Origin of the sequence: Kitasatospora sp. NPDC058965 (genome assembly GCF_042741245.1) — a bacterium.
Taxonomy (GTDB): domain Bacteria; phylum Actinomycetota; class Actinomycetes; order Streptomycetales; family Streptomycetaceae; genus Kitasatospora.
The window spans coordinates 1-49,224 of sequence record NZ_JBHYKG010000020.1 but is presented as its reverse complement, the minus strand read 5'-3'; the positions used below and the strand labels follow the sequence as shown (position 1 = coordinate 49,224).

General features: G+C 73.7%; 38 protein-coding genes. 24 read left to right on the top strand and 14 right to left on the bottom strand.

All coding sequences use genetic code 11. The features are described 5' to 3' along the window. The 3 genes from ACFW1A_RS06040 to ACFW1A_RS06030 all read left to right on the top strand — a co-directional run. Positions 1-458, top strand: a 458-nt coding sequence (locus ACFW1A_RS06040) for a flavodoxin-dependent (E)-4-hydroxy-3-methylbut-2-enyl-diphosphate synthase (RefSeq protein WP_380404878.1), incomplete at its 5' end; no start/stop codon positions are given. A 35-nt stretch (positions 459-493) separates the two neighbouring features. Beyond that, positions 494-2,416 carry a 1-deoxy-D-xylulose-5-phosphate synthase gene (gene dxs, locus ACFW1A_RS06035; protein ID WP_380404875.1) on the top strand — a complete coding sequence of 641 codons (1,923 nt, stop codon included), beginning with the start codon at positions 494-496 and terminating at the stop codon, positions 2,414-2,416. A gap of 16 nt (positions 2,417-2,432) precedes the next feature. Continuing rightward, the gene (locus ACFW1A_RS06030) at positions 2,433-3,806 is read left to right on the top strand and encodes an aspartate aminotransferase family protein (RefSeq protein ID WP_380404872.1); all 1,374 of its coding nucleotides are present in this window, start codon (positions 2,433-2,435) and stop codon (positions 3,804-3,806) included. 4 nt (positions 3,807-3,810) lie between these two features. Here ACFW1A_RS06030 and ACFW1A_RS06025 read toward each other — a convergent pair whose 3' ends face one another. After that, on the bottom strand, positions 3,811-4,086 hold the full coding sequence (locus ACFW1A_RS06025) for a DUF6343 family protein (protein ID WP_380404869.1): 276 nt from the start codon (positions 4,084-4,086) through the stop codon (positions 3,811-3,813). A gap of 114 nt (positions 4,087-4,200) precedes the next feature. Here ACFW1A_RS06025 and ACFW1A_RS06020 point away from each other — a divergent pair, with 114 nt between their 5' ends. After that, on the top strand, positions 4,201-4,449 hold the full coding sequence (locus tag ACFW1A_RS06020) for a hypothetical protein (RefSeq protein ID WP_380404866.1): 249 nt from the start codon (positions 4,201-4,203) through the stop codon (positions 4,447-4,449). 80 nt (positions 4,450-4,529) lie between these two features. Then, positions 4,530-4,736, top strand: coding sequence for a hypothetical protein (locus ACFW1A_RS06015; RefSeq protein ID WP_380404863.1), 207 nt, complete (start codon positions 4,530-4,532; stop codon positions 4,734-4,736). A 7-nt stretch (positions 4,737-4,743) separates the two neighbouring features. Here the strand turns inward: ACFW1A_RS06015 and ACFW1A_RS06010 are convergent, their stop codons facing one another. Then, positions 4,744-5,583 carry an SAM-dependent methyltransferase gene (locus ACFW1A_RS06010; RefSeq protein WP_380404860.1) on the bottom strand — a complete coding sequence of 280 codons (840 nt, stop codon included), beginning with the start codon at positions 5,581-5,583 and terminating at the stop codon, positions 4,744-4,746. Positions 5,584-5,853: 270 nt separating this feature from the next. Continuing rightward, the gene (locus ACFW1A_RS06005; protein WP_380404857.1) at positions 5,854-6,621 is read right to left on the bottom strand and encodes an SDR family oxidoreductase; all 768 of its coding nucleotides are present in this window, start codon (positions 6,619-6,621) and stop codon (positions 5,854-5,856) included. 411 nt (positions 6,622-7,032) lie between these two features. On the opposite strand from ACFW1A_RS06005, the gene ACFW1A_RS06000 reads away from it, so the two are divergent. Beyond that, on the top strand, positions 7,033-7,869 hold the full coding sequence (locus ACFW1A_RS06000; protein ID WP_380404854.1) for a MarR family winged helix-turn-helix transcriptional regulator: 837 nt from the start codon (positions 7,033-7,035) through the stop codon (positions 7,867-7,869). 130 nt (positions 7,870-7,999) lie between these two features. Here ACFW1A_RS06000 and ACFW1A_RS05995 read toward each other — a convergent pair whose 3' ends face one another. Continuing rightward, positions 8,000-8,854 carry an aldo/keto reductase gene (locus ACFW1A_RS05995; protein WP_380404851.1) on the bottom strand — a complete coding sequence of 285 codons (855 nt, stop codon included), beginning with the start codon at positions 8,852-8,854 and terminating at the stop codon, positions 8,000-8,002. Positions 8,855-9,039: 185 nt separating this feature from the next. On the opposite strand from ACFW1A_RS05995, the gene ACFW1A_RS05990 reads away from it, so the two are divergent. The 5 genes from ACFW1A_RS05990 (at position 9,040) to ACFW1A_RS05970 (ending at position 12,538) form a co-directional block, all read left to right on the top strand. Beyond that, on the top strand, positions 9,040-9,291 hold the full coding sequence (locus tag ACFW1A_RS05990) for a LapA family protein (RefSeq protein WP_380404848.1): 252 nt from the start codon (positions 9,040-9,042) through the stop codon (positions 9,289-9,291). Positions 9,292-9,365: 74 nt separating this feature from the next. Further along, complete coding sequence (locus tag ACFW1A_RS05985) at positions 9,366-10,094, top strand: amino acid ABC transporter ATP-binding protein (RefSeq protein ID WP_380404887.1); 729 nt, start codon at positions 9,366-9,368, stop codon at positions 10,092-10,094. Positions 10,095-10,104: 10 nt separating this feature from the next. Further along, positions 10,105-11,001, top strand: coding sequence for a glutamate ABC transporter substrate-binding protein (locus tag ACFW1A_RS05980; RefSeq protein ID WP_380404845.1), 897 nt, complete (start codon positions 10,105-10,107; stop codon positions 10,999-11,001). 11 nt (positions 11,002-11,012) lie between these two features. After that, positions 11,013-11,657: an amino acid ABC transporter permease gene (locus ACFW1A_RS05975; RefSeq protein WP_380404842.1), complete on the top strand. Its 645-nt coding sequence runs from the start codon at positions 11,013-11,015 to the stop codon at positions 11,655-11,657. Next, positions 11,654-12,538 (top strand): amino acid ABC transporter permease, encoded by an 885-nt coding sequence (locus ACFW1A_RS05970; RefSeq protein ID WP_380404839.1) that lies wholly within the window; start codon positions 11,654-11,656, stop codon positions 12,536-12,538. The genes ACFW1A_RS05975 and ACFW1A_RS05970 overlap by 4 nt, the downstream gene beginning before the upstream one ends. A gap of 101 nt (positions 12,539-12,639) precedes the next feature. Here ACFW1A_RS05970 and ACFW1A_RS05965 read toward each other — a convergent pair whose 3' ends face one another. Both ACFW1A_RS05965 and ACFW1A_RS05960 read right to left on the bottom strand, forming a co-directional pair. Beyond that, the gene (locus tag ACFW1A_RS05965; protein ID WP_380404836.1) at positions 12,640-14,709 is read right to left on the bottom strand and encodes a hypothetical protein; all 2,070 of its coding nucleotides are present in this window, start codon (positions 14,707-14,709) and stop codon (positions 12,640-12,642) included. 46 nt (positions 14,710-14,755) lie between these two features. Further along, entirely contained in the window at positions 14,756-15,553 is a 798-nt protein-coding gene (locus ACFW1A_RS05960; RefSeq protein WP_380404833.1) for a TetR/AcrR family transcriptional regulator, read from the bottom strand. A gap of 185 nt (positions 15,554-15,738) precedes the next feature. On the opposite strand from ACFW1A_RS05960, the gene ACFW1A_RS05955 reads away from it, so the two are divergent. Together ACFW1A_RS05955 and ACFW1A_RS05950 are read left to right on the top strand one after the other, a co-directional pair. Continuing rightward, positions 15,739-16,413 carry a molybdopterin-dependent oxidoreductase gene (locus ACFW1A_RS05955; RefSeq protein WP_380404884.1) on the top strand — a complete coding sequence of 225 codons (675 nt, stop codon included), beginning with the start codon at positions 15,739-15,741 and terminating at the stop codon, positions 16,411-16,413. Then, a complete protein-coding gene (locus ACFW1A_RS05950) occupies positions 16,397-17,059 on the top strand; it encodes a cytochrome b/b6 domain-containing protein (RefSeq protein WP_380404830.1) in 663 nt (220 codons plus the stop codon). Before ACFW1A_RS05955 ends, ACFW1A_RS05950 begins: the two co-directional genes overlap by 17 nt. Here ACFW1A_RS05950 and ACFW1A_RS05945 read toward each other — a convergent pair. Then, complete coding sequence (locus ACFW1A_RS05945; protein WP_380404826.1) at positions 17,041-17,565, bottom strand: NUDIX hydrolase; 525 nt, start codon at positions 17,563-17,565, stop codon at positions 17,041-17,043. The two genes, ACFW1A_RS05950 and ACFW1A_RS05945, sit on opposite strands and share 19 nt — an antisense overlap. 62 nt (positions 17,566-17,627) lie before the next feature. On the opposite strand from ACFW1A_RS05945, the gene ACFW1A_RS05940 reads away from it, so the two are divergent. The 8 genes from ACFW1A_RS05940 to ACFW1A_RS05905 all read left to right on the top strand — a co-directional run bounded on the left by ACFW1A_RS05940 (position 17,628) and on the right by ACFW1A_RS05905 (position 27,356). Further along, a complete protein-coding gene (locus ACFW1A_RS05940) occupies positions 17,628-18,815 on the top strand; it encodes a serine hydrolase domain-containing protein (RefSeq protein WP_380404881.1) in 1,188 nt (395 codons plus the stop codon). Between the two features lie 45 nt (positions 18,816-18,860). After that, on the top strand, positions 18,861-19,274 hold the full coding sequence (locus ACFW1A_RS05935) for a DUF6325 family protein (protein ID WP_380404823.1): 414 nt from the start codon (positions 18,861-18,863) through the stop codon (positions 19,272-19,274). Between the two features lie 123 nt (positions 19,275-19,397). After that, positions 19,398-22,355 (top strand): ATP-binding protein, encoded by a 2,958-nt coding sequence (locus tag ACFW1A_RS05930; protein WP_380404820.1) that lies wholly within the window; start codon positions 19,398-19,400, stop codon positions 22,353-22,355. A 34-nt stretch (positions 22,356-22,389) separates the two neighbouring features. Next, the gene (locus ACFW1A_RS05925) at positions 22,390-23,472 is read left to right on the top strand and encodes an aldose epimerase family protein (RefSeq protein ID WP_380404817.1); all 1,083 of its coding nucleotides are present in this window, start codon (positions 22,390-22,392) and stop codon (positions 23,470-23,472) included. Positions 23,473-23,543: 71 nt separating this feature from the next. After that, a complete protein-coding gene (locus tag ACFW1A_RS05920; protein ID WP_380404814.1) occupies positions 23,544-25,997 on the top strand; it encodes a nitrate- and nitrite sensing domain-containing protein in 2,454 nt (817 codons plus the stop codon). Then, positions 25,994-26,401, top strand: a complete 408-nt coding sequence (locus tag ACFW1A_RS05915; RefSeq protein WP_380404811.1) for a roadblock/LC7 domain-containing protein — start codon at positions 25,994-25,996, stop codon at positions 26,399-26,401. Before ACFW1A_RS05920 ends, ACFW1A_RS05915 begins: the two co-directional genes overlap by 4 nt. After that, positions 26,398-26,793, top strand: coding sequence for a DUF742 domain-containing protein (locus ACFW1A_RS05910; protein WP_380404809.1), 396 nt, complete (start codon positions 26,398-26,400; stop codon positions 26,791-26,793). Before ACFW1A_RS05915 ends, ACFW1A_RS05910 begins: the two co-directional genes overlap by 4 nt. Further along, positions 26,793-27,356: an ATP/GTP-binding protein gene (locus ACFW1A_RS05905; RefSeq protein WP_380404806.1), complete on the top strand. Its 564-nt coding sequence runs from the start codon at positions 26,793-26,795 to the stop codon at positions 27,354-27,356. The genes ACFW1A_RS05910 and ACFW1A_RS05905 overlap by 1 nt, the downstream gene beginning before the upstream one ends. A 36-nt stretch (positions 27,357-27,392) precedes the next feature. Here the strand turns inward: ACFW1A_RS05905 and ACFW1A_RS05900 are convergent, their stop codons facing one another. Beyond that, positions 27,393-28,136 (bottom strand): G1 family glutamic endopeptidase, encoded by a 744-nt coding sequence (locus tag ACFW1A_RS05900; RefSeq protein ID WP_380404803.1) that lies wholly within the window; start codon positions 28,134-28,136, stop codon positions 27,393-27,395. 286 nt (positions 28,137-28,422) lie between these two features. Here ACFW1A_RS05900 and ACFW1A_RS05895 point away from each other — a divergent pair, with 286 nt between their 5' ends. Beyond that, positions 28,423-30,147: a putative Ig domain-containing protein gene (locus ACFW1A_RS05895; protein ID WP_380404800.1), complete on the top strand. Its 1,725-nt coding sequence runs from the start codon at positions 28,423-28,425 to the stop codon at positions 30,145-30,147. 72 nt (positions 30,148-30,219) lie between these two features. On the opposite strand, the gene fahA is transcribed toward ACFW1A_RS05895, so the two are convergent. The 6 genes from fahA to ACFW1A_RS05865 form a co-directional block, all read right to left on the bottom strand. Continuing rightward, positions 30,220-31,422 (bottom strand): fumarylacetoacetase, encoded by a 1,203-nt coding sequence (gene fahA / locus ACFW1A_RS05890; RefSeq protein WP_380404797.1) that lies wholly within the window; start codon positions 31,420-31,422, stop codon positions 30,220-30,222. Further along, a complete protein-coding gene (locus tag ACFW1A_RS05885) occupies positions 31,419-32,639 on the bottom strand; it encodes a homogentisate 1,2-dioxygenase (RefSeq protein ID WP_380404795.1) in 1,221 nt (406 codons plus the stop codon). The genes fahA and ACFW1A_RS05885 overlap by 4 nt, the downstream gene beginning before the upstream one ends. Positions 32,640-32,839: 200 nt before the next feature. Continuing rightward, positions 32,840-36,040: an amino acid adenylation domain-containing protein gene (locus ACFW1A_RS05880; RefSeq protein ID WP_380404792.1), complete on the bottom strand. Its 3,201-nt coding sequence runs from the start codon at positions 36,038-36,040 to the stop codon at positions 32,840-32,842. Then, positions 36,037-41,520, bottom strand: coding sequence for an amino acid adenylation domain-containing protein (locus ACFW1A_RS05875; RefSeq protein WP_380404789.1), 5,484 nt, complete (start codon positions 41,518-41,520; stop codon positions 36,037-36,039). The genes ACFW1A_RS05880 and ACFW1A_RS05875 overlap by 4 nt, the downstream gene beginning before the upstream one ends. Continuing rightward, on the bottom strand, positions 41,517-44,564 hold the full coding sequence (locus tag ACFW1A_RS05870; protein WP_380404786.1) for an amino acid adenylation domain-containing protein: 3,048 nt from the start codon (positions 44,562-44,564) through the stop codon (positions 41,517-41,519). Before ACFW1A_RS05870 ends, ACFW1A_RS05875 begins: the two co-directional genes overlap by 4 nt. Beyond that, positions 44,557-46,095: a condensation domain-containing protein gene (locus ACFW1A_RS05865; protein ID WP_380404783.1), complete on the bottom strand. Its 1,539-nt coding sequence runs from the start codon at positions 46,093-46,095 to the stop codon at positions 44,557-44,559. The genes ACFW1A_RS05870 and ACFW1A_RS05865 overlap by 8 nt, the downstream gene beginning before the upstream one ends. 212 nt (positions 46,096-46,307) lie before the next feature. On the opposite strand from ACFW1A_RS05865, the gene ACFW1A_RS05860 reads away from it, so the two are divergent. Next, positions 46,308-47,861, top strand: coding sequence for a class I adenylate-forming enzyme family protein (locus tag ACFW1A_RS05860; RefSeq protein WP_380404780.1), 1,554 nt, complete (start codon positions 46,308-46,310; stop codon positions 47,859-47,861). Beyond that, a partial coding sequence (locus tag ACFW1A_RS05855) for a condensation domain-containing protein (RefSeq protein WP_380404777.1) occupies positions 47,861-49,224 on the top strand: 1,364 nt, incomplete at its 3' end. The genes ACFW1A_RS05860 and ACFW1A_RS05855, both read left to right, overlap by 1 nt.

The window sequence follows — 49,224 nt, the reverse complement described above, 5'->3', positions numbered from 1 at the left end:
TCGGCGCGCTGCTGGCGGAGGGCATCGGCGACACCATCCGGGTCTCGCTCTCCGCGCCGCCGGTGGAGGAGGTCAAGGTCGGCATCCAGATCCTGGAGTCGCTGAACCTGCGTCAGCGCGGCCTGGAGATCGTCTCCTGCCCGTCCTGCGGTCGGGCCCAGGTCGACGTGTACAAGCTGGCGGAGGAGGTGACCGCCGGGCTGGAGGGCATGGAGGTGCCGCTGCGGGTGGCGGTCATGGGCTGCGTGGTGAACGGTCCGGGCGAGGCACGGGAGGCGGACCTCGGGGTGGCCTCGGGCAACGGCAAGGGGCAGATCTTCGTCAAGGGCGAGGTGATCAAGACCGTGCCCGAGTCGAAGATCGTGGAGACCCTGATCGAGGAGGCGATGCTGCTCGCCGAGCAGCACCTGGCCGAGGGCGGCCCCGGCGGCGTCCCCGCGGTGATCACGGCCGGCTGAACCCCTAGCGCACCGCCAGACCGAGAGGTGGAGTCATGTCACTGCTGTCCTCCGTCCAGAGCCCGGCCGACCTGAAGCGGCTCCCGGCCAACCGGCTGCCGCAACTCGCCCAGGAGGTCCGCGACTTCCTGATCGAAGCGGTCTCCCGCACCGGCGGCCATCTGGGGCCCAACCTCGGCGTGGTGGAACTGACCATCGCGCTGCACCGGGTCTTCGACTCGCCGCGCGACCGGATCCTCTTCGACACCGGGCACCAGGCCTACGTGCACAAGCTGCTGACCGGTCGGCAGGACTTCAGCCGACTGCGAGCCAAGGGCGGCCTGTCCGGCTATCCGTCGCGGGCCGAGTCCGAGCACGACGTGATCGAGAACTCGCACGCCTCCACCGTGCTCAGCTACGCCGACGGGATCGCCAAGGCGCACCAGATCCAGGGCCGACGGGACCGCCACACCGTCGCGGTGATCGGTGACGGCGCGCTCACCGGCGGGCTCGCCTGGGAGGCGATCAACAACATCGCCGAGGCGCAGGACCGCCCACTGGTCATCGTGGTCAACGACAACGAGCGCTCCTACGCCAAGACCATCGGCGGCCTGGCCAACCACCTGGCGACGCTGCGCACCACCCAGGGCTACGAGCGGTTCCTGACCTGGGGCAAGGAGGCGCTGCAGCGCACCCCGGTGGTCGGGCAGCCGATCTTCGAGGCGCTGCACGGCGCCAAGAAGGGCTTCAAGGACTCGTTCGCCCCGCAGGGCATGTTCGAGGACCTGGGCCTGAAGTACGTCGGCCCGATCGACGGGCACGACATCGCCGCGGTCGAGTCGGCGCTGCGCAAGGCGCGCGGCTTCGGCGGCCCGGTCATCGTGCACTGCCTGACCGTCAAGGGCCGCGGCTACCGCCCGGCCGAGCTGGACGAGGCGGACCGGTTCCACGCGGTCGGCGCGATGGACCCGTACACCTGCCTGCCGCTGTCGGCCAGCGGCGGCACCTCCTGGACCTCGGTGTTCGGCGAGGAGATGGTGGCCGTCGGCGCCCAGCGGCCGGACGTGGTGGCGATCACCGCGGCGATGCTGCAGCCGGTGGGCCTGGCGCCGTTCGCCAAGGCCTACCCCGACCGGATCTTCGACGTGGGCATCGCCGAGCAGCACGCGGTGACCAGCGCCGCGGGCCTGGCCACCGGCGGGCTGCACCCGGTGGTGGCGGTCTACGCGACCTTCCTGAACCGGGCCTTCGACCAGGTGCTGATGGACGTGGCGCTGCACCGGCTGGGCGTCACCTTCGTGCTGGACCGCGCCGGGGTGACCGGGAACGACGGTGCCTCGCACAACGGCATGTGGGACATGTCGATCCTCCAGGTGGTCCCCGGGCTGCGGCTGGCCGCCCCGCGCGACGCCGAGCAGCTGAAGCAGCAACTGCGCGAGGCGCTGGAGGTGACCGACGCGCCCACCGTGGTCCGGTTCCCCAAGGGCGAGATCGGTCCGGTGATCCCGGCGGTCGAGCACCTGGGCGGGGTGGACGTGCTGCAGCGCACCAGCGTGCCCGGCCGCACCGGGCAGCAGATCCTGCTGGTCTCGGCCGGCACCATGGCCGGCGCCTGCCTGGACGCGGCCGCGCTGCTGACCGCCGACGGCTTCGCCACCACGGTGGTGGACCCGCGCTGGGTCAAGCCGGTGGACCCGGCGCTGGTCAAGCTGGCCGCCGAGCACCAGCTGGTGGTCACCGTGGAGGACAACGGCCGCACCGGCGGCGTCGGCGCGGCCGTCGCGCAGGCGCTGCGGGACGCCGAAGTGGACACCCCGCTGCGCGACCTGGGGCTGCGCCAGGAGTTCCTGGAGCACGCCGGGCGGGGAGAGATCATGGAGGAGGCGGGCCTCACCGGCACCGGCATCGCCGCCCAGGCCGCCGCCTTCGCCAAGCACTTGCTGACCGACCGAGGAGTGAACGAGCCCCGTGCCAGCTGACCGACCCCAAGGAGCGATGGACCTCGCCGCGCTGCTCGCCGCGCGCGGCGGGGAGCGGTACGAGCTGCACGCCCGCCACCTGAACCCGCAGCTGCCCCGGATGCTGCACACCATCGGCTTCGACAAGACCTACGAGCGGGCCGCGGGCGCCTACTTCTACGACGCCGAGGGCAACGAGTACCTCGACATGCTGGCCGGCTTCGGCATCTTCGCGCTGGGCCGGCACCACCCGGTGGTGCGGGACGCGGTCCAGCAGGTGATGGACCTCGACCTGCCGGACCTGACCCGGTTCGACTGCCCGCCGCTGCCGGGGCTGCTGGCCGAGGAGCTGCTGGCGCTGGCCCCGGGCATGGACCGGGTCTTCTTCGGCAACAGCGGCACCGAGGCGGTGGAGACGGCGCTGAAGTTCGCCCGGTACGCCACCGGCCGCAAGCGCGTGCTCTTCTGCGACCACGCCTTCCACGGCCTGACCACCGGCTCGCTCTCGGTCAACGGCGAGTCCGGCTTCCGCAAGGGCTTCGACCCGCTGCTGCCGGACACCGCGATCCCGCTCGGCGACCTGGCCGCGCTCCAGCGCGAGCTGCGCAAGGGCGACGTGGCGGCGTTGATCGTGGAGCCGATCCAGGGCAAGGGCGTGCACGCGCCGCCGCCCGGCTGGCTGAGCGCCGCCCAGGCGCTGCTGCACGAGCACAAGGCGCTGCTGATCTGCGACGAGGTGCAGACCGGGATCGGCCGCACCGGCGCGTTCTTCGCCTACCAGGACGAGGACGGGGTGCAGCCGGACCTGGTCTGCGCGGCCAAGGCGCTGTCCGGCGGCTACGTGCCGATCGGCGCCACCCTGGGCAAGAACTGGATCTTCGAGAAGGTCTACTCCTCGATGGACCGGGTGCTGGTGCACTCGGCCAGCTTCGGGTCCAACGCGCAGGCGATGGCCGCGGGACTGGCCACCCTGAAGGTGATGAAGGACGAGCGGGTGGTGGAGAACGCCCGCGCGGTGGGCGACCTGCTCCGCTCCCGGCTGGCCGCGCTGACCGAGAAGTACGAGCTGCTGGCCGAGGTGCGCGGGCGCGGGCTGATGATCGGCATCGAGTTCGGCCGGCCGAAGTCGCTCAAGCTGCGCACCGGCTGGACGGCGCTGCAGGCGGCCCGCAAGGGGCTGTTCGCCCAGATGGTGGTGGTCCCGCTGCTGCAGCGGCACCGGATCCTGACCCAGGTCTCCGGCGACCACCTCGAAGTGATCAAGCTGATCCCGCCGCTGATCATCACCGAGCGCGAGGTCGACCGGTTCGTGGACGCGTTCTGCGACGTCATGGACGACGCGCACCGCGGCAGCGGGCTGATGTGGGACTTCGGCAAGACGCTGGTCAAGCAGGCGGTCGGCAGCCGCTGAGGAGCTACAGCTCGACCCGGCGGCGGCGGACCACCACGTAGAGGTCGATCGCGGCGAACACGGTCAGGGCGAAGCAGGCGACGGCGAAGCCGATCAGGGTGCTCCGGGCGGGCACGCTGGTCGGCCCCGCCAGCGCGGCGAAGAACGCGAAGGCCGCGGTGATCAGCGCGAAGAACGGGGTGAACAGCACCGAGAGCAGGAAGCGCAGCTTGAGGTCGCTGCGGGCGAACCGGGGTTCGGTCCCACTGCGCCACCGTCGCGGCGCGGTCGCGTAGCGCATCGCACCCACCTCCGTCCGTTACCGGGGTACCCGGACACCTCCAGGTTAATCCGGCGGTACCCTCGTGGTCCGGGCCCGGGGCTGCGGGCCGGCGTGGACGAGCGGAGGTTCGGCGTGAGCATCGCGGTGTGCACCATCTGCACGGGGACCGGGCGGTTGGCCGGGCTGCAGTGCCGGACCTGCAAGGGCACCGGGACCACCGAGCGGGACGGCGGCGGCAACTGCTTCCTCTGCTCGGGCACCGGCACGTACACCCGCTTCCGGGTCTCCGCCGACGGCAGCAAGCAGGCGTACCGCGAGGAGCCCTGCCGGACCTGCGACGGCACCGGCTCGCTCACCGCCGGTCACCCGGTGGATGCTTGATCGTCCTTCAGTCCGCTCTTTCTGATGTACGGTCAAAACGATACCGTGGACGTACTCTTCGTATCCGATGCGAGGTCGCCATGGTCGCCACCGTCACCTACTCCCGCTACTGCGCGTCCTGCGGGACGCCGGTGTCCGAGGGACCGGAGGGCGGCTACGTCTGCGGGGCCTGCTTCCACGTGGTGGAGCCGCTCGGGGCGGACGAGGCGCGCAAGCGGCGGCGCGCCGAGCGCGCCGCCATGGTGACGGCGGCGGCCCGGCTGCGGGCGCAACGGGAGCAGTACTGACCTCCGGTCACGGCTTGCGGGCGACCACCGCGTAGCCCGGGGCCCAGACCTCGGCCTCCTCGGCGGAGGCGGGGCGCCACTGGGCCAGCGCCACCAGGCCCGGCTCGACCGGCTCCAGTCCCGCGGTGAACCGGGCGACCTGCTCCCGGGTGCGCGGGCTGACCTGGGCCGCCGCCCGCTTGTAGATCTCCTTGCCCGCCTCGGCGGTGGCCGGCGGGTCGAAGTCGCCGGTGGCGTGCGACAGGATCAGGTAGCTGCCGGCCGGGAGCGCCGCCAGCAGCTGTGCCACCAGGCCGTACGGGTCCAGCTCCTCGTCGACGAAGTGCAGCACCGCGACCAGCATCAGGGCGACCGGGCGGTCGAGGTCCAGCACCTCGCGCACCCGGGGGTCGGCCAGGATCGTGGCGGGCTCGCGCAGGTCGGCCTGGATCACCGTGGTGGCGCCGTGGCCGGGGCCGGACATCAGGGCCCGGGCGTGCGCCAGCACGATCGGGTCGTTGTCCACGTAGACCACGGAGGCCTTCGGGTTCACCTGCTGGGCGACCTCGTGGGTGTTGCCCGCGGTGGGGATGCCGGTGCCGATGTCCAGGAACTGGTCGATGCCCTGGTCCGCGACGAACCGGACGGCCCGCTGCAGGAAGCCGCGGTTGGCCCGGGCGGCGCCCGGGGTCTGCGGGGCGACCGCGATCATCTGCTCGGCCGCGGCCCGGTCGGCCGGGAAGTTGTCCTTGCCGCCCAGGTAGTAGTTGTAGATCCGGGCCGGGTGGGGGACCTCCGGCCGCAGGTCGGTGGCCGGGCGCTCCTCCTCGGTCCAGTCCGTGGCCATCCAGCTGACGTCGTTCTCCATGGTTCCGTCCCGCCCTCGTCGTCCCTACTGCGCTGCCCGTGCTCCAGGCAGCAGCATAGACAGCGCACGATCATCCGGGCGACGATGTGTCAATTGTTCGACCTGGGGCTCATGGTGGCGAGTGGTCCGTGCATGGCTGGTGGGGTTCGCGCCCCCGCGGCCGCGAGCGCGCCGGGGCGCGACCCGGTCATTCGGTACGACGGTCGGACGGATACGCAACGTCCCTGGTCGTCCGGGGGACGGCCGACCAGGGACGCTACGCACAACGGACTAGTCGAGCGGTCCGCCGGCGACGTAAATCACCTGGCCGCTGACGAAGCCCGCACCCTCGCTGGCGAGGAACGAGATGGTGTGCGCGATGTCCTCGGGCACGCCGACCCGGTTGACCGGGATCTGGGTGGCTGCGGCCTGCTTGAAGGCCTCGAACTCCATGCCGACCCGGGCGGCGGTGGCCGCGGTCATGTCGGTGGCGATGAAGCCCGGGGCCACCGCGTTGGCGGTGATGCCGAACTTGCCCAGCTCGATCGCCAGGGTCTTGGTGAAGCCCTGCAGGCCGGCCTTGGCCGCGGAGTAGTTGGCCTGGCCGCGGTTGCCCTGGGCGGAGGAGGAGGAGAGGTTCACGATCCGGCCGAAGCCGGCGTCCACCATGTGCTTCTGGCAGGCCCGGCTCATCAGGAAGGCGCCGCGCAGGTGCACGTTCAGCACGGTGTCCCAGTCGGACACGGACATCTTGAACAGCAGGTTGTCGCGCAGCACGCCGGCGTTGTTGACCAGCACCACCGGGGCGCCGAGCTCGGCGGCGATCCGGTCCACGGCGGCCTGCACCTGGGCCTCGTCGGACACGTCCGCACCCACGGCGAGGGCCCGGCCGCCGGCCGCGGTGATCCGCTCCACGGTCTCCTTGCCGGCCGACTCCTCCAGGTCGACCACGGCGACCGCGTAGCCGTCCGCGGCCAGCCGCAGGGCGGTGGCGGCGCCGATGCCGCGGGCGGCACCGGTGACGACGGCGACCTTCTGGCTGCTGGTCTGCTCGGTCATGCGAAGCACTCGTCTCTACTCGGTTCAGGGGGGAGTTACCCTACCGATGAGTAGTTAACGGGGCCAGAGTGCCACTTTGTGTTTTGGTCAAGTCGATATCAAGGGACGAATTAGCACAAGTACCCCGAACAATCGTCTACTGTCCGCCCCTGCCTGCCGCATCGGGGGCTCCGTTTGTATAGTGTGCGCCAGCAGCCGTCGGCTGCACGGCGGAGCTCCCCTCGAATCGGGTCGACATCACTGCGGTTGGTGCCGGTCCCACCCGGGGGAGGCCAGCACGCCGCTACTGCCCCGCCCGGGTGTCCCACAGCACGCCGGGTGTGACATCAGGACGGATTCATGGTGCTGGGGGAGATCCCGACGACCCGTGTGCCCGGACGACTTCAGCAGTCGCCCGGCCACCTCATCCGCGTGACCCAGCAGGTGCACACCAGGCTGTGGTCCGAACATGTCGGAGCCGAACTGACGGCTCCTCAGTTCGCGGTCCTGCTCGCGCTCGCTCTCGAACCGGGCGCCGACCAGCGCACCGTCGGTGAGCGTGCGTCGCTGGACAAGGCGACGATGGCCGAGATGGTCGCTCGGCTGGTGCGGCGTGGCCTGGTGCTGCGCCGCCGCGATCCGGCGGACGGCCGGCGCAAACTGCTCGCCCTCTCGCAGAACGGTGCCCAAGCCGTGCGGGAGGCCACCGGCGGGGTGGTCAGGGTGCAGCGCACCCTGTTCGAACCGCTCAGCCCCGACGAGCAGCTCGAGCTCGTCCGGGTGCTGGCCAAGATAGCCAGGCTCGAACCGGCGGCCGTGGCCGCGCTGACCGACACCCGGCCGCTGCTGGACGCGCAGCGAGCGGTCGGCTACCTGATCCGGGTCGGCCAGCAGGTGCACACCAAGCTCTGGTCGGAGCACGTCGGCTCGGAGTTGACGGCTCCTCAGTTCGCCGTGCTGGACGCCCTGGAGACCGAGCCGGGCGCCGACCAGCGCACGGTCGGCGAGCTCGCCTCGCTGGACAAGGCGACCATGGCCGAGATGGTCTCTCGACTCGTCCGACGCGGCCTGGTGCTGCGCCGGCGGGACCCCTCGGACGGCCGGCGCAACCTGCTCTCGCTCTCGCCCACCGGTCAGGAGCTGTTGCACAGCGCCGCCGCCGGGGTGGCGCAGGTGGAGCGGCTGCTGCTGGAACCGCTGGACCCGACCGAGCAGCAGCGGGTCCTGGTCCTGCTCGGCAAGGCGGCCCGGCTCGCGCCGGAGGCGTAACGATTCGCCTTCGAGTTCCTGGGAATTTGCCGGGAATCGATCGACGGCAAAGCCATAAGAGAAACCCTGTGGGCATCCCTCGACAAGGGACGCCCACAGGGTTTTTCACTGACTCCCGGTCAGTACATGCTCAGTTCCAGTCGAAACCGGTCGGGTCCGGGCCGATCCGCCGACCGGTGGCGACGGAGGCGACCGCCGCCATGTCCTCGGCGTCCAGCTCGAAGCCGGTCACCTCGAAGTTCTCCCGGATCCGGCTGGGGGTGACCGACTTCGGGATGGCGATCACGCCGCTCTGCAGGTGCCAGCGGAGCACCACCTGGGCCGGGGTGCGGCCGTGCTTGGCGGCGACCTTGGCCAGCGCCGGCTCGCCGAGCAGTTCCTTGCCCTGGCCGAGCGGGCTCCACGCCTCGGTGGCCACGCCGTGCTCGGCGTGGAAGGCGCGCAGCTCCTGCTGCGGGAAGTAGGGGTGCAGCTCGACCTGGTTGACCGCCGGCACCAGCGAGCCGGCCCCGAGCAGGTGGCCCAGCTCGGCCGGGCCGAAGTTGGAGACGCCGACCGCCTTGGCCCGGCCGTCGGCGGCCAGCTCCTCGAAGGCCTGCCAGATGTTGCCGTAGCTGCCGTGCATCGGGCGCGGCCAGTGGATCAGGTAGAGGTCGACGTAGTCGGTGCCGAGGCGCTCCAGCGAGGCGTCGAACTCGCGCAGCACCGCGTCCCGGCCGGACGTGCCGGACCAGTCCTTGGTGCCGCTGTTCCACAGCTTGGTGGTGAGGAAGAGCTCCTCGCGCGGCACGCCCGCCTCGCGGATGCCCCGGCCGGTGCCGACCTCGTTCTCGTAGACCGCGGCGGTGTCGATGCTGCGGTAGCCGGACTCGATCGCGGTGCGGACGGCGGTGGCCGCCTCGTCGTCCGCCACCTGCCAGACGCCGAAGCCGAGCTGCGGCATGGCGAGTCCGTTGTTCAGGGTGATGCTGGGGATGGTGCTCACGAGCGGGTAGTGCCCTTCGGGTGGTCCAGTGGTGCCGGAGGGACAACCCGTGGCGGGGCACAGGTGTTCCCGGGCGGGTGCCGCGATCCCCGGACCACTCGTGTGGGGGACGGTGCGTACTCCGTACGGGGCAGCCGCCGGTGGATCGGAGCGGCTTTGCCCGGCCCGGCCCGCAGACTGCCCCTGTGACCAAGAACCTGGGCGGTGCGCCCTCCGGAAAGAAGCCGAGCGAGATCGCCGGCATCCCGATCAACCTCGTCGTCGGCGTGGTGGCGGCGGCGCTGGCGCTCTGGTTCCTGTTCGCCAACCTGGAGCGGGTGCAGATCCAGTTCTGGGTCTTCACGGTGACGGCGCCGCTGTGGATCGCGCTGCTCACCACGCTGCTGATCGGCGCGGTGGTCGGCTACGTCTTCAAGGGGCGCCGGGACAACCGTTAGGGCCGGCCGGGGGCAGCCCGGCAGATCGTTTCGAAGGGGAGGGACGGCGCGTGACCACGGCGCCTTTCACCCCGCTGATCCAGCTCAGCGGGGTCAACAAGCACTACGGGGCACTCCACGTGCTCCAGGACATCGAGTTGACGGTGGGCCGGGGGGAGGTGGTGGTGGTGATCGGCCCCTCGGGCTCCGGCAAGTCGACGCTGTGCCGCACCATCAACCGGCTGGAGTCGATCGAGAGCGGCACCATCACCATCGACGGCCTGCCGCTGCCGGCCGAGGGCAAGGGGCTCGCCCGGCTGCGGGCCGAGGTCGGGATGGTGTTCCAGTCCTTCAACCTGTTCGCCCACAAGACCGTGCTGCAGAACGTGACGCTGGCCCAGATCAAGGTCCGCAAGCGCGGCCGCGCGGAGGCCGAGGGCAAGGGCCGGGCGCTGCTGGCCCGGGTGGGCCTGGCCGACCACGTGGACAAGTACCCGGCCCAGCTCTCCGGCGGCCAGCAGCAGCGGGTGGCGATCGCCCGGGCGCTGGCCATGGAGCCGAAGGCGCTGCTGTTCGACGAGCCGACCTCGGCGCTCGACCCCGAGATGATCAACGAGGTGCTGGACGTGATGCGCGGGCTCGCGGCGGAGGGGATGACCATGGTGGTGGTCACCCACGAGATGGGCTTCGCCCGCTCCGCCGCGAACCGCGTGGTGTTCATGGCGGACGGGAGGATCGTCGAGGACCGCGCGCCGGAGGAGTTCTTCGCCAACCCGCGCAGCGACCGGGCCAAGGACTTCCTCTCCAAGATCCTCCACCACTGAGGGGGCGGCCGTGCGACGCTTCCTCGCCTGTCCGCTGCTCCTGCTGCTGCTGGCCGCCCCGGTCGGCTGCGGCAAGCCCGGGACCCCGCCCACCAAGGGGCCGCAGCCGTCCAGCCTGCCCAGCTACCAGGTCGCGCCGAGCGGCGCGGTGACCGGCTCGCCCACGCTGGACGCGGCCCGCAGCCGCGGCCACCTGGTGGTCGGCGCCAAGGAGGACCAGCCCTACCTGGGCCAGAAGGACCCGGCCAGCGGGGTCTACTCGGGCTTCGACATCGAGATCGCCAGGATGGTCGCCGCCGACCTGGGCTTCGGACCCGACCAGGTCGAGTTCAAGACGATCGCCTCGGCCAACCGGGAGACCGCGCTGCAGAACGGCCAGGTCGACTACTACGTGGGCACCTACACCATCAACGACAACCGCAAGAAGCTGGTCGGCTTCGCCGGACCGTACTTCGTCGCCGGGCAGGGCCTGCTGGTGCGCAAGCACGAGACCGGGATCGACGGTCCGCAGGACCTGGCCGGCAAGAAGGTCTGCTCGGCCGCCGGCTCCACCCCCTACCAGCGGATCCAGCAGCAGTACCCGCAGGCGAAGCTGGTCGGCTACGACACCTACTCGGCCTGCGTGGACAACCTGATCACCGGCCAGGTGGACGCGGTGACCACCGACAACGCCATCCTGCAGGGCTACGCGGCCAAGGTGCCGGACGAGCTGCGGATGGCCGGGCAGCCGTTCTCCACCGAGCCGTACGGGATCGGGACCCCCAAGTCCGACACCGTGCTGCGCGGCGCGCTCGACGACGCGCTGGCGCGCCACGAGCAGAACGGCGACTGGAAGAAGGCCTACGACGCCACCCTGGGCCTGTCCGGCGTGCCGGCGCCCACCCCGCCGCCGATCCAGCGGTACTGAGGAGGGGACCGATGCACGTCCTGACCGCCAACTGGCACACCTACTGGGAGGGTTTCGTCGGCACCCTGGAGCTCACCGTGGTCAGCGCCGCGCTGGCGCTGCTGCTCGGGGTGCTGATCGCGGGCTTCCGGGTCTCCCCGGTGCCCGCGCTGCGCGCCTTCGGCACCGGCTGGGTCACGGTGCTGCGCAACACCCCGCTGACCCTGCTCTTCTTCATCGTGGTGCTGGGCCTGCCCCGGTTCGGCATCTCGCTGCCCTTCTTCACCTTCGCGGTGCTGGCGCTGGGCTGCTACACCTCGGCCTTCATCTGCGAGGCGCTGCGCTCGGGCATCAACACGGTGCCGCTGGGCCAGGGCGAGGCGGCCCGCAGCCTCGGCATGACCTTCGGCCAGACCCTCTCGGTGGTGGTGCTGCCGCAGGCGGCCCGCTCGGTGATCGCGCCGATCGGCAGCCTGCTGATCGCGCTGGCCAAGAACTCGGCGATCGCCGGTTCGTTCAGCGTGACCGAACTGCTCGGCACCTACCGCACCATCAACGAGCTGGGCTACGGCATCGTCTGGACCTTCGTCTGGATCGCGGTCGGCTACCTGATCATCACCCTGGCGATCAGCGCGGTCTTCAACCTGTTGGAACGACGACTGGCGGTGGCCCGATGACGGTGGCGGCACCGAGCGCCAGTGCGCTCTACGACCTCCCCGGCCCCAAGGCGCGCTCCCGGCACCGGCTGTACGGGGTGCTGGCGCTGCTCGGGATCGCCGGCCTGCTCGCCTGGCTGGGCTACGAGCTGGTCAGCACCGGACAGTTCAGCTCCGCCAAGTGGGCCCCGTTCCAGTACGTCGGGATCCAGGAGCTGCTCTGGCACGGGCTGCTCAACACCCTCAAGGCCTTCGGGCTGACCGTGCTCCTCGCGCTGCCCTTCGGCGCGCTGTTCGCGGCCGGGCGGCTCTCCGACCACCGGGTGGTGCGCTGGTTCTCCACCGTGGTGGTGGAGTTCTTCCGGGCCATGCCGCTGCTGGTGATGATCTTCTTCATCTTCGTGGCGATGAAGGTGCAGCCGTTGTGGGCGCTGGTGGCCGGGCTCACCCTGTACAACGGCTCGGTGCTGGCCGAGGTGTTCCGGGCCGGGGTGCGGGCGGTGCCGCGCGGGCAGCGGGAGGCCGCGTTCGCGCTCGGCCTGCGCAAGACCCAGGTGATGGCGTACGTGCTGGTGCCGCAGGCCAACCGGGCGATGCTGCCGAGCATCATCAGCCAGTTGGTGGTGGCACTGAAGGACACCTCGCTGGGCTTCCTGATCACCTACGAGGAGTTCCTGCACGCGGGCAAGCTGATCGCCACCAACCTGGACTACGACCTGCCGTTCATCCCGGTGGTGATGGTGATCGCGCCGATCTACATCGGGATGTGCCTGCTGCTCTCCTGGCTGGCCCGCTGGGTGGAGCGGCGCGGGCGGCGCAGCCCGCGGGTGCGCGGCGGGGCGCCGGTGGCTGCGGCGGGGGTGACCACGGGGCTGCCGCCGGAGGCGCAGGCGCAGGAGTAGCCGGGCGGTGCGGAGCGGGCCGGTGGGCGCGCGCTGACGGGGTGGCGGGACGGGGCCCCAGGGGAAGGCCGGTCACCGGCACCCCGTCAGCGGCGGCGGGTCTAGGAGAACGGATCCGGCTTGGGCGGCGCTGAAGCGGTGCTGGGGGGAGCGCTGTCGCCGGGTTGTGCCGGCTCCGCCTGCGGGGCGAAGGGGTCGAAGTCCGGGGGCGGGACCATGACGGGGGTGCCCTTGGCGGTTTCCGGTTGTGCGGGTTCGTCGGGTTGGGGCGCGAAGGGGTCGAAGTCGGGCGGCGGGACCATGACGGGGGTGCCCTTGGCGGCCTCGGGTAGTGCCGGTTCGTCGGGTTGGGGCGCGAAGGGGTCGAAGTCGGGCGGCGGGACCATGACGGGGGTGCCCTTGGCGGCCGGGGGCTCCTCGGGCTCCGCGGGTTCGTCGGGCTGCGGGGCGAAGGGGTCGAAGTCCGCGGGCGGGACCAGGACCGGGGTGCCCTTGCCCGGGGCGGGCGGCGGGGCCACGGGCGGGGCCGGCACCGGGACCGCGGGGGCGGTGGCAGGGCGGGGCGGCGGCGTCGCGGTGGCGTGCGTGACGGTGCCGAACGGGTCCTGCGGCTGGTTGTTCATCACCGTGCCGAAGGGGTCGAGCGGCACCGGCCTGGGCGCGGGCGGAGCCGCCGGGGCGGCGGGCGGCTCGGGAGCGCTCGCGACCACCGGCGGACCCTGCGGCTCCGCGGGTTCGTCGGGCTGCGGGGCGAAGGGGTCGAAGTCCGGGGGCGGCACCAGGACCGGGGTGCCCTTGCCGGGCGCCGGCGCCTCGGCCACCGGCACCTCGGCCACCGGCTCGGCGGGAGCCGTCGGCGGCGCGGGCCGGGACGCCGGGACCGTCGGCGGCGCCGGCGGCACGGGCGGGACGGGCGGCGCCGCGGGCAGCGGGGCCACCGGCGGCTGAGCCGCCGTCAGCTCGGGCTCGGGCATCGGCGCCGGGTCGGGCCGAGGCTCCGGCTCGGGCATCGGCATCGGCTCCGGCCGCGGCGCCGGTACGGGCTCCGCGACCGGCTGCGGTGCCGTCACCCGGGGCGCCGTCGGCCGATGGTCCGTCAGGCGCGCCGGCTCCCCGTCCCACCCGGTCTCCACGCTGCGCAGCAGGTCCGCGAAGAGCTGCGCGTACCGCTCCCAGTCCTCGCCGTTCGCCGTCCCCAGCTGCACCGAGAGCAGCGAACCGCCGTCCGGCAGCGGCAGGAAGGCCTGCATCACCGAGCAGACCACCCAGTGCCGCGCACCGTCCCCGGTCAGCGCGGCCGGCACCGCTCCGGTCCGACTCTGCACCAGCACCACCGCCGGGCCGGCCGGCAGGATCACCGTCCAGACCTCGGCGTGCGGGCGCGTGGTGGCCAGCTCGGCGGCGAGTTCGGCGATCGGGGTGGCGTCCCGGTGCACGGCGACCACCAGTGAGGCGGTGCTCGGCCGGCCGTCCACCTCCACCGCCGCCAGCCCCGCGTACCGGACGCCGGCCGCCGCGGCCGGGTCGGCCAGGCTCGCGGCCAGCACCGCCCAGTCGCGGCGGGCGGACGGCCGGTCGGCCGCGAACAGCTCCGCGGCCACCTCGACCAGGTGCTCGCCCAGCGCCCGCCCCGAGCCGCGCGCGGTGAGCGCGTGGAAGGCGGCCGGCAGCGCGAGCCGGACCTCGACCCCGTGACCGGTGGGCAGCTCCTCCGGGCCCAGCGTGTGCCGCCCGCCGGCGAGTTCGGCCAGCGGCGCGGCGAACGGCGGGCGCAGCCGGGCGTCCGACGGCTGGGCGGCCACCGGCAGCTGGAAGTCCGCGGCCTGCGGGACACCGGTGCTCCCGGTCACCCCGCGCACCGGGCCGTCGCCGTGGCGGGCCAGCACCTGGGCGACGGCCTCGGCCGCGCGCGGCGCCGGGTCGGTCGGGCCGGCGCAGGACAGCACGGTGCCGAAGCCCGGCAGCGCCAGGTGCCCCGGTCCGGAGAGGGCGAGCCAGCTGTCGAAGAGCCGGGCGCGGGCCGGTCCGGTGGTGAGCGCGGCGGCCGGGTACCGGGTGGTCCGGGGGCCGAGCAGGGCCGCGGCGAGCGAGTCCAGGGTGGCGCCGAGTGCGTCCGCGCCGGCGGTGGCCGCCGAGCCGGGCGCCGCGCCCACGTAGCCGTCCTGCGTCATGTTCCGCGGCCCCCGCTCCCGATCGCCGTCCGTGCAGCTTGTTGTATCAGAGTGCGGGCGGCGCCGGGTCGGCTCCGTCCGCGGTGCCCAGCGCCAGCCCGGTCAGGGCCTCGGCCAGGCCCGGAACGGCGAGCAGACCGGCCAGGTCGCGCACCAGGTCGGCGGTGGGCGAGCCCGGGCGCTCGGCGGCCAGGTACCCCGACACGGCCGCCGCCAACTCGGGTTCGCGGGCGGCGGTGACCACCAACGCGGCCACGAAGTCCTGCACCAGGCGGCGGCGGACCAGCTCGCTCGGCTCCCGCCGGCCCTCGGCCAGCCAGGCCAGCGAGGTGATCTCGGCCTTGGCGATCCAGGCCCGGATGGTGAGCCGCAGCTGCGGACTGGGGTCGGTCAGCGCCAGGTGGACCAGGATCTGGTCGTGGGCGGCCCGGCGGACCTCGTCGATCACGGCGTTGGTGCCGGGGCTGGCCGCCACCGAGCCGCCGCGCAGCAGGGCGGCGAAGCCCGGACCGTGACCGGCGACGTACTCCAGGTAGCGCTCCACCACCCGGTCCAGGCGTTCGGACAGGGCACCGACCGCGGGCTCCTCGAACCGGCCGGCCAGCTCCGCGCCGGCCCGGCGCAGCGACTCCTCGTAGATCGCCTGCTTGCCGGGGAAGTAGTGGTAGACCAGCGGTCGCGAGGCCCCGGCGGCGGCCGCGATGTCGTCGATCGACACCTCCTCCGGCGGCCGGGCACTGAACAGCTCCAGCGCGACGGCGATCAGCTGCTCGCGGCGCTCGTCCACGCTCAGCCGTCGGCGCGACGGGGTCCGGGCAGATGCGGCGGGCGTTCGGGAGGCCATGCGACCACCCTATCCACCCGGGCGCCGCCGCCCGTCGGGGCCGTTGGGCCGCTGCCGCCCGGGCCAGTCCTGACGAAAGTCTGACGTGGCGGCCGGGGCCCTGTCGGTCGGGGGCGCGACGGACGAGAATTGAGCACGTGAACGACGATGCGCCGCAGCGCGGCACCCCGATCGGCCGGCGGGTGATGCTCGGGGTGATCGGCCTGGGGGCCGCCGGGGTGGCGGCCGGGCCGGTGCTCTCCCGCGCCCTGGACTCGGTGCTCTCCTCCGTGGCGCAGAAGGACCCGACCGGTCTGACCGACCTGCTCCCGAACTCCGGCGGCTTCCGCTACTACTCGGTCACCGGTCCGGTGACCGCCCGGAGCGCGGCCGACTACCGCCTGACGGTCGACGGCCTGGTGGACCGCCCGGCCAGCTACACGCTGGCCGACCTGGAGGCGATGCCGCAGACCCGGATCGTCCACGACGTGCAGTGCGTGACCGGCTGGCGGGTCCCGGCAACCCCGTTCCAGGGGGTCCGGCTGGCCGACCTGCTGACCGTCGCCGGTGTCCGGTCGGGGGCCACGGCCGTCCACTTCACCTGCTTCGACGGCAGCTACACCGAGAGCCTGACCCTCGACCAGGCCCGCCGGGACGACGTGCTGGTCGCGCTGCGGATGCAGGACCGGCCGGTGACCCACGACCACGGCGGTCCGGTGCGGCTCTACGTGGCGCCGATGTACTTCTACAAGTCGGCGAAGTGGCTGTCCGGGATCACCGTCACCCCCGACGTGCAGAAGGGCTACTGGGAGCACTTCGGCTACGACACCGACGCCTGGGTCGGCCGCTCGAACGGACGTGACGATGCCCCGACCAGCTGACCCGCCCGCCGTCGACGGCCGGTTGGCCCGGTTCACCCGCGCCGAGCGCTGGGTGCACCGCTGCACCGCCGCGCTGATGCTCACCTGCATCGCCACCGCGGCCTGCCTCTACCTGCCGCAGCTGGCCGAGCTGGTGGGGCGGCGCCGACTGGTCGTGGTGGTGCACGAGTGGGCCGGCCTGGCGCTGCCGGTCCCGCTGCTGCTGGGCCTCGGCTCGCGCGCGCTGCGCCGGGACCTGGGCCGGCTGAACCGGTTCCAGCCCTACGACCGGGCCTGGCTGCGCGGCGTGCTGCGCCGCTCCAGCCACCGCCCGGCGGGGAAGTTCAACGCCGGGCAGAAGCTGTTCGCGGGGTGGATCGCCGGTGCGGCGGTGGTGATGGTGGGCACCGGGCTGCTGATGTGGTTCACCCACCTCGCGCCGCTGGTCTGGCGGACCGGCGCGACCTTCGTGCACGACTGGCTGGCGCTGGCGATCGGCGTGGTCGTGCTCGGCCACCTCTTCATGGCGTTCAACGACCCCGAGGCCCGCCGCGGGATGCGCACCGGCCGGGTCGACCAGCTCTGGGCCACCCGCGAACACCCGCTCTGGGAGCCCGCGGAGGAGGAGCCGGACCGCCCCGGTCGCGGTCAGCGCCGGGCCAGGTAGCGCTGCCAGGCGGCGAGGCCGTCGGGGACGAAGGGCCACTCGGTCAGCCGGGCGGCGATCTGCTCCTCCGTCAGCCAGTCGTGCCAGTCGATCTCCGACTCCTGCGGCGCCACCGGCCCGGTCCAGGAGGCCTGGTGCACGTCGCAGAACCAGGCGCTGCCGTCCTCGTGCCGGTAGAGGAAGCGGAACAGCGGCTCGGTGCTGATCCCGCTCACCCCCAGCTCCTCCTCGGCCTCGCGGACCGCGGCCTCGGCGTAGCTCTCGCCGCTGCCGAGCACGCCGCCGACGAAGACGTCGTAGGTGCCCGGTGCGAAGGACTTGTCGGCCGCCCGGCGGTGCACGAAGATCCGCCCCTCGGCGTCCCGGACCAGCACCATCGCGCAGCGGTGGGTCAGCTTGCGGCGGTACACCTCGCCGCGCGGGGCGCTGCCCACCACCCGGTCCTGCTCGTCGACCACGTCCAGCACCTCGTCCTCGGACGGCGACTCGTTCAGCGGCTCTGTCATGGGGCCCAGACTAGAGTGCGAGCGGCACGGGAACGGTGAAAGGCGAGGTCGGAGTGGACGCGGTGCAGATCCAGGGCAGCACGGCGGAGGGGTTCGAGCCGGTCCGGGAGGCGTTCGCGCGCAACTTCCGGGACTACGGCGAGCTCGGCGCGGCCTTCGCGCTGTACTGGCGCGGGCGCCCGGTGGTGGACCTGTGGGCCGGTGACGCGCGCCCCGAGGTGGGCGGCCGGCCGGCGCCCGCGGTGACCTGGCGGGCCGACTCCGCCCAGGTGCTGCGCTCGGTCACCAAGGGGGCGACGGCCGCGGCCGCGCTGCTGCTGGCCCAGCGCGGCGAACTGGACCTGGACGCCCCGGTGGCGCAGTACTGGCCCGAGTTCAAGGCGGCCGGCAAGGAGCGGATACCGGTCCGCTGGCTGCTCTCGCACCGGGCCGGACTGCCCGCGCTGGACCGCCAGTTGCGGGTCGGGGAGGTGCTGGCCTGGGAGCCGGCGGTGGCCGCGGTGGCGGCCCAGCGCCCGTTCTGGGAGCCGGGCACCGCGCACGGGTACCACCCCTACACCTACGGCTGGCTGGTCGGCGAGGTGGTCCGCCGGGTCAGCGGGCGCAGCCTGGGCCGCTACTTCGCCGAGGAGATCGCCGGGCCGCTCGGCCTGGACCTGTGGATCGGGCTGCCGGCCCGGGCCGCCGCCCGGGTCGGCCGGCTGGTCGACCTGCCGCGCCCGGCCGGCGCCGACGGCGGGCTCAAGCTGCGCCCCAAGCGGTCGGTGGCGGCCGCCTACCAGGACCCGGACTCGCTGACCGCCCGCGCGTTCGCCGCGGTCAGCCCGAAGCTGGACCTGAACGACCCGATCGCCCAGGCCGCCGAGATCCCCGGCGCCAACGGGATCGGCACCGCCCGCGCGGTGGCCCGGTTCTACGCCGCGCTGATCGGGGCCACCGAGACCGGCACCGCGCTGTTCGACTCCGCCACGCTGGCCGAGGCGTCGGGCCCGGCCAGTGTCGGGCCGGACCGGGTGCTGATCGTCAACTCCAGCTTCGGGCACGGCTACTTCCGGCACGGGCCGACCTCGCCGATGAGCTCCCCGGCGGCCTTCGGCCACCCCGGGCGGGGCGGTGCGCTGGGCTTCGCCGACCCCGTGCTGGGCCTCGGCTTCGGCTACGTCACCTGCGGGATGCAGCCCGGGGTGACCGGCGACATCCGGTCCCGCAATCTCATCGCGGCGGTCCGCTCCTGTCTCGAACACGTGTGATTTGATCCCAAAAGAGGGTGATCCGCCCAGCGAAAGGAGTCCTGGATGGGGCCGGCCGAACTTCTCGTCCTGACCTTCCCGCAGGAGACCATCACGGCCGCGGCCGCCCAGGCACTGGTCAAGCTGCGCACGGCGGGCGACATCCGGGTGATCGACTCGCTGGTGGTCACCCACGCCGCGGACGGCGGGACCGGCTACGGCGAGCTCGCCGACTACGAGCAGTTGCGGGACCTGGTGGGGGAGGGCGGCGAGCAACTGCGGCTGATCGGACCGGAGGACGCGCAGGAGACCGCCGCGCTGCTGGAGCCCGGCACGGTCGCGCTGCTGGTGCTGATCGAGCACGTCTGGGCGAAGGAGGCGGCGGAGGCGCTGCGCGCGGTCGGCGGGCGGATCGCCACCGGGGTGCGGATCCCGCCGGAGCACATCGAGGAGGCCGTGCGCGCCGCGGCCGGCCGGTGAGGGCGGGCTCCCCGGCCGGCCGACCCTCCGTCAGGACGAACCTGCGCGAAGCCGACACGTTCGGGTCCGGGCGGCGCTAGCCTCGGTGAGGACTACGCAGTGCCGAGCCGGAGGGGACCGAGGGTGACGGAGCAGGGGAGTGCCGGTTCGCCGGGCGGACAGCGGACGGGCGGGCCGGAACCGCAGCTGCCGCCGCTGTACGAGCGGGAGGCGGCGATCCGCGACGCCGAGCGGGCGGTGGAGGCGATCAGCCGGCAGTACGCGGCCGGCGGCATCGAGCTCGGCTCCCTGCTGCTCTACAGCGGCACGGCCGGCGTGGGCAAGACCTCGATGCTCCAGCAGGTGCGCGCGATCGCCGGCCGGCGCGGCCTGACCGTGCTCAGCGGCCGGGCCGGCGAGCTGCGCACCAACGAGCCGTTCCACCTGCTGCGCCAGCTGCTGATGGGCGAGTTGTCCGCGCTGCCGCCGGAGCTGCAGGGCGAGGTGCTCGGCCCGTGGCGGGAGATCGCCGGCCCGGCGCTGGGCCTGATCCCGCCGGTGCCCGGCGAGGAGCTGGACCCGGCCAGCGTGCGGCTGGGCCTGGAGTACGTGACCACCCAACTGGCCCGGCTGCGGGCACCGCTGGTGCTGCTGGTGGACGACCTGCAGTGGGCCGACCAGGAGTCGCTGACCTGGGTCGAGTCGCTCGCGGTGCGCTGCCCGGAGCTGCCGGTGCTGCTGGCCATCGCCTGGCGCTCGGGCGACCTGCCCGAGCAGGCCCAGGCGTTCCGCTCGCTGGTGGCCACCAACTCGCACCGCCACCTGGAGTTCCAGGGGCTGAACCCGAGCAGCACCGGCAAGCTGGTCCGGGCCGCCCTCGCCGAGGGCGTGGAGGACTCGTTCAACCGGCAGATCTGGGCGGTGACCGACGGCAACCCGTTCCTGGTCGGCGCGCTGCTGGCCAAGGTGCGCGACAGCGGCATCGAGCCGGTGCACGACAACGTGCAGATGCTGCACCAGCTGGCCGCCGAGGCGCAGGGCATGGACCGCGCCTACTGGCACGGCAAACTGACCGTCAGCACCTTCAACTTCGCCCAGGCCGCCGCGATCCTGGGCACCGAGATCCGCCCCGAGGTGGCCACCCGGATCGCCGGGATGACCCCGGCCGCGGCCGCCACCGCGATCGCCGAGCTGCGGGTGAAGAAGGTGCTCAGCGGACCGGCCGACGGGCCGCTGGAGTTCGAGCACCCGCTGCTGGCCACCTCGCTCTACCAGTCGATCAGGTCCGGCATCAGGACCGCGATGCACGGCAAGGCCGCGGTCGAGCTGGAGAACATCGGCGCGCAGCTGGTGGAGTCCACCCGCCACCTGCTGGAGACCCACGCCGAGGGCGACCTGGAGGTGGTGGACAAGCTGCGCAAGGCCGCCCGCGAGCACCTGGCGGTCGGCGCACCGGACGCCGCGGTGCGCTGCCTGGACCGGGCGCTGGCCGAGCCGCCCGCCGACGAGGACCGGGCCGAGGTGATCTACGAGCTGGCCTGCGCGAACCTGCTGACCAACCCGCTGGCCACGGTCAACCAGCTGCGCCGGGCGCTGGAGATGCCGGGGCTGGGCGCGGAGCTGCGGGTGGACGCCGCGTTCCGGCTCTCCGAGGTGCTGGGGCACAGCGGCAAGCTGGTGGAGGCCGCCGACGTCACGCTGCAGGAGGCCGGGCGGACCGGCCCCGGCCCGGGGCGGACCAGGCTGGAGGTGGCGCACTTCATCTGGTGCCTGTTCCAGAGCGAGGAGGCCGACGCCGCCGCACGCTCGGAGCGGCTGGCCGCCTACGCCGCCGCGCTGCCGGGCGACACCCCGGCGGCCCGGGCGGCCCGCGCGCTGCGCGCCTGGGACTTGGTGGTGCAGGGCGAGGACGCGGCCGCGGCGCTGGAGCTGATGGACACCGCGCTGCTGCCGGACGGGCGGCTGCCCGAGGAGCTCGGCTGGATGAGCGCCACCTGGGGCCTGGAGATGCCCGCGATCATCGGCATGACGCACATCTACGCCGACCGGCTGGACCGCGCCGAGCGGCTCTTCGAGGAGGCGGCCACCGCCTTCGACATGGCCGGCTGGCACGGCGGCCACCTGGGCTTCGCCTACTTCTTCATGGGCCTGGTCCGGTACCGGCGCGGGGCGCTGGCGGACGCGGAGGAGTTCCTGCGCGGCGCGCTGCGGATCGCCCGCCGGCTCGGCCCGGGCCTGCCGCTGCAGTGGGACACGGTGGGCGTGCTGGCCGACACCCTGCTGGCCCGCGGCAAGGTGGAGGAGGCGTGGAAGCTGGCGCTGGAGTACGGGTTCGCGCCGCCCTTCCACCCCAGTGCACTGGTGCTGCCGCACGCCGGCACGCTCTACGGGAAACTGCTGCTGGCCCAGCGCGACCACGAGCGGGCGGCCGAGGTGCTGGAGCTGGCCGGCCGTCAACTGGCCGAGCGCGGCTGGGCGAACAGCATCTGGGCGCCGTGGGCCGGCCACCTGGCGCTGGCCGTGGCCGACACCGATCCCGACCGCGCGCTGGAGCTGGCCGACCAGGAGGTGGTCCGGGCCCGCCGGCTCGGCGTGGACTCGGCGATCGGCAGCGCGCTGCGGATGAAGGCGGCGGTGGTGGAGGGCCAGCCGGCGGTGGACCTGCTGTTCGAGGCGGTGGACCACCTCGGGCGCTCCCCGGCCGGCTACGAGCACGCCTTCGCACTGGTGGAGCTGGGCGCTGCGCTGCGCCGGGCCGGTCGGCTGGCCGAGGCGACCGAGCAGTTGCACCAGGGCATGGAACTGGCGGTGGAGTGCAACGCGGACGGCCTGGTGGCCCGGGCCCGCGGCGAGCTGCGGGCGTCCGGGCTGCGGCCCAACCGGCTGCGCAGCACCGGCCAGGAGACGCTCAGCCGGGCCGAGTGGCAGGTGGCGGAGCTCGCGGCGACCGGGTTGATCCCGATGCAGATCGCCGAGCGGCTGGACCTGCCGGTCAACCTGGTGCACCGCCGACTGGCCGCGGTGCACCGCAAGACCGGCACGACCCGCGAGAGTCTGCCCGCCGCTCTCGGCCTGCAGCGCAAGCGGCCTGACAACCCCTAGGCTCGGGGACGAGCGCGATCTGAAGGAGCGGCGGATGACCACCCAGGAGCTGCGACCGGTGCGGGTCTCGCACGCACCGCTGGAGCACGGCGGCGCGGGCGCGGCGATCGAGCGCTGGACCCTGACCGGCGGCGCGATCGAGGTCACGGTGCTGACCCTGGGCGCCACCCTGCACACCGCCAGGGTGCCGGACCGCACCGGCGCCCTGGCCCAGGTGCTGCTGGCCAGCGACGAGCTGACGCAGATCCTGGGCCCGGCCCGGCACTTCGGCGCCACCGTGGGCCGGTACGCCAACCGGATCGCGGACAGCCTGATCACCCTGGACGGCCGGGAGTACCGGCTCGCCCCCACGGGGCCGGGGGTCACCCTGCACGGCGGCCCGGTCGGCTTCGCCGACCGGATGTGGGCGGCCGAGGAGGTGGTGGACGGCGACCGGGCCGGGGTGCGGCTGCACCTGCACAGCCCGGACGGCGACCAGGGCTTCCCGGGGGCGCTGGACGCCTGGGTCAGCTACCTGCTCGATCCGGCGGGCGAACTTGCCATCGAGTACCGGGCCGTGACGACCCGTCCGACTGTGGTGAATCTCACCAATCATGCCTACGTCAACCTCGCCGGGGAGGGCAGCGGGGACGTGCTGGGCCACCTGTTGACCGTCGACGCGGACCAGTACACCCCGACCGACGAGCGGCAGATCCCCTACGGTGCGTATGAGTCGGTGGCCGGCACGCCGTTCGACTTCACCACCGCCCGGCCGATCGGCAGCCAGATCCACCAGGACCACCCGCAGCTCAAGGCGGTCGGCGGGTACGACCACAACTTCGTGCTCCGACCAAGGCCCGGGGACGGCTCCGTGGCCCGTGCGGCCCTGCTGACCGACCCGGTCTCCGGGCGCAGTCTGGAGGTGCTGACCACCGAGCCGGGACTGCAGGTCTACACGGCCAACAGCTTCGCCGGAGCGGTCTGCGGAGCGGCCGGGGTGCCTTACGGACCGTATGCGGGAGTGGCCCTGGAGACCCAGCACCACCCGGACTCCCCGCACCACCCCGAGTACCCCGGTACGGAGCTCCGGCCGGGCCAGGAGTTCCACAGCACCACCCTGCTCCGTTTCTCCTGGTGACCTCGGTCTGTTGCCTCGTGGTCACGCGGTATGACTAGTATCACTCCGTCAAAGGTCGTACCACAGACGGCGTGTCGGCCCCGGCCGTCGTCCCTCACGAGGAGAATGCCCTGCGCACGCGTAGAGCCTCCAGGCTGAGCACCACCAAGGCGCGCCGCCCGCGCCTGACCCTGCGGACCGCACTGTTGGTCCTGGCGATCGTCCCCAGCGTGGCCCTGGCCGCGCTCTGGGGCATCACCACCACGCAGACGCTGACGGACTACCAACGGCAGGCGGCACAAGGCCTGCTGTTCGAAAAGGCCGGTCAGCCATCGAACACTGTGTACTACAACCTCCAGGAGGAGCGTCGGCTCACTGCCGAGCAACTGGCTCGCCCGGGCACCGTCACCGAGGCCCTCGCGCACCAGCGCAAGCTCACCGACGACGCGGTGCACAACTTCCTGCAGGCCTCCGCCATCTCCGTCGGCGAGGCGCCCACCGACGTCATGTCGGCCCTGGGCAAGGCCCGGCAGGCGTTGACCGAGCTGTCGCAGCGGCGTGCCGCGGTCGACCAGAACCAGGTCGACCAGGAGACCGCGTTCACCTACTACTCCGGGCTGATCGAGGTCGACCTCAACCTGTTCGCCGCGCTCAGCCACGTGGACAACGGCGAGGTCGGCTACCTCTCCCGGACCCTGGTGGCGGAGTTCTGGGCCACCGAGATGGTCTCCCGCGAGGACGCACTGCTGACCCGCGGCTGGCCCACCGGCAAGCTGCCGGCGGCCGAACTGCCACGCCTGCAGGGTGAGATCAGTGTCCAGGGCTACCTCTACGTCGAGCAGATGCAGCCCTACCTGCCCGCCGACGAGGGGTCAGCGGCGCAGCGCCTGACGAGCAGCCAGGCCTGGCAGACCAAGTCCCAGGTGGAGGGTGCACTGCTGCGCCCCTCCGCGCCCGACGCCTCGGGCCAGATCCCGCTGCCGGCGGTACAGGAGAAGTGGCGACCGGCGATCGACTCGGTGCTGCAGCAGTTGAACTCCCTGGTGCAGACCCGCACCGAGCGGGTGCTGTCAACCCAGCGTGCAGCGACCCAGTCGCTGCTGGTCAAGCTGCTGGTGACCAGCGCCGTGGGCCTGCTCGCGGTGGTCGTGGTCGTCCTCACCAGCTGGCGGCTGACCCGCTCGCTGCGGCGCCGGATCATGGAGCTGCACCACCGGGCCGGCGAGCTGGAGCGGACCCTGCCCGAGGTGGTGGACCGGCTCGCCGGTGGCGAGCAGGTGGCCGTCGAGGCGGACGAGATCAGCAGTGACTCGGCCCGCCCGGACGGCGACGAGCTGACCCGGCTCGCCCAGGCGCTCACCCTGGCCCGGTCCAGCGCCATCGGCGCCGCCGTGCGCCAGGCCGAGCAGCACCGCGGCTTCGAGAAGCTGCTGCAGCGCATCGCCCGCCGCACCCAGCTGCTGATCGGCCTGCAGCTGAAGACGCTGGACGAGATGGAGCGCAAGCACGAGGACCCGGAGGTGCTGGAGGGCCTGTTCGACCTGGACCACCTCACCGCCCGCCTGCGGCGCTACGAGGAGAACCTGGTCATCCTGGCCGGCGGCCAGCCGCAGCGCCGCTGGCGCCGCCCGGTGCCGCTGCTGGACGTGCTGCGCGCCGCCCAGGGCGAGGTGCAGGACTACCGGCGGATCCTGCTGGACGTCGAGGGCACCCCGTGGCTGAACGAGCGCGCGGTCGGCCCGGTGGTGCACGTGCTCGCCGAGCTGATGGAGAACGCGGCCGCGTTCTCCAAGCCGCCCACCCCGGTGGAGGTGCGCGCGGCCATGGTCGGGCGCGGCCTGGCGGTGGAGATCGAGGACCGCGGGCTGGGCATGGAGTCCGGCCAGTACGACGCGGCCAACGACCTGATGCGCCGCCCGCCCCGACTGGACGTGTTGGCCCAGGCCGACGACATCCGGCTCGGCCTCTACGTGGTCGCCCGGCTGGCGACCGCGCTGGACCTGAAGGTGGAGTTCCGCCCGTCCTCGTTCGGCGGCACCCGCGCGGTGGTGCTGATCCCGGGCGAGCTGGTCACCAACGCCCCGCTGCCCGCCGAGCCGGTGGCCGCGGTGCTGACCGGCGACGGCGACCCGCTGCCGGCCCGGACCCGGGGCCGCGCGCTGGCCGACCTGCCCGCGCCCCTGATGGAGGTCCCGGTGCCCCAGCAGCAGCCGCCCGTCATACCGGCCCAGCCCGGTGCCGTACCGGTCCAGCCCGGTGCCGCCCGTCCGTCCTGGGCCCGCTACGGCGAGCCGCTGGAGCACGGCACCGCCGACCTCGAACCCCCGCTGCCGCAGCGGGTGCGCCAGGCCAGCCTGGCCGCCGAGCTGCGCACCCCGGAGCCCGAGGCGGCGCCCGCACCCAGCGGCGACGCCCCGGCCCGGTACCGCTCCGGCGCCACCATCGGTGCCTTCCAGCGCCGCTCCCGAGCGGCCCGATTCGGCGACTTCGGCGACGAGACCGCCGAGCTGCACCCCCCCATCCCGACGACCGAGGACCAGTCATGACGCGCACCACCGCCACCCACCAGGACCTGGACTGGCTGCTGGACGGACTTGTCGGGTCGGTGGCCGGAACCAGACACGCGGTCCTGCTCTCCGACGACGGTCTGGTGGTCAGCCACTCGCGCAACATCGACCGGGCCGACGCCGAGCGGCTGGCCGCGGTGGCCACCGGCCAGCAGAGCCTGGCCCGCGGGGTCGGCACGCTGTTCCACGGCGGCGCGGTGCACCAGGTGATCGTCGAGCTGGCCGAGCTGTGGCTGTTCGTCACCGCGGCCGGCCAGGGCACCCACCTGGCGGTGATCGCCTCCCAGGAGGTGGACGCCGAGATGATGTCGCTGGCCATGCACACGCTGGTCCAGCAGGTCGGCCAGAAGCTGGGGACCGAGATCCGGAGCGCGGTCGGGTGAGCGGCCACTGGAGCGAACGGGCGGCGGAGGAGGACGACGGCGCGGAGAGCATGGTCCGCCCGTACACCATCACCCGCGGCCGCACCGCGCCGGAGCGTGACGACCTCACCCTGATCACGGTGCTGACCACCTCGCAGGAGGGGCTGGAGGCCGCCGGTCGGCGGCTCCAGCCCGAGCACCGGCTGATCCTGCAGCGCTGCCGGCGCCCGGCCGCGGTGGCCGAGCTCTCGGCCGACCTGGACCTGCCGGTCTCGGTCACCAAGATCCTGTTGGGCGACCTGATCGCCCAGGGCCTGCTGCTGGCCCGAGCCCCGCTGGCGGTGGCCAGGGTCAGCGGCGGCCCCGACCTCGCCCTGCTGGCCGCTGTACGGGACGGACTGCGGAGACTGTGATGACGAACGATCAGACCGCGCCGGCGGCCGTCAAGATCCTGATCGCCGGCGGCTTCGGGGTGGGCAAGACCACCCTGGTCGGCTCGGTCAGCGAGGTCGCCCCGCTGCGCACCGAGGAGTACCTGACCCGGGCCAGCGTCGGGGTGGACTCGCTGGACGGGGTGGACGCCAAGGACACCACCACGGTGGCCCTGGACTTCGGCCGGATCACCATCAGCAACGAGCTGGTGGTGTACCTGTTCGGCACCCCGGGCCAGGAGCGGTTCTGGTTCATGTGGAACGACCTGGTGAACGGTGTGCTGGGCGGCGTGGTGATCGCGGACACCCGGCGGCTGGACACCAGCTTCGCCTCGATCGACTTCTTCGAGAGCCGGGGGGTGCCGTTCGTGGTCGCGATCAACTGCTTCGAGGGCGTCAACACCCGTTCGGCCGCGGAGATCCGCGCGGCGCTCGACCTGGACCAGCAGGTCCCGCTGCTGATCGGGGACGTGCGCACCCGCAGCTTCGGCCGGGACGTGCTGCTGGCCCTGGTCGACCACCTGATGACCCCGGCGCTGGTCTGAGGACCGGCGCCGGGTCCCGCTGACGGCGGCTCGGCCTCAGCTGTGCTGCCAAGCGGCCGTGAAGTCGGTGCCGCCGGTCAGCGGGGAGACCGTGACCAGGGTGGTGCCTCCCCTGGCCATGGTGATCTGCTCGGGGGCGAAGCTGCCCAGCGGGTGGCCGTCGGCGGTGGCCGCGGTGAACCCGACGGTGCCGAAGTCGGTCAGCGGCAGCGGGCCGGCGAGCGTGGAGGGGGCCTCGGCCACCACCTCGGCCGAGGCCAACCGGGCGTTGCGCAGGGTGCGGTGCACCGTGTGGCTCCAGCCCTTCGTGGTGTCGCTGAGCACCAGGGTGAACGAGCCCCTGGTGCCGGCGGTCACCGAGGCGGTGAAGTGGTCCCCGGCGTCCACCGGGTCGTTGTAGTTCACCGGGTAGGCCGGGTACATCTCGTACCAGGAGTAGTACTGCGGCCGACCGCTGGAGCAGTCCACCTCGCTGCCGGTCTGCTCCACCGAGTTGCTGCCGTCGCCGTCCAGGCCGACCCAGAAGCTGGACCAGGTGTCCTGGGCGGTGCAGTGCGCGGTGGGCTGGATCCAGCTGGCCGACACGCTGGTGAACTGGTGGCCGGTGGCGGCGTAGCCGGACCAGTTGCTGCTGGTGCCGTGGGTCAGGCCGGTCTCGTCCGGGTGCGGCGAGGTGCGGATCAGCGGGGCGTGCACGGGGGCGGGCGCGGCCACGGCCGGGGCGGCGCCGGCGAGTACGGCCGCGAGGGCGGTGGCCAGCGTCAGGTGCCGGCGGATCATGGGGACTCCCAGGTGGGGACAAGGGATTGACGGATTGTCGCCAACGCTAGGCCAGGTCTGATGATCCGACAGTGCGATGATCGTCCGAATTATCCGTACTTCACTCGATTGGCTGATACGGGATCAGTTCGACGTGTTCCGTTCAAGCTCTCGTTGCCCGATGCTGGGGTCATCCGATGCCGGCGCCCCCCATGCTGCTCTCGGCATCGAACCTACGCGCGTAGCTGTCCCGCGGCTACGCGCGTAGCAAGGTCCTCCGATCCCCACAGCACGAGGAGACTGACGGATGATCACCACTCGCAGGACCGGCCGGCTGCGGCCGGTGCTGGCCGGCGCGGCCGCCCTGGTCGCGCTGGGCGCGCTGAGCGCCGGCCAGGCCGGCGCCGCCCCCACCGCCGCGAACGGGAGCGCCGCCCCGGCCGCCACCGCGGCCAAGCACCGGGTGCTCTTCGACGCGGCCCACGCGGAGACGGCCGGCAACGCCGACTGGATCATCAGCACCAGCGAGCCCGACCCGCTGGCCCAGAACGCCGCCCCGCAGTCCGAGGCCGACTGGACCGGGGCCATCTCGGCCTGGGGCGTCGCGCTGCAGAAGACCGGCAACTACAGCCTCAAGACGCTGCCCGCCGGCAACGCGATCAGCTACGGCACCGGCGGTGCGCTGGACCTCGCCAACTTCGACGAGTTCGTGCTCCCCGAGCCGAACATCCGGCTCACCGACTCCGAGAAGACCGCCCTCATGCAGTTCGTGCAGAACGGCGGCGGCCTCTTCCTCATCTCGGACCACACCGGCAGCGACCGCAACAACGACGGCTGGGACTCGCCGGCCATCATCAACGACCTGCTGACCACCAACTCGGTCGACAGCAGCGACCCGTTCGGCTTCTCGGTCGACCTGCTCAACATCACCACCGACAACCCGCGGGCGATCAGCGACAGCACCGACCCGGTGCTCAACGGGCCCTACGGCACGGTGACCGGCTCGATCCTGCGCAACGGCACCACCTTCACCCTGAAGCCGGCCGACAACCCGGCGGTCAAGGGCATCGTCTACCGCACCGGCTACAGCGGGAACACCGGCGCGTTCTTCGTGACCAGCAGCTTCGGCAAGGGCCGGGTGGCGATCTGGGGCGACAGCTCGACCATCGACGACGGCACCGGCGAGTCCGGCAAGACCGTGTACAACGGCTGGGACGACCCGGCCGGCACCGACGCCGCGCTCGCCCTCAACGCCACCGAGTGGCTGGTCGGCGGTGGCGGCACCGGCAGCACCGGCTCGGTCGCGGTGACCAACCCGGGCAGCCAGACCGGCACCGTGGGCACCGCCGCCTCGCTGCAGCTGCACGCCACCGACTCGGCCGGCGGCACGCTGAGCTACAGCGCGACCGGCCTGCCGGCCGGCCTGTCGATCAACGGCTCGACCGGCGCGGTCTCCGGCACCCCGACCGCGGCCGGCACCTCCTCGGTCACGGTGACCGCGACCGACTCGACCGGCCCGGCCGGCTCGGCGAGCTTCACCTGGACGGTGAACCCGGCGGGCGGCGGCACCGGCTGCACCGCGGCCCAGCTGCTGGGCAACCCCGGCTTCGAGACCGGCACCGCCTCGCCGTGGACCGCCTCGTCCGGCGTGGTCAGCAACTCGACCGGCGAGCCGGCCCACGGCGGCAGCTGGGACGCCTGGCTGGACGGCTACGGCTCGGCCACCACCGACACGCTCTCCCAGACCGTCTCGGTGCCGGCCGGCTGCAGCAGCTACAAGCTGACCTTCTGGCTGCACGTCGACACCGCCGAGACCAGCACCACCACCGCCTACGACAAGCTGGTCCTCACCGCCAACGGCACCACCGTCGGCAGCTGGTCCAACCTCAACCACAACACCGGCTACGCCCAGAAGACCGTCGACCTGTCGGCCTACGCCGGCAAGTCGGTCACGCTGACCTTCACCGGCACCGAGGACTACCAGAAGCAGACCTCGTTCGTCATCGACGACACCGCGCTCACCGTCGGCTGACGCACCGCCACCGACCGCACGCCGGCCCGCCCCGCAGTCCGCGGGGCGGGCCGACGCGTCGTCGGGCCGGGCTCAGCCGCGGACGGTGCCGCTGACCTCGCCGAAGCCGATCCGCACCCCGTCCGGGCCCGGCGCCGAGGCGGTGATCCGCACCGTGTCGCCGTCCTGCAGGAAGGTCCGGTCGGTGCCGTCGGCCAGCACGATCGGATCCCGGCCGTTCCAGGTCAGCTCGATCAGCGAGCCGCGCTGGTCGACCCCGGCCCCCGAGACGGTCCCCGAGCCGTACAGGTCGCCGGTGCGCAGCGAGGCGCCGTTGGCCGTGGTATGCGCCAGCATCTGGGCCGGCGACCAGTACATCCCGGCGTACGGCGGGCGGGAGACCAGCTCGCCGTTGAGCTCCACCGCCAGCGACACGTCCAGACCCCAGGGCTCCTTCTCCACCAGGTAGGGCAGCGGCTGCGGGTCCTGCACCGGGGTGGCCGTGCGGGCCGCGGCCAGGGCCGCCAGCGGCACCACCCAGGGCGAGATCGAGGTGGCGAAGGACTTGCCGAGGAACGGGCCGAGCGGCACGTACTCCCAGGCCTGCACGTCCCGGGCGCTCCAGTCGTTCAGCAGCACCACGCCGAAGACGTGCTGGGCGAAGTCGTCCACCGCGACCGGCTCGCCGAGCGCCGAGCCGGCGCCGACCACGAAGCCCAGCTCGGCCTCGATGTCCAGGCGGGCCGACGGGCCGAAGACCGGCACCGGGTCCTGCGGGCCCTTGCGCTGGCCGCTCGGGCGGCGGATCCCGGTGCCGGAGACCACGACGGTGCCGGACCGGCCGTGGTAGCCGACCGGCAGGTGCTTCCAGTTGGGCAGCAGCGCCGCGCCGTCCGGGCGGAAGATCCGGCCCAGGTTGGTGGCGTGCTCCTCGGAGGCGTAGAAGTCGACGTAGTCGGCGACCTCCACCGGCAGGTGCAGGGTCACCCGGTCCTGGCGGTACAGGTTGGCCTCGACCAGGCGGCGTTCCTCCTCGCCGGTGAGCAGCCCGGTGACCCGCTCGCGCACGTAGGCCCACTCGCGCGGTCCGCGGCGCATGAACCGGTTGAGCGAGCCGGTGGCCAGGTCGGCGCCGAGCGGCGTGCCGGCCCAGACCGCCGAGAGGTCCAGCACCTGCTCGCCGATCGCCACGCCCACCCGCGGCTCGCGCCCCGGCGGCGAGAAGACCCCGTAGGGCAGGTTCTGCACCGGGAAGTCCGAGCCGTCGGGCACCGGGACCCAGGTCTGCACCGTCACTTCGCCCCACCGTCCTGCGGGCCGCGCCCGCTCCAGCTCCACGCGTACTTGCCGTCGTCGCTCGCCCGGCCGCCCTCGGCGACCTCCAGCGGGCGGAAGGTGTCCACCATCACCGCGAGCTCGTCGAAGAACTCGGCCCCGATCGAGCGCTCGTAGGCGCCCGGCTGCGGGCCGTGGGTGTGCCCGCCCGGGTGCAGCGAGACCGAGCCCTGGCCGATCCCGGAGCCCTTGCGCGCCTCGTAGTTGCCGCCGCAGTAGAACATCACCTCGTCGCTGTCCACGTTCGAGTGGTAGTACGGCACCGGGATCGACAGCGGGTGGTAGTCCACCTTGCGCGGCACGAAGTTGCAGATCACGAAGTTGGTGCCCTCGAAGACCTGGTGGACCGGCGGCGGCTGGTGGATCCGGCCGGTGATCGGCTCGTAGTCGGCGATGTTGAAGGCGTACGGGTAGAGGCAGCCGTCCCAGCCCACCACGTCGAACGGGTGGGTCGGGGTGACGAGGACGGTGCCCGCCAGGCCCGCGGCGCCGTGGCCGCGGTGCTTGACGTAGATGTCGACGTCGCCGTCGTCCTCGACCAGCAGCGGGCCCTGCGGACCGCGCAGGTCGCGCTCGCAGAACGGCGCGTGCTCCAGCAGCTGGCCGTACCGGGACAGGTAGCGGCGGGCCGGGGTGATGTGGCTGTTGGCCTCGATCGCGTACAGCCGCAGCGGCTCGTCGCCACCGGGCACCCAGCGGTGGGTGGTGGCCCGGGGCAGGATCACGTAGTCGCCCTGACCGACCGTCAGGGTGCCGAAGACGGTCTCCACGGTGCCGGCGCCGGACTCCACGTAGACGCACTCGTCGCCCACGGCGTTGCGGTAGAGCGGCGAGGGCCGGCCGCAGGCGGCGTAGCCGATCCGCACGTCGGCGTTGGCGAGCACGGTGCGGCGCCCGCGCACCGCGTCGGTCTGGCGCCACTGCTCGCCCGGGAAGAGGTCGTGCAGCTTGAAGTGGAAGGGCTTGAGCGGGTGGTTGGGCTCCGGCTTGCCCTCCGGCAGTGCCCACACCCGGCTGTCCACCAGGGCGGACGGGATGGCGCGGTGGTAGAGCAGCGAGGAGTCGGAGGAGAAGCCCTCCTCGCCCATCAGCTCCTCGTAGTAGAGGCCGCCGGCCTCGTTGCGGTGCTGGGTGTGCCGCTTGGGCGGCACCGTGCCCACGGTCCGGTAGTACGCCATCTGCGCCTCCTGAGCGACTGCGGCCCTGGACTGCGCCGGCCAGGGCGGTCCGCCCGGGGGTGGGGGCGGCCCGGAACCCATCCCAGGGCGGGTGCCCCGGCATGTCAAGGACCCGCCGGGGGGGCGGAGCCCCCGAGGCGGGTCCTCGAACTGGGGAAACGGGACGGTTCGGCCCTGCTCGGCGGGTCGCGGCCGGGGCTTCAGTCCAGCAGGCGCTCGACCTCCTGCTCGCTCAGCCCGTCGATCTCGGCGATCAGGAGTTCCTCGACCCGGGCGGCCAGGGACTCCAGGGTGGGCTGTTCGAAGACGTCGCGGACCTGGATCTCCAGGCCGGCGGCGGCACGCAGGCGGGCGGCGACGCGGGTGACCAGGAGCGAGTCGCCGCCCAGGGCGAAGAAGTCGTCCAGGGCGCCTGCCCGCGGGACGCCGAGCACGTCCTGCCAGATGCCCGCGACCAGGGACTCGGCGTCGGTCCGGGGGCAGACGTACGCGCGCGCGGCGGGGGCGTCGGGGCCCGGGTCGGGAAGGGCGGCGCGGTCGAGCTTGCCGTTCGGGGTGAGAGGCAGGGCGTCGAGCACCGCGTAGCCGGTCGGGACCAGGTAGGCGGGGAGCCGGTCGGCGAGGTGGGCCCGCACGGCGGACACGTCCACCGCCGCCCCCGCGCGGGGTACCAGGTAGGCCACCAGTCGCGCACCGTCCCGGACCACCACGGCGACGCGGGAGAGCACCGGGTGGGCGGTGAGCGCGGCTTCGACCTCGCCGGGTTCGATCCGGCGTCCGTGCAGCTTGACCTGGTCGTCGGCCCGTCCGAGGAACTCCAGCTGTCCGTCGGTCCGCCAGCGGACCAGGTCGCCGGTGCGGTACATCCGGCCCGTGCCCGCGAACGGGTCGTCGCGGAAGCTCGCCGCGGTGAGTTCCGGGCGGCCGTGGTAGCCAACCGCCAACCCCGCACCGCCGACGACGAGTTCACCCTCGAAGCCGAGCGGCACCAGCCGCTGCTCCGGGTCCAGCACGTAGCACCGGACCCCGGGCAGCGGTCGGCCCAGCGGCGGCGGGCCGACGGTGCCGGCCCCGCCCGGCTCCGCGCTGGTCACGATCACCGTGGCCTCGGTGGGCCCGTAGGTGTTCACCAGTCGGACCGCGTCGCCGTGCATCGCGCGCCAAGCCGCCACTGACCCTGCCGACAGTTCCGAGCCGCCCAGGACCACCAGCCGCAGCGCGGCCGGCCAGTCCAGCTCCGCCCCCAGACCGACCAGTTCGCTCCAGTACGCGGTCGGCAGGTCGAGCACGGTGACGGCGGCGGCCGCCGGGGTGCGCAGGAAGTCCGGCAGCATCCGGCCACCGTCCGGCAGCAGCACGCAGCGCGCGCCGACCGAGAGGGCGGGCCACAGCTCCTCGGCGTGGGTGTCGAAGCCGATCGAGGCGAACTGCACGATCCGGTCGTCCGGCCCGAGGCCGTACCCGTCGGGACCGGCCATCCAGGCCACCCGGGCCGCCAGGGCGGCGTGGTCGACCAGGACGCCCTTGGGCCGTCCGGTGGAGCCGGAGGTGTGCAGCAGGTAGGCGGGGGAGCCCGGGGCGACGGCAGGCAGCGGGTCCGCCGAACCGGCCGGCCACTGCTCCGGCAGCCTCAGCACCGGCACGCCCAACTCCGTGGCCTGCTCGTCGCCGGCCGCGGCCAGCACCAGCTGCGCCCCGCTGTCGGCGAGCAGGAGGCGCAGCCGCTCGGCCGGGTACGCGGTGTCCAGCGGCTGGTACCCGGCCCCCGCCTTCCAGACCGCCAGCATGGCGGTGACCAGGTCGAAGGACGGTCCCAGCCGGACCCCGATCAGTTGGCCCGGCCGTGCGGCGAGCCGTTCGGCCAGCAGCGCGGAGCGCCTGTCGAGTTCGCCGTAGGAGAGGGTCCGGCCCGCGCACTCCAGCGCCACCGCGTCCGGCGCAGCAGCCACCATCGAGGCGAACCGCTCCAGCGCCGTGGGCAGTTCGGCGGGCAGCGCAGGCCCCTGGCCGAGTGTGAGCAGCCGCTCCCGCTCGGCCGCGGGGAGCAGCAGCGAGCCGTGCAACGGCAGCAGCGGATCGTCGACCACCTGCCGCAGCAGTTCCTCGTACCGCTCGGCGGTGGCGTCGACGGTGGCCCGGTCGAACAGCTCCGCGTCGAAGCAGAACGATCCGACCAGCCCACCCTCGCCGTGCCGCCACAGGTCCAGCAGCAGGTCGAACTTGGCCTGTACGTAGCCGGAGTCGGCGGCAGGCTGCAGGTCCACTCCGCTGATCGGGTCCGCCGCCGCTCCGGTGGCCAGGTCGTTCTGGCTCTGCAGCACGAAGAGGGTCTGGAAGAGCGGCGGTCGGCGCGCCGAGCGTGGCAGTCCGAGTTCGGGGACCAGCCGCTCGACCGGCACGTCCTGGTGCCCGAAGGCGCCCAGCACGGCCGAGCGGACCCGGCGCAGTACGGTGCGGAAGTCCGGCTCGCCGTCCTCCGGGCCCGGTGACAGGTCGGCCCGGACCACCACCGTCTTGCTGAAGTAACCGATCAGCGACTCGTGTTCGACCTTGGTGCGGCCGGCCAGCGGGGTGCCCACGGCGAAGTCGCGCCGACCGGACCAGCGGGAGAGCAGCACCTGGTAGGCGGCGAGCAGCACCATGAACGGGGTGCAACGCTCCTGCCGGGCGAGCTTCTCGACGGCGGCCAGCAGTTCGGGCCCGATCCGGACCCTGCTGAACGCCGCCCGGTGGGCCGGGCGGGGTGGCCGGGCGCGGTCCAGCGGCAGTTCCAGCGGGGCGAGGCCGGCCAGCGCCTGGCGCCAGTGGGCGAACTCCCGCTCGGCCTCCGGCCCGGCCAGCCGCTCCCGCTCGGCGACCGCGTAGTCGCCGAAACTGCCTTTCAGTTCGAGCAGTTCGGGCTCGGACCCGGCCAGCTCGGCCCGGTAGCAGGCGAGCAGCTCGTGCCAGATCAGGCTCGCGGACCAGCCGTCGGCCACGATGTGATGCAGCGTCAGGCAGACCAGCTGGTCGTCCGGACCCAGTCGGAGCACCGAGGCACGCAGCAGGGGGGCGGTGGCCAGGTCGAAGGGCGCGTTGACCCGTTCCCCGGCGGCCGCCGCCGCGAGCCGGTCCACCTGCTCGGCCGGGGCGCCCGCCGGCACCGGGACGTCGGCCGACTCCAGGTCGAGCCGCAGTGACGGTTCGACGACCTGCACCGGTTCCTCGTCGACCAGCTCGAACCGGGTGCGCAGCGCCTCGTGCCGGTCGACCAGGCGGTTCAGTGCGGCGGTCAGTGCGGTGACGGCGAGCGGCCCGCGCCAGCGCCAGGCGAGGTACATGTTGTAGCTCGCGTCGGCCGGGTCGAGCTGCTGGAGGAACCAGAGGCGGCGCTGTTCGACCGTCAGGGGGTAGCGGGTCACTCGGCACCTCGTTCGGGGGTTCGGTTGTGCAGGATCTCCAGGCCGACCAGCTCGTCCGAGGTCGCGTCCGGCACCTCGCGGTCGAACCGGGCCAGCCGCGGCACCCGCAGCGCGACCAGCGCGAGCAGCGCGATGGCCAGGCCGAACAGCAGGTAGAGCAGGCCGATGCCGCGGCCCGCGCCGGTGCCGATCAGGCGGCCGAAGGTCGCTGCGAGCGCCCCGCCGCGGTCCATGAGCGGCTGCAGCAGCCGGGGGCCGAACGGTGCGACCACGGCGAAGCCGACCGGCAGCGTGGACCAGGCGATCATGGTGTTGACGGCGATCACCCGGCCGTGGAAGCGCAGTGGCACCTTGGTCTGGATGATCGTCGCGTAGACGCCGTTGACCAGCGCCAGCCCGTACGCCATGCCGAACGCCCCGCAGGCGACCAGGGGGAGCGAGGGCCGCAGGCCGGTGAGCAGGCAGGCCAGCGCCAGGCCGAGGGTGGAGAGCAGCACACCGCGCAGCCGCTGTCGGCGCGGTCCGCCCCAGACCAGCAGGGTGAGCCCGCCGCAGACCGCGCCGGCGCCGCCGGCCATCGCCACCCAGCCGGTGCCGGCCAGGCGGTCGAAGGAGAGAACCAGCGGGGTGATGAGCAGGAAGAGCGGGGAGAGGAAGATGTTCAGCACCGCGAAGAAGCACAGCATCGCCCGGAACTGCGGGCTGCCGAGCGAGAGCCGGAAGCCGGCCCGGATCTCGGCGGACACCGACTCGCGACGGGTCCACGGCAGCGCGGTCGGGAACCGGACCAGCAGCACCACGCCGACCGCCACCAGGTAGCTGACCACGTCGAAGGCGAGGATCCCGCCCAGACCCACGGCCGCCAGCAGGCCGACCGCGAACAGCGGCACCAGGAACTGGGCGAACCCGAAGGCCAGCTGTACCACGCCGTTGGCCCGGCCCAGGTAGCGCTTGGGCACCAGTTGCGGCACTGCCGACCCCCAGGCGAACCGTTGGAAGGTCAGCGCCACCGAGAGGACGGAGATCAGCGGGTAGACCTCCCAGACCGCGAGGCGGTGGCTGAGCGCCAGCACCAGCGTCACGGCCTGGGTGGCCCCGGCGGCCAGGTCGCCCAGCAGCATGATCCGGCGCCGGTCGCCCCGGTCGACCACGGTGCCGGCCAGCGGTGCCGCCACGATCCCGGGTACCAGGGCGAAAGCGGCGAGCAGGCCGAAGTGGGCCAGCGAGCCGGTCTTCAGGTAGATCCAGATCGGCAGGGCGAACTCGGTCAGCGCCGAGCCGATCATCGACACCTGCTGGCCGGAGGCGACGGCGAGGAAGCGGGCCATGCTGGGCCGGACCCGGTCGCCCCGGGCCTCGGACGCCGCGGCGTCCCGGGAGACCGCCTCCAGCCACCAGGTGGACCCCTCGGCCCGCCGGTGGCGCGACTCGGCCCGCTCGGCGACGGCCGTGTGCACCCCGGTCACCACTGCGGCCAACTCCTCGGCCCGGTGGCGCAGGTAGAAGTGTCCGGCCTCGGCCAGCACCACCAGGGCGGCGGTGTCGGTGATCCGGTGCCATTCGCGGAACCGCTCCTGGTGGAACTCGGTGGCCGGGTCGCGCTGCCCGCAGACGGCGATCACCGGTGCGTTCAGCCGTCCGCCCTCGGTCTCGTACAGCTCGGTGAAGTACCGTTCCGCCTCCTTGGTGCCGGCCCGGCGGTTGTGCACGATCAGGCGCAGCTGCTCGGCCGTCACGTCCTCGGTGTCCAGGCCGGCCGCGGCCAGCGCGTTGATCGCGCCCTGGTCGCTGCGCAGCTTCTCGGCCAGCTCGGACCACCGTTCGCCGATCGCCGCCCCGCGCCCGCGCGGGCGGGCGAACGGGAAGATGCCGCCCAGGTAGACGGCCGCCACCTCGCGGCCGGCCGCCTCGACCCGGCGGGCGATCTCCACGCACAGCTGGACGCCCAACCCGCAGTGCCCGTAGAGGACGACCTCGCCCTCGACGTCCTCGAGGATCTCCTGGGCGCAGCGGGCCGCGACCTCCTCGGGCGGCATCGACTCCTCGCCCAGCTCGTGGCCGGGCACCGCGAGCGAGTGCAGCGCCCAGTCCGCGGGCAGTGCGTCGGCGAGCGGTTTGTAGATGAGCGCACTGCCGCCGCCGTACGGGGCGCAGACCACGCTCGCGGTGGTCCGGACCCGTTGCGGGGTGAGCCGGTGCAGCAGCCCCTGCGGTCCCCGATCGGCCGTCGGATCGCTGATCAGCAGTGCGAGCCGACGCACCGTCGGGAACCGGAACAGATCCATCACACCGACCGGGGTCGGCAGGTCGGGGTAGGCGCGGCGCAGCCGGGCGACCACCTGGGTGGCGAGCAGCGAGTGGCCGCCGAGCTCGAAGAAGTCGTCCAGTGCGCCGACCCGGGCCACCTCCAGGAGTTCGGCGAAGACGGCCGCGACCCGGGTTTCCGCGTCGCCCTCCGGCGGCACGAACTCCCCTGCGCCCGTGGCCTCCGCGGGCTCCGGAAGCGCCTTGCGGTCCACCTTGCCGTGCGCCTGCAGCGGCAGCCGGTCCAGCCAGACGAACCGGGCCGGGACCATGTAGTCGGGCAGCAGCTCGAGCAGGTGGGTCCGGACCGCGGCCGGCGCGGGCGGCTCGCCGCCGCCCGGCCGCTCCAGGTAGCCGACCAGCTGCTGTCGCAGGCCCTCGCCCCGGCTGACCACCACTGCCTGGGTGACGCCCGGCAGTTCGGCCAGCGCGGCCTCGATCTCGCCGGGCTCCACCCGGTAGCCGCGGACCTTGATCTGGTCGTCGGCCCGGCCCAGGTACTCCAGCGTGCCTCCCCCAGCCTCCGACCGGGGGGACCCCCATGGCCGCCAGCGGGCCAGGTCCCCGGTGCGGTACAGGCGCCCGCCGCCGTCGGGGGCGTCCAGGAACCGCTCGGCGGTCAGGTCGGGCCGGCCCAGGTAGCCGCGGGCCAGGCGGTCACCGCCCAGGTACAGCTCGCCGGTGACGCCCGGCGGCACCGGGCGCAGCCGCCGGTCCAGCACCTGGCAGCGGGCGCCCGCCAGCGGCGTGCCGATCGGGGTGCTGCCGGGGCCGCAGGCGGCGGTGACCTCGAAGACGGTCACGCCGACGGTCGCCTCGGTCGGGCCGTAGTGGTTGAACACGGCGCACCGGCCCCGCGCGGCCAGCTCGGCTGCCCAGGACCAACTGGAGGCCTCACCGCCGAGCACCAGGGCCCGACGGGGGAGCAGCCGCTCGACCGGAGCGTCCGCGGTGAGCGCGGCCAGGTGCGAGGGCGTCATCTTCAGGTAGTCCAGCCCCAGGGCCTCGACCTGGTCGGCCAGTTCGGCTCCGGAGCTGCGGCGCTCCAGCAGGTGGACGGTGCCGCCGGTGGTGAGCGCCAGGTAGAGCATGGTCAGGCTGAAGTCGAAGGCGAGCGACTGCGGCAGGCCGTACCGGGCACCCGGCTCGATCCGCAGCCGCTCCCGGACGCCGGCCAGGTAGTTGAGGATCTGGCGGTGCTGGACCGCGACGCCCTTCGGCTTGCCGGTCGAGCCGGAGGTGTAGATCACGTAGGCGAGGTCGTCCGGGCCGGAGAGCTCTGCCAGCGGGGTGGCGCCGGTCGCCGGGTCGACGGTGCCCAGCAGCAGCACGGGGCCCGCGTAGTCGGGGAAGCGCCCGCGCAGCGCCGTGTCGGTGACCAGGACCCGCACCCCGGCGTCCTCGACCAGGTGGGCGAGTCGGGCCGGCGGCTGCTCGGGGTCCAGCGGCAGGTAGGCGCCGCCCGCCTTCAGCACGCCCACCAGGGCGGCGGCCAGCTGCGGGGACTGCTCCAGGCAGACCGCCACCCGGTCGTCCGGTCCGACTCCGAGTCCGCGCAGCCGGTGGGCCAGCGCGGTGGCCCACCGGTCGAGTTGGCGGTAGGTCAGCTCTTCGTCGGCGAAGACCAGCGCCGCCCGGTCCGGTGCCGCGGCCGCGCTGCGGGCCAGTGCCCCGGTCAGCGTCGCGGGTCCGTCGGCGGGCAGGGCGGGACCGTCCTGCCACTCGGCAAGCTCCTGCTGCTCCCGTGCGGTGAGCAGGGGCAGGTCGTCCACCGGTCGGTCCGGGTCGGCCAGTGCCGCGTCCAACAGCAGCTCGAAGCGCTCGGCGAGGCGCACGACGGTGGCCCGGTCGAACAGGTCGGTGCGGTAGGTGAACAGCCCGTGCAGGCCGTCCGCTTCCTCGCCCAGGTACAGCGCCAGGTCGAAGTGGGTGGAGGCGGCGGCGTAGTGGAAGGCCTCGGTACGCCCCGGCGGGGTGGCGGGGGTGCGTTCGCCGTAGTTCTGGAAGGCGAAGGTGGTCTGGAACACCGCCGAGCGGCTGACGTCGCGCACCACGTCCAGATCGGCCACGATCTGCTCGAACGGGACCTCCTGGTGCGCGTACGCGTCCAGCGTGGCCTCGCGCACCCGGCTGAGCAGCCGGCCGAAGCCCACACCCTCCTCCACCCGGGACCGGATCGGCAGCATGTTGACGAAGGAGCCGACCACGCCTTCGAGTTCACGGTGCAGTCGGCCCGCCACCGGGGAGCCGACCGCGAAGTCCCGCTGCCCGCCGTACCGGGCCAGCAGCGCCTGGTACCCGGCGAGCACCGTCATGTAGGTGGAGGCGCCGTACGCCCGGGCCACCTCGGCGATCCGGTCGGTGAGCCGACGGTCCCAGTGGAAGGCGTGCGCGGCGCCCTCGAAGGTCAGCACCGGCGGGCGCGGCCGGTCGGACGGCAGGTCGAGGGCGGGCACGTCGGCCAGCGCGGTGCGCCAGTACTCCCGGTCGGCGGCGAGTTCGCCGCCCGCCAGCCGGTCCCGCTGCCAGCACGCGTAATCGCCGAACTGGACGGGCAGCGGCGGCAGCTGGGCCGGCGCCCCGTCCGCGTGCCCGGCGTACAGCGCATCCAGCTCGCGCTGCAGGAGGTCCACCGACCAGCCGTCGGCCACGATGTGGTGCAGGACCAGTGCCAGCACGTGCTCCTCGGCTCCGAGGCGCAGCAGCAGGACGCGCAGCAGCGGCCCGGCGGCGAGGTCGAAGGGTTCGGCCGCCCGGGCGGAGATCAGCTCCGCGGCCCGGGTGGCCGGGGCGGCCGCCCCGGTCAGATCGGTGAACTCCGCAGTGACCGGCCAGGGTTCGGCGACCCTGACCTCGGCGGTGCCGTCCAGGGTGGTGACGAAGGCCATCCGCAGCGCCTCGTGCCGGGCCACCAGGTCCGTCAGTGCGGCGTCCAGCGCCGCGCGGTCCAACGGGCCGTGCAGCCGGCGGGCCGGGGCCAGCGCGTAGGCGGAGCCGCCGGGCGCGAACTGCTCCATGAACCAGAGCCGCTCCTGCCCGCTGGACAGCGGTGGCACAGTGCCGGCCGGGCGGGCCGGGACCACCTGGACGGGGGCCGCCCGGCCGCGCAGGCGCTGGGAGAGCAGGGCGCGCCTGGTCGGCGACCAGTCGGCCGGCTGCGGTCCGGTCCCGGTCATGCGCCCACCTCCAGGTAGTCCGCCAGGCCGTGGATGGTCGGGGCGTCGAAGAAGACGTGCAGCGGGAGTTCGGTGCCGAGCCGGTCCAGGGCGCGGGCGGCGATCCGGGCCATGGTGAGGGAGTGGCCGCCGAGGTCGAAGAGGTCCTCGTCGGGGCCGATCGCGGCCACCCCCAGCACCTCGCACCAGATCTCGTGCAGCACGGCCGCCACCCCGGAGTACTCGGTCGCGGCCGTCGGCACGGCCACCCGGGCGGGCGCCGGCAGGGCGGCCCGGTCCAGCTTGCCGTTCGGCGTGGTGGGCAGCTCGGCCAGCACCAGCACCGTCTGCGGCACCGCGTACCCCGGCAGCGCCTCGACCAGCCGGTTCCGCAACAGCTCCGGGTCCGCACTGCCCGTCACGTACCCGACCAGCACCTCCCCGTGCAGTGCGACCGCCGCCTGCCGGACCCCGGGGGCGGCCAGCAGCGCCGCCTCCACCTCGCCCAGTTCCACCCGGTGGCCGCGCACCTTGACCTGGTGGTCACGGCGCCCGAGGAACTCCAGCGTGCCGTCGGTCCGGTACCGCACCAGGTCCCCGGTCCGGTACATCCGCGCTTCCGGGGACGGGTCCCACGGGTCCGGCACGAAGCGCTGCGCCGTCAGGTCCGGGTTGCCCAGGTACCCGAGCGCCACGCCCGCCCCACCGATCACCAGCTCGCCGGGCACCCCCGCGGGGCTCAGTCCGCCCTGCGGGTCCAGCACCCGCAGCCTGGTCCCGGGCAGCGGTCCGCCCAGCGAGACCGAAGCCGGTGCCACAGGGACCTCCCAGCAGCTCGACCAGATGGTGGTCTCGGTCGGGCCGTACATGTTGAACAGCCGCGCCGCCCGCGCGCGCAGGTCACGGGCCAGCGGCAGCGGCAGCGCCTCGCCGCCGACCAGGGCCACCGGGACCTCGGGCAGGCCGCCGGCCAGCAGCAGCTGCCAGCCGGTCGGGGTGGCCTGGACGTGCGTCACCGCGTGGGCCCGGACGAGGTCGCACAGGGCCGTGCCGTCCCCGGCCGCGCGCTCCCCGGGGACCACCAGCCGACCGCCGGTGCTCAGCGGCAGGTACATCTCCAGGCCGGAGATGTCGAAGGAGACCGAGGTCAGCCCGAGCCAGCACCCGGCCCCGCCGGCCCCGCCGACCAGCGAGCCGGTGGCGTCGAGGAACGCGGCCAGCGCCTGGTGGCTCACCATCACGCCCTTGGGACGCCCGGTGGAGCCCGAGGTGTAGATGACGTAGGCGGCATCGTCCAGTCCGGGCAGCGCGTCCGTGCCGGGTGCGGACCGCGGGTCCAGCAGCACGCGCCGCGCGGTGGCGGTGGCCGGCAGCAGGGGCGCCGAACCGGCCGTGACGAGCACGCAGCAGGCTCCCGCGTCGTCCAGCGCCAGGGTGGTCCGCTCGGCGGCGTGCTTCGGGTCCAGCGGCAGGTAGCTCGCGCCGGCCCGCCACACCCCCAGCAGTGCCGCGATCAGCTCCGTCGAGCGCTCCACGAACACCCCGACCACGTCGCCGGGCCGCACCCCGGCCGCCTGCAGCTGCCCGGCGAAGCGCCCGCTCAGCTCCGCCAACTCGGCGTAGGAGACCTCCCCGCCGGCCCAGTTGACCGCCACCGCGGTCGGGGTGCGGTCAGCGGCCGACAGGAACCGGGCCACTGTGCTCTCCCGGGGACGGGTCAGTGGCGCCCCCTCGCCACGCAGCAGCAGCTCGTCCCGCTCGTCACGCGGCAGCAGCTCCGCCTCGAACACCGACCGGTCCGGCTCTGCCAGCAGCGCCTGGAGCAGCGTCAGGTAGCGCTCCAGCAGGCGCTCGGCCGTCCGCGGGGTGAACAGCGCGGCCGCGTAGCTGAGGTGGAGTTCGGCCCGCCCTTCCTCGCGCCAGACCTCCAGCGCCAGGTCGCACTTGGCCTGTGCGTACTCGAGGTGGAACACCTCGCTCGCGCCGCCCTCCGGAGCCAGCGGGCTGGCCTGGGTGTGCTGGAGCGCGAACATCGCCTGGAACAGTGGGGTCCGGGACCGGTCGCGGGCCACGTCAAGGGCGGTCAGCAGCTCGGCGAACGGCAACTGCTGGTGCGCGAAGCCGGCCAGTGAGGTGGCCCGGACCCGGTCCACCACCTCGTGGAAGCTCGGCTCCCCGGTCAGATCGGCCCGCAGCGCCACCGTGCTGGCCAGGCAGCCGATCAGCTCCTCGTACTCCACCTTGTTCCGGCCGGCCACCGGCGTGCCGACGCAGAAGTCCCGCTGCCCGCTGTGCCGGGCCAGCAGCACCTGGTAGGCCGCGAGCAGCACCATGAAGGCGGTGGCCCGGTGGGAGCGGGCCACCTTGTCGACCCTGGCGAGCAGTTCACCAGAGAGCTCGGCCCGGTGCAGGCCCCCGGCGGTCTCCCGCACGGCCGCACGCGCCGCGTCCGTGGGCAGCTCCAGGTCCGGTACGCCGGCCAGTGCGCCGCTCCAGTGCGCCAGCGCCTGGCCGGCCGCGGCCCGGCCGGCCGCGCCGCGCTGCTCGGCCACGTACGCGCGGTGCGTGAGGGCCGGCGGTGGCAGCGGACTGGGCTTGCCCTCGGTGAACGCCTGGTAGGCCGCCGCCAGTTCACCGCTGAGCAGCTGCATCGACCAGCCGTCCACCGCGATGTGGTGCACCACCAGGCAGAGCACGTGCTCGGCCGGCCCGACCGCCAGCAGCGCGGCCCGCAGCGGCGCCCCGGCCGCCAGGTCGAAGGGCCTGGCGACCCGCTCGGTCACCAGGCGGTGCAGCAGGTCCCGGTCGCCGTCGGCGACGGTCAGCCGCTCCAGCGGCACCGGTCCCGGTTCGGCGACGAAGGCCCGCGGTACGCCGTCCTGCTCCAGGTAGCGGGTGCGCAGCACCTCGTGCCGGCCGACCACCTCGTCCAGGGCGCGGGCCAGGGCGGCCCGGTCCAGCGGGCCGGTCAGCCGCTGCACCCAGAACACGTTGTACGAGGCGTCGGCGGGATCCAGCCGTTGCAGGAACCAGAGCCGCTCCTGATGGGGGGACAGGTCAAGCACGGGCGCTCTCCTGGGGGCCGGCCGCAGCCACGACCTCGGCGTGGAAGGCCGTGGCGAGGCGGGCGGCGGTGTCGGGGGTGAAGGCGTGGTGGTTGTAGACGACGGCGGCCGACAGCGAACCGTCCGGCCGTTCCTCGCAGATCAGTTCGGGCGTGCTGAGGTCGAGCCCGCCGCCCGGGGTGGGCCAGTCCAGGCCCTGCTGCTCGCGCGGCAGCGGGAAGGGCTCGGAGCGCAGGCCGGGCAGGAACGGGCCGCTGCCCCAGTTCTCGTAGTGGATCCGAGCGGGGTACGGGACCAGCGGCGCGGTCTCGTGGTAGGCGTGGAACTGGTGGGTGGCCGCCGCCAGCGCGGTGGCGCGGACCCGGGCGAGCAGCGCCGGGAAGCCGTCGGCGCCGTCGGCGTCCACCCGCAGCAGCAGCGACTGCACCAGGCAGCCGATCAGCGCGTCGTGCTCGGCGGCGGTGCGTCCGGGCACGGGGGACATCAGCACCAGGTCGGTCCGGCCGGTCCAGTCCACCAGCACCCGGCTCCAGCAGGCGGCCACCGCCATGAACGGGGTGGCGCCCAGCTCGCGGGCGCGCAGCCGCAGGCCGGCCATCAGCTCGGCCGGCAGCTCGAAGGCGTGCCGGCGGCGGGCGAACCGGTCGGTCGGGCGCCGTCCGGGGAACGGTTCCAGGGCGCGCGGCGCTCCGGTGAGCGTCTGCTGCCAGAACTCCCGGTTGCGCTCCCACTGCCGGGCGGTCCAGGCGCAGTAGTCGGCGTGGTCCAGCGCCAGGGGTGGCAGCGGGTCCGGCCGTCCGGCGGCGAACGCCGAGATCAGCAGGCCCAGTTCGCGCAGCAGCACGCCCAGCGACCAGCCGTCGAAGACGAAGTGGTGGACGCTCAGCACCAGGACGGCGTCCGAGGTGTCGAGTCGGATCAGCAGCGCCCGCACCAGCGGGTCGGCGACCAGGTCGCCGACCCGTTCGCGCTCGGCCCGGGCCAGCTCGACGGCGTGGGCCTCGTCCCGGGCCGTCACCAGCTCCAGTTCGGCGGGCAGTTCGGCGGCCGTGCCGAGCCGCAGCGCGCCGTCCGGGGTGCGGGCACGCAGCAGCCGCAGCGGCTCGTGCCGCCGGACGACCGTGTCCAGCGCCCGGCGCAGCAGGCCCGGGGCCAGCGGCTCGCGCAGCCGGATCGCGGTGCTGATCGCGCCCGGGTCGCGCGGCGGCGAGGTCTGCGCCATCCAGTCCAGGAACTCCAGCTGCTGGGTGGTGAGCGGCAGTTCGGGGCCGGTACCGGCGGTGTCCGGGGCAGCGGCCGGGGAGTCGGTGTGCGCGTCGATCCAGGCGGCCTGGCCGGCCAGCACCGGGCGGTCGAAGGCGAGGGTGGCGGTGGCCGGCGCACCGAAGGTGCGCTGTACCTGGGCGGCCAGCTGGTTGGCGCGGAACGAGTCGCCGCCCAGGGCGAAGAAGTCGTCTCGGCGGTCGACCCGGGCCACGCCCAGCAGGCGGCGCCAGAGTCCGGCGAGCGCCCGCTCGGTTGCGGTGTCCAAGTCAACTTCCTTGGGGGCCACGGATGGTGAGTCGGTCATCGGCAGTCCGGGTGGTTGACGGCCGGCGGGTTCCGGCGTGTGCCAGTGAACTGTTACGCATCCGTCCGATCACTGCAAGAGCATGCGGAAACTTTCTGAAACATCTTCCGTCGCAGGTTGCGGCCCTGTTACGTTCCGAGTCCACCCAGACCCCGCCGAACGGAGGGACCCGCATGCCCCGATCCGAACCCCCGCCCACGGTGGTGGCGTTGCTCGCGGCACGGGCCGCCGCGCAACCGGACCGCACGGCGGTGCGCCAGGACGGGCGCGAGCTCGACTTCGGCCGCTGGTGGTCCGAGGCCCGTCGACTGGCCCGGTCGCTGGTGGCCGCCGGCCTGAAGCCGGGTCAGCGGGTGGCCCTGCTGCCCGGCGAGGACTGGCTGCGCCACGCCGTCGACTTCGCCGGGGTGCTGACGGCCGGTGGGGTCGCGCTGCCGCTGTCCGCCGCACTGCCGGCGCGTCAGCTGGCCGAGGCGCTGCGGCGCAACGGCGCGGTCGGGGTGCTGCACGCGCCGGGGCTCACCGTCCCCGCCGGTCCCTGGTGGACCGCCACCGAGCTGCCCGACGCGCCGTCAGCCCTCCCGCTGCCCGACGTCGGTCCGGACGATCCGGCGCAGCTGGTCTGCACCTCCGGCTCCACCGGTGCGCCCAAGGACGTGGCCGCCAGCCACGGCAACCTCTGCCACGGCCGCACCACCCACCCCCGCACCCGCCGCTACGCGCACTCGCAGGCCATGCTGCACGCCTTCCCGATCGGCACCAACGCGGCCCAGATGATGCTGGTCGAGGCGCTCACTGCGCACCCCGTGCTCTGCTGCGCGGGCCCGTTCGAGGCCGGCGCGTTCGCCGACCTGATCGAGCGGGAGCGGATCGGCACCGTCTTCCTGGTCCCGGCCACCGCCGCGGAACTGCTGCGCTCCGGTGCGCTCGGCGGGCGCGAGCTGGGCTCGGTGCAGTTGGTCAGCTCCTCGGCCGCCGCGCTGCCACCGGCGCTGGCAAGGGAGTTGGCGGCCGCCTTCCCGGGGGCGGTGCTGGTCAACTACTACACCTCCACCGAGGCGGTGCCGGCCCAGCTGAGCGTCATCGTCGACCCGTCCCGCCCGGAGGCGCTGGGTCGCCCGGCCGACCCGCGCGACCTGCGGATCGCCGGCCCGGACGGGGCCGAGCTGCCGGTCGGCGAGGTGGGCGAGGTGTGGCTGCGCTCGGACGCGCCGCCCCGGCGGTACGCGGGGGACGCGGTGGCCACCGCGGCCGTGTTCCGGGACGGCTGGGTGCGGATGGGCGACCTCGGGCGGCTGGACCGGGCCGGCTACCTCTACCTGGTCGACCGGGAGAGCGACGTGATCAAGTCCGGCGCGCTCAAGGTCTCCACGCTGCGGATCGAGGCCGCGCTGCTGGAGCACCCGGCGGTGGCCGAGGCGGCGGCGGTCGGGGTGCCGCACCCGGTGATGGGTGCGGTGCCGGCCGCGGTGCTGCGGGCCGACCGGCCGGTGGACCTGGACGAGTTGCGCGACTTCCTGGCCGAGCGGCTGACCCGGGCCGAGCGGCCGGTGCGGCTGCTGCTGGTGGACCGGCTGCCGCGCACCGCCACCGGGAAGCCGGTCAAGCCGGAGGTGCGCCGACTGCTGGCGGCCCCGGCCGCGGCGCCCGTGCCGGAGCCCGAACCCGAGCAGCTCGTCGCCGACCCGTTCGCCCGCCCCTTCCTCCCCACCCCCGAGGACTTCTGATGGACGTCAACCTCGCGCAGAGCGGCATCTGGTTCACCGAGCGGCTCGGCGGCCTCGGCACCGTCTACTCGATGCCCTTCGCGGTCACCTTCCACGGCCCGCTGGACGAGCCCGCGCTGCTGGCCGCGGTGCGCACCGTCGTCGACCGCCACCCGGTGCTGGCCGGCGCGGTCCGCGAGCAGGACGGGCTGCCCCGCCTGGTGCCCGCCGAACTGCCGCCCCAGCCGGTCACCGTGGACCTGACCGGCACGCCCGAGCTGCAGGCCAAGCACGAACAGGCGGAGATCCTGCGCCCGTTCGACCTGGAGCGCGGCCCGCTGCTGCGCTGCACCCTCTACCGCACCGCCGCCGACCGGCACCGCCTGCTGGTGGTGGTCCACCACCTGGCCTTCGACGGCCAGTCCACCTCACTCTTCCTGACCGAGCTGGCTGCCGCCTACGCCGGAGTCGAACTGCCGGCGCTGCCCTGGCCGGAGGACCCGCAGGACCAGCACGAGCGGGTCGCCGAGGCACTGGCCGGCGCCCGCGCGTTCTGGAAGCAGCAGTGGAGCGAGCCGGCCGAGGTGCGACTTCCCGGCCTGCGCGGCGCCCCGCGCACCGCCGGGCCGGGCGAGTGCGTGGCCTTCACGGCGGACCCCCGGCTGCGCACCGCGGTCGAGCGCCTGGGGGTCAGCACCTTCCGCTTCACGCTCGCCAGTTGGCTGGTGCTGCTGCGCCGCTACGGCAACCCGGACCCGGTCCTCGGCGTGGACTTCGGTACCCGCACCCCCGAGCAGGCGCCGCTGATCGGCGCGCACGTCAACGAGCTCCCGGTCGGGCAGGCGCCGCGCCTCGACGGGTCCTTCCGGGAGTTCGTGGACGCGCTGGTCGACGGCCAGGGCCTGCGCCGGGACCTGCGCGGCGTGTTCCGCTACCGCGAGGTGCCGCTCTCCCGGGCCGTCGCGGGGGTGCGCCCGGCCGTGGCGCTGGCACCGGTGACCCTCGGGTACCGGCGCCGGGCGGCGGACCCGGTCTTCCCCGGGCTGCGGGTCGAGGTGGACTGGGCGCTGCCCAACGCGACCTCCCGCGGCGCGCTGCGGATCCACCAGGTGGACGGTCCGGAGGGCTTGCGGACCATGCTGCAGTACGACCCCGGCCGGCTGGACCGTGCGGACGTGGAGCGGATCGCCCGGCACTGGCAGCGGCTCGCCCTGGTGCTGGCCGAACAGCCCGACGCCCCGCTGGGCGAGCTGGAGTTCGCGCCCGAGGAGGCCGAGCAGGAGCGCCGCTGGAACGCCACGGCGGCGGCCCGCCCGGCCGCCACGCTGCCCGACCTCTTCGCCGCCCGGGCCGCGGCCGCCCCGCAGGCCGTCGCGGTCGGCGG

Coding starts and splice junctions, on each gene's coding strand:
- dxs (WP_380404875.1), top strand. CDS start 494: ATGTCACTGCTGTCCTCCGTCCAGAGCCCGGCCGACCTGAAGCGGCTC.
- ACFW1A_RS06030 (WP_380404872.1), top strand. CDS start 2,433: ATGGACCTCGCCGCGCTGCTCGCCGCGCGCGGCGGGGAGCGGTACGAG.
- ACFW1A_RS06025 (WP_380404869.1), bottom strand. CDS start 4,086: ATGCGCTACGCGACCGCGCCGCGACGGTGGCGCAGTGGGACCGAACCC.
- ACFW1A_RS06015 (WP_380404863.1), top strand. CDS start 4,530: ATGGTCGCCACCGTCACCTACTCCCGCTACTGCGCGTCCTGCGGGACG.
- ACFW1A_RS06010 (WP_380404860.1), bottom strand. CDS start 5,583: ATGGAGAACGACGTCAGCTGGATGGCCACGGACTGGACCGAGGAGGAG.
- ACFW1A_RS06005 (WP_380404857.1), bottom strand. CDS start 6,621: ATGACCGAGCAGACCAGCAGCCAGAAGGTCGCCGTCGTCACCGGTGCC.
- ACFW1A_RS05975 (WP_380404842.1), top strand. CDS start 11,013: ATGCACGTCCTGACCGCCAACTGGCACACCTACTGGGAGGGTTTCGTC.
- ACFW1A_RS05970 (WP_380404839.1), top strand. CDS start 11,654: ATGACGGTGGCGGCACCGAGCGCCAGTGCGCTCTACGACCTCCCCGGC.
- ACFW1A_RS05965 (WP_380404836.1), bottom strand. CDS start 14,709: ATGACGCAGGACGGCTACGTGGGCGCGGCGCCCGGCTCGGCGGCCACC.
- ACFW1A_RS05960 (WP_380404833.1), bottom strand. CDS start 15,553: ATGGCCTCCCGAACGCCCGCCGCATCTGCCCGGACCCCGTCGCGCCGA.
- ACFW1A_RS05955 (WP_380404884.1), top strand. CDS start 15,739: ATGCTCGGGGTGATCGGCCTGGGGGCCGCCGGGGTGGCGGCCGGGCCG.
- ACFW1A_RS05950 (WP_380404830.1), top strand. CDS start 16,397: ATGCCCCGACCAGCTGACCCGCCCGCCGTCGACGGCCGGTTGGCCCGG.
- ACFW1A_RS05945 (WP_380404826.1), bottom strand. CDS start 17,565: ATGACAGAGCCGCTGAACGAGTCGCCGTCCGAGGACGAGGTGCTGGAC.
- ACFW1A_RS05935 (WP_380404823.1), top strand. CDS start 18,861: ATGGGGCCGGCCGAACTTCTCGTCCTGACCTTCCCGCAGGAGACCATC.
- ACFW1A_RS05925 (WP_380404817.1), top strand. CDS start 22,390: ATGACCACCCAGGAGCTGCGACCGGTGCGGGTCTCGCACGCACCGCTG.
- ACFW1A_RS05915 (WP_380404811.1), top strand. CDS start 25,994: ATGACGCGCACCACCGCCACCCACCAGGACCTGGACTGGCTGCTGGAC.
- ACFW1A_RS05905 (WP_380404806.1), top strand. CDS start 26,793: ATGACGAACGATCAGACCGCGCCGGCGGCCGTCAAGATCCTGATCGCC.
- ACFW1A_RS05900 (WP_380404803.1), bottom strand. CDS start 28,136: ATGATCCGCCGGCACCTGACGCTGGCCACCGCCCTCGCGGCCGTACTC.
- ACFW1A_RS05895 (WP_380404800.1), top strand. CDS start 28,423: ATGATCACCACTCGCAGGACCGGCCGGCTGCGGCCGGTGCTGGCCGGC.
- ACFW1A_RS05885 (WP_380404795.1), bottom strand. CDS start 32,639: ATGGCGTACTACCGGACCGTGGGCACGGTGCCGCCCAAGCGGCACACC.
- ACFW1A_RS05875 (WP_380404789.1), bottom strand. CDS start 41,520: ATGACCGGGACCGGACCGCAGCCGGCCGACTGGTCGCCGACCAGGCGC.
- ACFW1A_RS05860 (WP_380404780.1), top strand. CDS start 46,308: ATGCCCCGATCCGAACCCCCGCCCACGGTGGTGGCGTTGCTCGCGGCA.